44 protein-coding genes and 1 pseudogene (1 of these 45 running past the window's edge) are annotated in these 57,671 nt (G+C 36.2%); 34 read left to right on the forward strand and 11 right to left on the reverse strand.

Annotation, left to right across the window (positions count from 1 at the left end):
- Positions 1 to 177 precede the first annotated feature (177 nt).
- Genes GLW08_RS14825 through GLW08_RS14835 form a run of 3 tightly spaced genes read left to right on the forward strand, consistent with a single transcriptional unit; the run spans position 178 to position 3,567 of the window.
- Complete coding sequence (locus GLW08_RS14825) at positions 178 to 1,485, forward strand: tyrosine-type recombinase/integrase (protein WP_160849436.1); 1,308 nt, start codon at positions 178 to 180, stop codon at positions 1,483 to 1,485.
- Between the two features lie 4 nt (positions 1,486 to 1,489).
- Entirely contained in the window at positions 1,490 to 2,608 is a 1,119-nt protein-coding gene (locus GLW08_RS14830) for a tyrosine-type recombinase/integrase (protein ID WP_160849437.1), read from the forward strand.
- 5 nt (positions 2,609 to 2,613) lie between these two features.
- On the forward strand, positions 2,614 to 3,567 hold the full coding sequence (locus GLW08_RS14835; protein WP_160849438.1) for a tyrosine-type recombinase/integrase: 954 nt from the start codon (positions 2,614 to 2,616) through the stop codon (positions 3,565 to 3,567).
- 314 nt (positions 3,568 to 3,881) lie between these two features.
- On the opposite strand, the gene GLW08_RS14840 is transcribed toward GLW08_RS14835, so the two are convergent.
- Complete coding sequence (locus GLW08_RS14840; protein ID WP_160849439.1) at positions 3,882 to 4,244, reverse strand: HNH endonuclease; 363 nt, start codon at positions 4,242 to 4,244, stop codon at positions 3,882 to 3,884.
- A gap of 1,128 nt (positions 4,245 to 5,372) precedes the next feature.
- Between GLW08_RS14840 and GLW08_RS14845 the strand changes: the two genes are divergently transcribed.
- From GLW08_RS14845 to GLW08_RS14965, 25 genes and pseudogenes are all read left to right on the forward strand, one after another.
- Complete coding sequence (locus tag GLW08_RS14845) at positions 5,373 to 7,460, forward strand: N-6 DNA methylase (protein WP_160849440.1); 2,088 nt, start codon at positions 5,373 to 5,375, stop codon at positions 7,458 to 7,460.
- Positions 7,457 to 8,659, forward strand: coding sequence for a restriction endonuclease subunit S (locus GLW08_RS14850; RefSeq protein ID WP_160849441.1), 1,203 nt, complete (start codon positions 7,457 to 7,459; stop codon positions 8,657 to 8,659). Before GLW08_RS14845 ends, GLW08_RS14850 begins: the two co-directional genes overlap by 4 nt.
- Positions 8,656 to 11,847, forward strand: a complete 3,192-nt coding sequence (locus tag GLW08_RS14855) for a type I restriction endonuclease subunit R (RefSeq protein WP_160849442.1) — start codon at positions 8,656 to 8,658, stop codon at positions 11,845 to 11,847. The genes GLW08_RS14850 and GLW08_RS14855 overlap by 4 nt, the downstream gene beginning before the upstream one ends.
- 866 nt (positions 11,848 to 12,713) lie before the next feature.
- A pseudogene (locus tag GLW08_RS14860) lies at positions 12,714 to 12,879 on the forward strand (ATP-dependent helicase); the annotation flags it as partial.
- A gap of 625 nt (positions 12,880 to 13,504) precedes the next feature.
- Entirely contained in the window at positions 13,505 to 15,775 is a 2,271-nt protein-coding gene (locus GLW08_RS14865) for a CHAT domain-containing protein (protein ID WP_160849443.1), read from the forward strand.
- A gap of 612 nt (positions 15,776 to 16,387) precedes the next feature.
- The gene (locus tag GLW08_RS14870; protein ID WP_160849444.1) at positions 16,388 to 18,502 is read left to right on the forward strand and encodes an AAA family ATPase; all 2,115 of its coding nucleotides are present in this window, start codon (positions 16,388 to 16,390) and stop codon (positions 18,500 to 18,502) included.
- Between the two features lie 6 nt (positions 18,503 to 18,508).
- The gene (locus GLW08_RS14875) at positions 18,509 to 19,561 is read left to right on the forward strand and encodes a 5-methylcytosine restriction system specificity protein McrC (RefSeq protein WP_160849445.1); all 1,053 of its coding nucleotides are present in this window, start codon (positions 18,509 to 18,511) and stop codon (positions 19,559 to 19,561) included.
- An 82-nt stretch (positions 19,562 to 19,643) separates the two neighbouring features.
- Positions 19,644 to 20,723, forward strand: coding sequence for an EcsC family protein (locus GLW08_RS14880; protein ID WP_160849446.1), 1,080 nt, complete (start codon positions 19,644 to 19,646; stop codon positions 20,721 to 20,723).
- A 490-nt stretch (positions 20,724 to 21,213) separates the two neighbouring features.
- Entirely contained in the window at positions 21,214 to 21,903 is a 690-nt protein-coding gene (locus GLW08_RS14885; protein ID WP_160849447.1) for a nucleotidyltransferase domain-containing protein, read from the forward strand.
- Positions 21,904 to 22,330: 427 nt separating this feature from the next.
- Positions 22,331 to 23,101: a helix-turn-helix domain-containing protein gene (locus tag GLW08_RS14890; protein WP_160849448.1), complete on the forward strand. Its 771-nt coding sequence runs from the start codon at positions 22,331 to 22,333 to the stop codon at positions 23,099 to 23,101.
- A gap of 359 nt (positions 23,102 to 23,460) precedes the next feature.
- Positions 23,461 to 25,542, forward strand: coding sequence for an amylo-alpha-1,6-glucosidase (locus GLW08_RS14895; protein ID WP_160849449.1), 2,082 nt, complete (start codon positions 23,461 to 23,463; stop codon positions 25,540 to 25,542).
- 17 nt (positions 25,543 to 25,559) lie between these two features.
- Positions 25,560 to 26,510 carry a carbohydrate ABC transporter permease gene (locus GLW08_RS14900; protein WP_160849450.1) on the forward strand — a complete coding sequence of 317 codons (951 nt, stop codon included), beginning with the start codon at positions 25,560 to 25,562 and terminating at the stop codon, positions 26,508 to 26,510.
- Between the two features lie 5 nt (positions 26,511 to 26,515).
- Positions 26,516 to 27,331 carry a carbohydrate ABC transporter permease gene (locus GLW08_RS14905; protein ID WP_036815486.1) on the forward strand — a complete coding sequence of 272 codons (816 nt, stop codon included), beginning with the start codon at positions 26,516 to 26,518 and terminating at the stop codon, positions 27,329 to 27,331.
- Between the two features lie 44 nt (positions 27,332 to 27,375).
- Complete coding sequence (locus tag GLW08_RS14910; protein ID WP_160849451.1) at positions 27,376 to 29,094, forward strand: cache domain-containing sensor histidine kinase; 1,719 nt, start codon at positions 27,376 to 27,378, stop codon at positions 29,092 to 29,094.
- Positions 29,095 to 29,106: 12 nt separating this feature from the next.
- A complete protein-coding gene (locus GLW08_RS14915) occupies positions 29,107 to 30,603 on the forward strand; it encodes a response regulator (RefSeq protein ID WP_160849452.1) in 1,497 nt (498 codons plus the stop codon).
- A 110-nt stretch (positions 30,604 to 30,713) separates the two neighbouring features.
- Entirely contained in the window at positions 30,714 to 31,961 is a 1,248-nt protein-coding gene (locus tag GLW08_RS14920; RefSeq protein ID WP_160849453.1) for an ABC transporter substrate-binding protein, read from the forward strand.
- Positions 31,962 to 31,982: 21 nt separating this feature from the next.
- On the forward strand, positions 31,983 to 33,176 hold the full coding sequence (locus GLW08_RS14925) for a hypothetical protein (protein ID WP_160849454.1): 1,194 nt from the start codon (positions 31,983 to 31,985) through the stop codon (positions 33,174 to 33,176).
- Positions 33,177 to 33,495: 319 nt separating this feature from the next.
- On the forward strand, positions 33,496 to 33,639 hold the full coding sequence (locus GLW08_RS14930) for a hypothetical protein (RefSeq protein WP_160849455.1): 144 nt from the start codon (positions 33,496 to 33,498) through the stop codon (positions 33,637 to 33,639).
- 18 nt (positions 33,640 to 33,657) lie between these two features.
- Entirely contained in the window at positions 33,658 to 34,275 is a 618-nt protein-coding gene (locus GLW08_RS14935) for a helix-turn-helix domain-containing protein (protein WP_160849456.1), read from the forward strand.
- A 391-nt stretch (positions 34,276 to 34,666) separates the two neighbouring features.
- A complete protein-coding gene (locus tag GLW08_RS14940; protein WP_160849457.1) occupies positions 34,667 to 35,461 on the forward strand; it encodes an SDR family oxidoreductase in 795 nt (264 codons plus the stop codon).
- A gap of 32 nt (positions 35,462 to 35,493) precedes the next feature.
- Positions 35,494 to 36,969, forward strand: a complete 1,476-nt coding sequence (locus GLW08_RS14945; RefSeq protein WP_160849458.1) for an FAD-binding oxidoreductase — start codon at positions 35,494 to 35,496, stop codon at positions 36,967 to 36,969.
- A 101-nt stretch (positions 36,970 to 37,070) separates the two neighbouring features.
- Complete coding sequence (locus GLW08_RS14950; protein WP_237458465.1) at positions 37,071 to 38,594, forward strand: FGGY-family carbohydrate kinase; 1,524 nt, start codon at positions 37,071 to 37,073, stop codon at positions 38,592 to 38,594.
- 5 nt (positions 38,595 to 38,599) lie between these two features.
- A complete protein-coding gene (locus tag GLW08_RS14955; protein WP_160849459.1) occupies positions 38,600 to 39,901 on the forward strand; it encodes an MFS transporter in 1,302 nt (433 codons plus the stop codon).
- A gap of 116 nt (positions 39,902 to 40,017) precedes the next feature.
- Positions 40,018 to 40,728, forward strand: a complete 711-nt coding sequence (locus GLW08_RS14960; protein ID WP_160849460.1) for a MurR/RpiR family transcriptional regulator — start codon at positions 40,018 to 40,020, stop codon at positions 40,726 to 40,728.
- A 548-nt stretch (positions 40,729 to 41,276) separates the two neighbouring features.
- Positions 41,277 to 41,585: a hypothetical protein gene (locus GLW08_RS14965; RefSeq protein ID WP_160849461.1), complete on the forward strand. Its 309-nt coding sequence runs from the start codon at positions 41,277 to 41,279 to the stop codon at positions 41,583 to 41,585.
- Between the two features lie 52 nt (positions 41,586 to 41,637).
- Here GLW08_RS14965 and GLW08_RS14970 read toward each other — a convergent pair whose 3' ends face one another.
- The 5 genes from GLW08_RS14970 to GLW08_RS14990 form a co-directional block, all read right to left on the reverse strand.
- On the reverse strand, positions 41,638 to 42,201 hold the full coding sequence (locus tag GLW08_RS14970) for a hypothetical protein (RefSeq protein WP_160849462.1): 564 nt from the start codon (positions 42,199 to 42,201) through the stop codon (positions 41,638 to 41,640).
- A gap of 12 nt (positions 42,202 to 42,213) precedes the next feature.
- Positions 42,214 to 43,641, reverse strand: a complete 1,428-nt coding sequence (locus GLW08_RS14975; protein WP_202410192.1) for a sodium:solute symporter family protein — start codon at positions 43,639 to 43,641, stop codon at positions 42,214 to 42,216.
- A 33-nt stretch (positions 43,642 to 43,674) separates the two neighbouring features.
- Positions 43,675 to 43,890 (reverse strand): hypothetical protein, encoded by a 216-nt coding sequence (locus tag GLW08_RS14980; RefSeq protein WP_160849464.1) that lies wholly within the window; start codon positions 43,888 to 43,890, stop codon positions 43,675 to 43,677.
- A 20-nt stretch (positions 43,891 to 43,910) separates the two neighbouring features.
- A complete protein-coding gene (locus GLW08_RS14985; RefSeq protein WP_160849465.1) occupies positions 43,911 to 44,846 on the reverse strand; it encodes an ornithine cyclodeaminase family protein in 936 nt (311 codons plus the stop codon).
- 994 nt (positions 44,847 to 45,840) lie between these two features.
- Positions 45,841 to 46,590 (reverse strand): DeoR/GlpR family DNA-binding transcription regulator, encoded by a 750-nt coding sequence (locus GLW08_RS14990; protein WP_160849466.1) that lies wholly within the window; start codon positions 46,588 to 46,590, stop codon positions 45,841 to 45,843.
- A gap of 168 nt (positions 46,591 to 46,758) precedes the next feature.
- Here GLW08_RS14990 and GLW08_RS14995 point away from each other — a divergent pair, with 168 nt between their 5' ends.
- The 5 genes from GLW08_RS14995 (at position 46,759) to GLW08_RS15015 (ending at position 51,210) form a co-directional block, all read left to right on the forward strand.
- A complete protein-coding gene (locus tag GLW08_RS14995) occupies positions 46,759 to 47,469 on the forward strand; it encodes a ribulose-phosphate 3-epimerase (protein WP_160849467.1) in 711 nt (236 codons plus the stop codon).
- Positions 47,462 to 48,022, forward strand: a complete 561-nt coding sequence (hxlB, locus tag GLW08_RS15000; protein ID WP_160849468.1) for a 6-phospho-3-hexuloisomerase — start codon at positions 47,462 to 47,464, stop codon at positions 48,020 to 48,022. The genes GLW08_RS14995 and hxlB overlap by 8 nt, the downstream gene beginning before the upstream one ends.
- Positions 48,023 to 48,070: 48 nt before the next feature.
- On the forward strand, positions 48,071 to 49,216 hold the full coding sequence (locus GLW08_RS15005; RefSeq protein WP_160849469.1) for a mannitol-1-phosphate 5-dehydrogenase: 1,146 nt from the start codon (positions 48,071 to 48,073) through the stop codon (positions 49,214 to 49,216).
- Positions 49,217 to 49,253: 37 nt separating this feature from the next.
- The gene (locus tag GLW08_RS15010) at positions 49,254 to 49,691 is read left to right on the forward strand and encodes a PTS sugar transporter subunit IIA (RefSeq protein WP_160849470.1); all 438 of its coding nucleotides are present in this window, start codon (positions 49,254 to 49,256) and stop codon (positions 49,689 to 49,691) included.
- Between the two features lie 67 nt (positions 49,692 to 49,758).
- Positions 49,759 to 51,210 (forward strand): PTS mannitol transporter subunit IICB, encoded by a 1,452-nt coding sequence (locus GLW08_RS15015; protein WP_272917093.1) that lies wholly within the window; start codon positions 49,759 to 49,761, stop codon positions 51,208 to 51,210.
- A gap of 134 nt (positions 51,211 to 51,344) precedes the next feature.
- On the opposite strand, the gene GLW08_RS15020 is transcribed toward GLW08_RS15015, so the two are convergent.
- The 3 genes from GLW08_RS15020 to GLW08_RS15030 form a co-directional block, all read right to left on the reverse strand.
- Positions 51,345 to 53,984 (reverse strand): cation-translocating P-type ATPase, encoded by a 2,640-nt coding sequence (locus GLW08_RS15020; RefSeq protein ID WP_160849471.1) that lies wholly within the window; start codon positions 53,982 to 53,984, stop codon positions 51,345 to 51,347.
- 15 nt (positions 53,985 to 53,999) lie between these two features.
- Positions 54,000 to 55,325 (reverse strand): hemolysin family protein, encoded by a 1,326-nt coding sequence (locus GLW08_RS15025; RefSeq protein ID WP_160849472.1) that lies wholly within the window; start codon positions 55,323 to 55,325, stop codon positions 54,000 to 54,002.
- A gap of 237 nt (positions 55,326 to 55,562) precedes the next feature.
- Positions 55,563 to 56,057 carry a lactoylglutathione lyase family protein gene (locus GLW08_RS15030; protein ID WP_160849473.1) on the reverse strand — a complete coding sequence of 165 codons (495 nt, stop codon included), beginning with the start codon at positions 56,055 to 56,057 and terminating at the stop codon, positions 55,563 to 55,565.
- 128 nt (positions 56,058 to 56,185) lie between these two features.
- Between GLW08_RS15030 and GLW08_RS15035 the strand changes: the two genes are divergently transcribed.
- Complete coding sequence (locus tag GLW08_RS15035; protein ID WP_160849474.1) at positions 56,186 to 56,518, forward strand: winged helix-turn-helix transcriptional regulator; 333 nt, start codon at positions 56,186 to 56,188, stop codon at positions 56,516 to 56,518.
- A 122-nt stretch (positions 56,519 to 56,640) separates the two neighbouring features.
- Here the strand turns inward: GLW08_RS15035 and GLW08_RS22445 are convergent, their stop codons facing one another.
- Entirely contained in the window at positions 56,641 to 56,811 is a 171-nt protein-coding gene (locus GLW08_RS22445; protein ID WP_160849475.1) for a YjcZ family sporulation protein, read from the reverse strand.
- A gap of 101 nt (positions 56,812 to 56,912) precedes the next feature.
- Positions 56,913 to 57,671, reverse strand: the 3' portion of a protein-coding gene (locus tag GLW08_RS15045; protein WP_160849476.1) for a protein-glutamine gamma-glutamyltransferase. The gene runs 93 nt beyond the window's last position; only the last 759 of its 852 coding nucleotides appear in the window; its start codon lies beyond the right edge, outside the window; it ends in the stop codon at positions 56,913 to 56,915.

The raw sequence follows: 57,671 nt of genomic DNA on the forward strand, positions 1-57,671 counted from the left end.
CCATTTATTATTGTTTACAGGCGATAGTTTCAGGTACAAAGAATCATTAACTCACCGATAATTTAGAGGCGGCAAGTGGCATACATTTTTGAATGCCATTCCCTACATTTTTTACTTGCCAAATACAATGATGTAAATGCGAAACATTTCCATTATAGAAAAGATTGGATAGATAACATGATTGAAAAAATGTATGAGATAAATATTAACCTGGAAAATGAATCTATCTCCAAAGGGAATATTAATGATTGGCTTTATACCAAGGAGATACATGAACAATTCGATTCATTACAGATAAGAAAGTATATGCGTAGTAAACTACATGTCTCACTTAGGGTCTATAAAACCAATATTACAATGTTTAAAAAGATTGTACCTCTCATGATGAGTTTCAATAAAAAAGAGCTTAATGATTTTAAAAGAGAAGATTATTTAAACCCTGAAGTCATAAAAATGGTTATTGATCCATTAAACTCAATGGAGCTTATTTACTATCAAAGCTTTTTGAATTCTTTGAAGCCCTTTAAGAAAGTAAAACTAGATGATTATGTTGATAAAATAAATCATAAAACCAAATTTGACCATCCTCTTGTTCGTGTGGTGGAAAGTGTTTTGAAGAAAGAACGAAATATTAAACCACAGAGTTTTCATAATAATTATTACATTCCTGTAAGAACCTTTGTTAATTGGGCCATATCATCATTAGTTAAATTTCAAAATCAGTCTATTAACACTTTTATATTTAATATGGTAACTAGTGAAGACCTTGATGATTATAAATCTTTTCTTATTAAACAAGTAAAAGAAGAAGAATTAACGGAAATTACGGCTAAACGAAACTTGCAGTATGTACGTAGTTTTTTGCAGTTATTGTTTCGAAAGAAGAAAATAGTACGAGATGTAACGAGGAACCTAACAAACATTAAAGCTGACGAATACTTCTACAGACGACTTCCACCAGATGAAGAGATACAGGAACTTATTAATGCTATTGAGCATTATTCTAGTAATCCGATAGGTGATAAACTTGCTCTTTCACTTATGCTACTAATGGGATTTCGTGGGTGTGAGGTCGCTAGCCTAAGTTGGAAGGATATTAACTTAAGCACAAGGTCAATTTCCATTACGGACACTAAAGGAATGGATGCGATACTCCCGATTCCCACAAAAGTATATGATTTGTTAATTCTGTACCAAAGAAAATCTAGTGATAAAAAACATATTTTCTGTGATAACCCAAAGTCTTTTACCCCTGAATTGAGGCTACTATTTGATTCTTATCAGTTAATAGCTGGATGGGATTATGGGGGAGGACTACATCTGTACAGACACTTGTTTGTAACAAGGTTAATAATGCATTGCCCACAGCAAATTGTAAAAAGCTTAACAAGACATATTTCTGATGACACTGTTGCAAAGTATGTTCATTTTGAACGAAAATTTGTGAAAAATGAGTTAGAAAAATTGAGTTATATAGGAGGGTGAAGAAATGACTTTTAACCAAGAAGTTTCTAAGCAGGGGTCTGCTCAAGTTGTTATTCAGCACCTACTGGAAACACATAATATGGAAGACCTCCAAGTGGCTGCAATAAATGTATTAGGTATAAGTGGAGACAAAGATGCAGATGCACCAAAACAGGAAAAATCATTTCAAAAATTAACCGTCGAAGAAAGCATTCTGTTTTTTAAGGGTAGTTCAAAATTTTTGGGCTTAGCAGAGACCTCTAAAGATACCTATAACTACGAAATAAAATTATTTTGTGATTTCATTAGCAAAAAGTTTGGGACACTTGATATACCATTAACAGAAGTAATATATCCAACATCTACTTTGCTTGAATATATCAATCAAAATGATATTTCAAATAATACAAGCGCTAAAAAATCAGCATTTCTAAGAACTTTCATCAAAACAGTAGTTCAGGATTTTTATTTAATGAATAAAGAAGAATTTGACGGCACCTTAAAAGTCGATTGGAATAAAAACGGATTGCCAAAGTTTTATAAATTAGAACAATTAAAAGAATTACTTATTTTAAGTAAAGAGACAGCATTCGGACTTCGGAACTATACGATAATAAGTGCTTTTCTTGGATCCGCTTTAAGGGTAAGTGAGCTTGTTGGTATCCAATTATCAGATATTGATTTGGAAGAAGAAATGATTACGGTCAGTAGAAAACGAAATAAAAACAAACCTGTTCCAGCATATATACAACGTGATGCTTTAAATGTATTGATGAAATATATTGACTTTATGTATGGACATCTTGCAGAAGATTGGAAAGAGCTTAAGGCTAATTATGGAGGTTTATATGTTTTTTCAACAACTGGAGGAGAAACTGCAATGACTGACCGCGCAGTTAGAGGTATGGTTAAAAGTTTAGCAAAGAAGGCACAGTCTATTAGTGATGCTGAAGCAGAGAATCTAAGCGTTCATAATTTTAGACATAGCTATGCTATTTATGGTATTCGCTCGGGTATCAATTTGTATGCCATGATGGATCTTATGGGGCACTCTACTGTCACATCATTGAAGCCATATGCTAAACAAAGTAGGGATCAGATTAAAGAAGATATGGAGAAGAATCCAATTGCAAAACTTATTTAAGGGAGGTGATTATTATAGAAAGCAATATTATTTTAGATTCACATTATTTTAAGCAATGGTACAAACACACACATGTAGCTCAGTCTACAAAGGATAGCTATAAGTATATCCTTAAGAGGTTTGGGAAATATATGATGTCTTTGGGTCCAGTAAGAGAATTGGATTTTGATAAGTTTAAGTTTGGAAAATCGGATTCAAGATATGATCCAATTGACGAAGAGTTTATTGATGATTTCGTGGAATTCCTATTAGAGAATGGGGATAGCCATTCTAATCTTTACAATAGTATTGAAGCACTTAAATGCTTTTTTAAGTTTTTAAAAATGGTTGGCTTAATAAAATCTAATCCAACAGCGTACTATCCAAACCCATATTATAAACTGAGAAAAGTGGATCGTGCATTTAGTAAAGAAGATGCTTCTAAGTTATTATCAGCTTCAAAAAAAGTGGATCCTTTTTTTGGACAATTTTATCTATTGATGTTATTGTTCTTAACTTGCGGATTACGGGCACAAGAGGTATGTTTGATGAAAAAGTCTCAAGTGAATTTAGAGTTCCAGACCATAGAGATTACCCGTGGTCAGAAAACATCCGCAAGTGTTGTTTCAGTAGTAGATAAATTGAAAGAAGCTTTTGAACAATACTTTGAACACCCTGAGTGGTTGAGGTGGTCTAAGGGACAAGATAAAGAAGTTTTCTTTTATAATAATAAACCGTTGAATAGAAGTAGATTAGTTTCCATGTTACAACTAATTTATGATGAAGCTGGGATTGATAGGCAGGTACGTGTTCATGACTTAAGGCACACGATGGCCCAGCTGTTATTATTAAATGGAGCAAATGAATTTTCTATTCAGGAGCAATTACGTCATGAGAGAATTGAGACAACGATGCATTATCTGAACTATAATATGAACTATCGAACTTATTTGGAGTCACATTCAGATACGTTATTATAAACAATATGACGCTAAAAAATGCTAACATTTTGAGTAATAGTAAAGGCTTCTCAATAGTTGAATAAACTATTAAGAAGCCCGTTTTTGTTCTCGTATAATTTTTCTAGATATTCGAAGTTTGCGTGTGGGCATTTTTTCATATTGCACGAAGCGCTAGAACCTTCCCTGCGCTTCTTACTTGACCATGTAATTATTGGTCCTTTTGGTAAGTTTGTTATGTATGTGGAAGTTGCTGGAACAACTGGTCCAAATGGAAAATCACTAAATTAATTGATTTGATTTGTCCAGAAACGTCTAGTTACTACTAGATCTATTTATTTTCCCGATTTTCTTCTGTTGCAGTCTTTACAAAGCATTTGACAGTTTTCTGCATTTGTTTTACCACCTGCATGCCAAGGTGTAATATGGTCACCTTCCATTTCCTTTAATTCAAAGGGGGCATTACAATTAGCGCAAATACCATTTTGTCGTTCATATGCAAAACGCTTTTGACTTTCTGAAAAAGCACGAATATTTAAGTATTTTTCATTTCTTGTCAATACGTATTGATAGATACCTTTCCTCTTAGTAACATCATCATCTATCATGAGTTCTGCGATTTCTTTTTCTAATTCCGATGTATCAAATAACTCATTTTTAAAATCATCATATAAACTTCCCCAGTGAACTCCCTTCATTTCTTTACGATAGGTTGGGAAGGTAAGTTTAACCCAATCAATAACATTTCTAAAATAAGTCCATAATTCATTTGCGTTGGGGTCATGCTTATACTCCTACTGTTTATTTATATTTTGATGTCTTAGAGCTCATTTAATAACACAATTGTATTTGAATATTTTCTTTTAACTTCAAAATATATTTTTTTGTTATCCTTAATTTCTACTCTTATTAATTTCATATTTGTAGATTCCAATTATAGAACACCTTGTAGGTAACGTTTATTTGTTATTAATAATAGGGTTCTTTGTTTCTTATTCAGTAGGTGTTTTAATTGAAAGAAAAAGCAAGGAATAGACGAGTAAGAACACTTAATTTCTTAAGACACACAAATGATTTTCCTTCATTTCAGGGTAAATATTTCTGTTATGAATTTCATTATGGATTTCACTACACATAATCATAATCTCAAACTCATGCTTTAAATAAATGTCTTTCGATTTTTGGATGAATAGAGGTATCATGGTTTGAATTTGCGTGAGAAACTATAAAAGAAAAAGAATATATAGTGCTCCTGAAGGCCCTTTCTTTATAGGTTCATGAAACCTTTCTCAACTTCAGAGGTAGAGAAAATAGAGTATATTTTTTGAGCAATCAAAGAATAGTGTCAGAGGGAAGTCCTCAACCGGGTCTAGTCTACTATATTAATACTAAAGATTGAAGTTAGACGAAGTCACCATAACCATAAATTGGTTATAATGTAATGAAGGATAATATAGTAGATAGGTATTTATAATTTGTATAAGTCAACAACATTTAATTTATTTAAGGTAAACACTACTACATTTTTATCTGCAATAACTCTTCACCCCACGTCCAGTGAGTCGCGTTGATAGAGTTAAAATAGCTTGGTATCAATGGTTGTTTGAGGATTATGACTGAATATTGAAGTGTGTTTTATGTTCCCTCGGACTAATGGTTCGGGGGATTTTTTGACCCCCGGGGTCTTACTTTTACGCGGAATTAAAACAAATAAGGTTATTATTATTTTTTGCGTAATTATTAATAATAAAGACTTTCTAGTATGATACAATTAACCTATTATACAATAAATGTAAGTGTATAACATAAAAGAGGAGATTTAATATATGGAAAATATAGAGAGTATTGAAAAGCGCTTATGGGAAGCCGCAGATGACCTTCGTGCTAATTCTAAATTAACATCTACAGAATATTACATGCCAGTATTAGGGCTTATATTTTTACGGCACGCCTTTAATCGGTTTTTAAAGGTTGAGTCCGAAATAAAAAAGTCTTTACCAAGCCGTGGAGGTGTAACACGTCAAATTACAAGGGAAGACTTTTTAAGTAAAAATGCCTTGTTTTTGCAAGAAAAATCTCGGTTTGATTACCTAATTAACATGCCAGAAGATAGAGATCGAGGACAAGCAATTATAGAAGCTATGGATGCGATTGAAGATGATTACGAGGATTTAAAAGGTGTGTTACCTAAAGATTATCATATCTTTGAAAATGATTTACTTACAAGACTTCTAAAAGTTTTTAATGATGAAGCGCTAAACAATGTAAATGGAGATGTGTTCGGTAGAATATATGAATATTTCATTATGAAATTTGCATTGCAAGGTGCTCAAGATAATGGAGAGTTTTTTACCCCAGTTTCCTTAGTTCAAATGATTATTAATACTATTGAACCAGATAATGGAATTGTGTTGGACCCTGCATGCGGTTCTGGGGGTATGTTTGTTCAGACAAGTCATTTCCTTGATGAACAAGGACAAAATGCAAATTCTGCTGTGACATTCTACGGTCAAGAAAAAACTTCTACTACCATACGTTTAGCGAAGATGAATTTGGCAGTACATGGTTTAGAAGGGAAAATTGCAGAGGCAAACACTTTTTATGAAGATTCTCATGAATTAATAGAAAAATGTAATTTTGTCATGGCCAATCCACCCTTCAATGTTGATAAGGTAGATGCTGAGAAAATCAAGAACGATACGAGATTGCCTTTTGGGTTACCGGGTGTAAATAAAAATGGTGAAGTAAGTAATGGGAATTACTTATGGATGTCATATTTCTTAAGCTACCTAAATAACAATGGACGAGCTGGGTTTGTTATGTCTTCCCAAGCTTCAAGTGCAGGTGGTGCTGAGAAAGAGGTTCGAAGGAAGATTATAGAGACCGGTAATGTAGATGTAATGATATCTATTCGCTCAAACTTCTTTTATACACGGTCCGTTCCATGTGAGTTATGGTTCTTTAATAAAGGGAAACCAGAACATCTCAAGAATAAGATTTTAATGATAGATGCCAGAAATATTTATAGAAAAGTGACAAGAAAGATATATGATTTTTCTCCAGAACAGTTGAAGAATTTAACTTCTATAATATGGCTTTATAGAGGCCAAACTGAAAAATATTTAGGGCTAATAAAAGACTATTTTAATAAAATAACTATGGAATGTGATGTACTTCCTAAAGCTCTAAAATCATTTAATGAGGAAATGCTTCAGTTGTCAGAACAATTAAAGTCATTTTCAAAAAACGCAGAGTTGGGCAAAGAGGAACAAGATAAACTTAAAAATAGTATAAATGAGCTCACAAATTTTGTTAACAAATATGAACTAGACCTAAAGAACCTACAAAGTCAAATAAAAGATTGGAAATCCTCATTAACACCCAATGGATTAAAAGATAATAATCTACAGCTAAAGTATAGTGAGAAATATCAGACGATCTTTAACCTTAAAAGAGACATTTCAAAAAGTGTAGATCAAATTTATAGAATTATTGTCTCTACAATAGAAATGTGTGAAATAGAACTTTCTGCTAAAACATTTGAAAATTGGAAAACAAGAGAAATCAAAAAATACAAAGAAAGCTTTGATGATCGAAAAAAAGAACTCCTCAGAGGTTTAAGAAGTTCTATTTATTATTTTAAGCAAATATTATGGCTTCAAGAAAAGTTTCCGAAAGCTGAATTAGAAAATGTAGAGGGATTAGTGAAATTAGTTAATTTAGAAGATGTGGAAAAAAGTGATTGGAGTTTAACACCCGGAAAATATGTTGGAGTTGCACCTGAAGAAGAAGACGAAGATTTTGATTTCGAACAAACCATAAAAGATATTCATTTAGAGTTGTCGGATTTAGATGATGAAGCAAAAAGATTAGCAGATTTAATTCAACAAAACTTTAAGGAGATGGGACTATGATTTGGGAAAAAGTCCCTTTTGAGTCGCTCTATTTAATTCCATCCAGAAATGGATTAACTAGACCTCAAAGAGTAAGAGGTTCAGGACATAAAATGGTTAATATGGGTGAACTTTTTAAGTATGATCGCATAACAAGTGACATAGAAATGGAACTTGTACCTATGAATAATAAAGAACTCACTAATACAGTTCTTGAAAGTGGAGATATCCTTTTTGCAAGACAATCATTAGTCAGAGAAGGTGCAGGTAAGTGCTCAATCATACTAGATGTAAATGAAGTTCTTACTTTTGAGTCTCACTTAATAAGAATTAGATTAAATACCAAGGTAGCTAATCCACTATTCTATTATTATTACTTTTCGTCATCAGTTAGTAATATGCAAACTATTATTCAACAATGCGCACAAGCAGGTATTCGAGGAAGTGAACTAACTAAACTTGAAGTGCACAAGCCACCTATGGTTATACAAAATAAAATTGCTAATATATTATCAGCTTATGATGACTTAATTGAGTTAAATAATCGTAGGATTAAATTATTGTATAACGCTGGAAAAAATTTATACAAACAGTGGTTTATACATTTTAAATATCCAGGTTCACACATAAATGAAGCATTTAAATCATGGAGTAAACAGAAAATTAATGATATTGGAAAGGTGATTACTGGGAAAACACCATCTACAAAAAATCCAGATTTTTATGGAGGAGAAGTACCTTTTATAAAAACTCCAGATATGCATGGAAATATCTTTATCACAAAAACCGGAAATTATTTAACTGAGCTTGGCGCAGGTGCCCAAAAAAACAAGTATATCCCTGAAAATACGTTAATCGTATCTTGTATAGGAACAATTGGAGTAGTTGCAATAACAAGTCAAGCATCTCAAACAAATCAACAGATAAATAGTGTTATTCTCAATAAGAATTACTATTTATATTACTGTTATTATGCTTTTCAATCATTAAAAGAACAGATGGAGGCTCTTGGTGGAGGAGCAACTATGAGTAATGTTAATAAGACTAAATTTGAAAACCTGGAAATAGTTTTTCCAGAGGAGAATTTATTACAGGACTTTAATGATTTATGCGAACCTATTTTTGAGCAAATATTAAATCTGCAGAAACAAAATGAAAAGCTATCTCAAGCTAGAGATTTATTAGTTAACAGACTAATGAGAGGTGAAATAAAAGTATGAGTGCACCCATGTCTGAGGATAAATTAGTCCAAGAGACCACAGCAAATTATTTTCAAGATGCATTAAATTGGAATTCAGTATTTGCTTATAATACGGAAGTGATGGGGATAAATGGAACTTTAGGGAGAACATCTGAGAAAGAAGTGGTACTCGTACGATACCTTCGACAAGCACTCAAGACTTTAAATCCTGGGATCCCTGATGAAGCTTATGAAGATGCGATACATCAAATTACTGAATCAAATGTTTCAAAGTCAATGCTTCAAATTAACCGAGAGAAGTATTTATTATTTAAAAATGGAGTACAAGTTTCCTATAGAAATAATAAGGGGATTATCGAAAAAAAGCGGCTTAGGGTTTTCAACTTTGAGGACCCTTCTGCCAATCATTTTTTAGTCGTTAGAGAAATGTGGGTACAAGGAAGATTATATCGCCGACGTCCAGACATTATAGGTTTTGTAAATGGAATTCCTTTATTATTTATTGAATTAAAAAATGTGCATCGTGACATTCGAGAAGCATATGAAGGTAATTTAAGTGACTATAAAGATACAGTACCTCACTTGTTCGATCACAATGCATTTGTGTTTTTAAGTAATGGTGACGAAGCAAAGGTAGGATCAATTTCAAGTAAATATGAACACTTTAATGAATGGAAACGTTTGAGCGAAGATGATAAAGGTATCGTAGACCTTGAAACGTTATTAAAGGGTACGTGCACAAAAGAAAATTTTATGGATCTTTTTGAGAACTTTATTTTATTTGATGACAGCTCTGGAAAGCTAATTAAAATAGTTGCTCGTAATCATCAATTTCTAGGTGTGAATTTGGTAGTTGATGCTGTGAGAAATAGAGAGAATTTAGATGGAAAGCTAGGTGTGTTTTGGCATACCCAAGGTAGTGGGAAATCTTACTCTATGGTGTTTTTTACGGAAAAAGTACACCGAAAAATACAAGGGAATTTCACTTTCTTAATTGTTACTGACAGAGAAGATTTAGATAGTCAAATATACAAAACATTCGCTGGCACAGGAGCTGTTAGCGATGAGGGTTCAAGAGCAGGTTCAGGCAAACATTTAGAACAACTACTATGCTCTGATCATGAGTATGTGTTTTCTATGATTCACAAATTTAATCAGGAAATAGATCCTAGCAATCCTTATTCAAAGAGAAATGACATTATTGTTATTTCAGATGAGGCGCATCGTACACAGTATGGTCGTCTTGCACTAAACATGCGGAATGCGCTACCGAATGCACATTATATTGGCTTTACCGGCACGCCGTTATTCAAAGATGACCAAATAACTAAGAGATTATTTGGTGATTATGTATCAACCTACGATTTTCAAAAAGCTGTCGATGATAATGCAACTGTCCCTCTGTTTTACGATAACCGCGGTGAGAAACTAAACTTGTCAACAAAAGATATAAACCAAAAAATTGCTGAAAAAATAGAAGAAACTGAGCTTGACCAAGATCAACAGGCAAGGTTAGAAAAGGAACTTGCACGCGAATACCATATTCTTACAGCTGAAAAACGGTTAGATGCAATAGCAAAAGATTTTGTAGAACATTATACAACACGCTGGGAAACAGGAAAATCAATGCTGGTTTGTTTAGACAAAATTACAGTAGTAAGGCTGTACAATTTAATACTAAAATACTGGAAAGAAAAAATCCAAGAAATCGAAAGAACAGTTGGTTCAGTTGAAGATGAACAAGAAGAAACATTTATTAAAAGAAAGCTCCAGTGGCTAAAGGAAACAGAAATGGCTGTTGTAGTTAGTGAAGAGCAAGGAGAAGTTCAAAAGTTTAAAAAGTGGGATCTTGATATTATTCCACATAGAGAAAAGATGAAAAACGGTTATGAAACATCTGACGGTAGACGTATTGATTTAGATACGGCTTTCAAAAATCAGGACCACCCTTTACGGGTTGCGATAGTATGTGCGATGTGGTTAACTGGATTCGATGTTCCTAGTCTCTCAACATTATACTTGGATAAACCGCTTAGAGCACATACTTTGATGCAAACCATTGCTAGAGCGAATCGTGTTAATGAAGGAAAAAACAACGGCCTTATTGTGGATTATTGTGGGATATTAAAAAATTTACGGGAAGCGTTGGCTACTTTTGCCACAGGGCAGGAAGGCAATAACGATGGCAATGACCCTGTTAAACCTGATGAAGAGTTACTTGAGGATTTAAAAGAAACCATTGAGGCTACTAAAACCTATTTGTTAACAAGGGGCTTCAGCCTTGATAGTATGTTAGATAAAAAGGGATTTGAGCTTATTGCTTCGATTAATAAGGCAAAAGAAGCTATAAATGAAAATGAAGAAACTAGGAAAAGATATGAAATCTTTGCTCGACAAGTTTTCAAGAAATTCAAAGCCTGTATCAATATTAAAGAAGTTAACAAGTTTAGACCGGATTATAATAATATTGATATCATTTATAAAAAGTTACAGGATGATAAGGAAAAGGCTGATATATCTGAAGTATTAAGAGAAATGCATGCTATTGTAGATGAAGCTATTGAGACATCTGTTATTGATGAAAAAGAAGATAGTCGTTTATATGACATTAGTAATATAGACTTTGAACGATTAAAAGAAGAATTTAAAAAATCACCTGCGAAAAATACTACAGTTCATAATTTAAATGAGGTAGTTGAAAAACGTCTTAGTCAGATGATTAAGAAGAACCCCCTACGCGTTGACTATTATCAGAAATATCAAAAAATTATCGAAGAATATAATAAGGAAAAGGACCGAACAACTATAGAAGAAACATTCGAACAAATTCTTCGTTTTGTAAAGAATTTGGATGAGGAAGAAAAACGCGGTGTTAGAGAAGGCTTAAATGAAGAAAAGTTAGCTCTTTACGATTTACTTATTTCTGGTAAAAAACTTTCAAAAAAAGAGCGCGAAAAAATCAAAGAAGTAGGGAAAGAGTTACTTGAAGCATTAAAATCAGAAAAGTTAAATATGAGCAACTGGAGAGAGAAAGAATCGACTAAAGCAGATATAAAAACATTCATTTATAACTACCTTTATGATGAGAATACCGGGTTACCAATTGAACAATATACACCTGAAGATGTTGAGTTTAAAGCTAATATAGTTTTCGAACATATTTTTAATCAATATAGTAGTTCAACTGAGAATGTTTATGCTAGTTGATTACAACTATAGGATATCATTAAATTTATTGGCAAATTAAAAAGACTAGGTCTACGGTTAATTGAGACCTGGTCTTTTTGCGTTTTTTTCATTCCATGCCCAGCCAAATAACTCATTACCGCCTTCTGATAGATGAAGAACAGAGGTTTTGTCCATAATTTCCTGTGCATTTTGAGAATAGGAATCTTCTTTATCAATAGTGATAAAAAAGAATTATTAGTAAGTTGAATGATTTAACAATAATTGTTGATGAATTGGAAAACAGCATGCTATTGCGTGATGAAAATCAAGATTCACTTTTATATACGATTGTAAATAGTTCCTTAAATCATAAAATTTTTAAGACGAAAGTATAGTGTGAATAATTAAGCAGCAATCTTTAGCAGGGATTACTGCTTAATTTATGTCGTGAGGATAATAACTTATTTGGTATAATTTTTATAGATATACTCTCAATATAGGGGGGAGTTAATTGATATATTGTGCTTTGTGTGGTGAAGACAATGAATTACAAAACAGTCATATTTTACCCAAGTTTATTTTTAGGTATATAAAAAGTGAATCAGAGACAAAAAGACTTAGGGATATGAACACTCCAAATCTTTGTCAGCCATCTATGATTCTAAAGACTATAAAGATAAACTCTCAGATAAGCAAAAAAGTAATATTGAAAAGAAGATAAGTAGGAATAGAAAAGCTAAATAAAATTCTTTAAAGAGTTCAACCCATGTAGTAATCATTTTGGTTAGGTAAGGAGCAAAGCAGGTGCCTGCTTTTTATATGGAAAAAAACGTATAGATACTACCAAATATCCACCAAATTACGGTAACATAGTCTTAAAGGATAACTGAATATTCATTGTTTGGGGGGATTTTAAGACTGCTTCATTCGGCATTCCGTCTGTGAGAAGGTGTCAGGGGAAGAGAACAAACTTCAAGCTTTAAATCTAACCCCAACATGTAGCTGGCCGCACAAATAACTGAGGATAAAACAAATATTGGACGATTTAAACGTATTGAGGCTACTGCCGTGAAATAACGCAGGGACGGAACTCACAAACGCTAGAATCGTCCCCGTGATTGAACGGACGACCACATAAAAAAGTAACAAGATGCTCAATTTGTAATGATATTGGTGTTTGATAACCCAACTCCAGTTAATCTACTTATTAATGGGTTCAGGTACACTAACGTCTAATGGTCCCTTATACATGAAATATCCAGTAGAATCATCTAATTGTTGATTTGTAACTTTTATATATAGGGTAATACTAGCCCAAAGGATGGAGATTTTTTCGAGCCACTCTTCTTTATATTCATTTGGGGCGATTCTAAGTGCTGTTCATATTTCCTCATCTAGGGAAACGAAATAGTCTTCTGTAGAAGTTTTTATACCAAGTGTTGGTATGTTTGAAATGTTAGATTTTTTTTGCACGACCTTCATTTGTTCACGAGCAACCCTAGCAAAATGGTTTAAAAACCATCTTTGTCCTTCTTCAATAATTATTTTATAGAGCATATGAAGAGCAGAAAAACCATAGGTTTTCTGCTTTTTTTTATGAATTCTTTGGAGGTAATTAATATTATTTGTCGAAAAAAGAGTTTTAAGCTATATTATAAGAATTTAATGGAAGAAATCATTAAATAAGGAGAAAAGTATGATAAGAGAAAGTTTTTTAAAAGCTACTGAAACAGTGAACCAAGCTATTTTTTACGCACCAGATGATGTAAATGAGCTAAAAAAATATTTTCACAGAGTGGGGATTGACCACAGCCAAAAAAATTTACTTAAGATGTTCCGTTTATGTATTAGAATCACACAGTCTCTTCCAGATGAAAAATACTATATACATAAAAATATAGTATATGACGTTTCAAATGCGTATGTTGCATTAGGTAAAAAACATAAAAAGGTTATAAAACAAAATGTTGGATTCGCATTCAAGAAAGAGCATTTTACATTTAAAAAGTATGTGCAATTTGGCGATCCGCACCTTTTTGCTATAGCACTATATATTAATTTAGCAGCAAGGCTAGAGGACATAGGTTTACCTGGTGAAGCTTTCAACGCAATAGTAAAATCATTGGATCCATGGGTGGAAGTATATGATAAAGATACAGGGAAAGGGGATTTAAAAACAAAAAATATAGATTTATTTGATGAATTTTTAATTGGAACAATTATGTTAGGAGTAGAAGGTAACCGTCAAACTCTTATTGGCAGAGCTGCTACTAGCTTTCGCAACTTAAGTGTGGTTGGACATGTAAATAATGATGCACTTAATATGTTTTTAAAATATAAGAAATTTGTAAAGCATGGTGAAGATGCAATATATGAAGATATACGTTTCTATACGACATACTTAGAACTTATAATGGGGGAAAAAACGAAAAATGAAAACTTCGATGAGATAGTAAGTTATCTAGAAGGTCAGTTCAATCTTGAATTTTTAAGGAATTCCCATGATAAATGCTTTATTATTGCTTCAGTACTCGCTAAAGCATTAGATAGCACAGAATGGTCTGAACATGCAGTTTCTTCATCTCCAAGCGTAAGTTTCTGGGCAGAATTATTTTATATGCAAGCATTTACTATCTCTCGTTCATCAAACCCAGATGTAGAAGAATATTGGAGACTTTTAAGAGGTTTTTTACTTCATGCTGGAAATATTCATTCTGACAGAATGTTATTAGATTTATTTAAACAGAAGAACAGTGGTTTTTTAAACATGATGGTAGCATCATGTCTTCATAATAAGGAGTATCAATTAGCTTTAGAGTTAATATATGCATGGTGGGTATATAAACCTGGCGATACAGGCTTGCAAAATGTAGAAGGTAAAGCAATGATAATTGCAATTCCAAACTTTCATTCAGAAGGGTATTTTTTTCTAATATATGATAAGGAGAAGGTGCGTGCGCTAGCTTCTAAAAGTAGTAAAAAGTTATCTGATATATTAGAGATAAAGGATAATATTGAAGCAGGTTGGACTGCCATTTTAAATGAAGAGGATACTCTTACTCCAAAAGAGGAAAATAGAATTCATATAGATGAGTCCTCTGAGTACATTAATTCTTTATCTGATTTTGCCGGAGTTAGCGAATTGAATAAGGTATTATCTAAAATAAAGGAAGAAACCCATTTTGAATATATTGAGTTAACATGGACCAATTTCCCAATTCCGGAAATACTATCAAATACAACTAAACATACTTACTCTATATCTGTAGATAGTGTTAGATTACCTGCACCCAAGGAAATAAAAAAAGTGTTAATATGGAGTGATCCAGACGGAACCTTACTTACATCAGTCTTTGAGGCTGAAGCAATTAAATATTTATTGTCTAGTAAGAAGATAGAATTCGAATTTTATGAGGGTGAAAATTGTACTAAAAATTTGTTTCTTGAGAAATATTCTGATCCAGAGTTTGATATGATATGGGTAATATCTCACGGGGAGTTTAATTCGGATAATCCACCTTTTTCTAAACTATATGTGTCAGAAAATGACCCAGTTACAACATGGGAATTAAAAAAAAGTGTACCCATTACAAATAAAAGACGATACTTAATTTTGAATGCATGTCAAAGTGGCACTGCTGGAGTAAGATTTAATAGCATGGGTTTTATGGGAATTGGCCCTTCTATAACTAATGAATTTCAGTCTGTATTAGGTCATCTTTGGTATGTTGATACACTCGCATCTGCGGTTCTCGGGATTCTTACACTTCAAGCAATTCTGGAGGGGAATACTATGGCTTTTTCTTTAAAACAAGCTTCTAAGATTATGTGTGAAGGAAATCGTGCGATTGAGGGAAATTTATCAAAAATTAATGGTGACCTACAAATAGTGGATCGAGTTAAAAATTCTATGTCTAAAGATTTGAGTTTGCCTTTTTATTCAATGTCAGGGTTACTATTTGGATAAATAGTTAGTAGAATCTTTGAGTGTATTGACAAAAGCATCTAGGTGTTGCTTAGAAATAAAATGAAAAATCATATGCATCTAACTGAAGTTAGGAAAATGAGAGTAGGTGATGCTAGGATTCTTATCATTATGTTGCATCTAATCCCATCTTTCTTAATAATTAAAGATGTTAATCATATGGTATCTTTTATATTATCTACCTTACTAATTTTATTAAACATAACATTAATAAGAAGGAGATCGAAATTGGAAGACCCCCAATATTAAATAAGGTGAACACTACTACATCTTTTCTTATCTGCGATAACTATTCAACCCATGTGGAGTGTGTGACACATTTAGTATTGAAAGAAGAAGCAGGGTCCTATTAATGGGCGCCTGCTTCTTTTTATTTGTTAGATTGAGACGTAAAAAAACTATGTTAGTTATTAATATATTGAATATGTAGTAAGAGCATTTTTACATTGATAAAGAAATTCACATTTAGAACTGTATTAATCAAATAAAACCTAGGACCAACTATATCTTGATATGGTATTATTTAGTGAAAATAGTTTAATATCCACATTATTACATAGATTTGAAAATTCATTTAAAGAAGGGGATGAGATAATGACGACTGTTAGTGAAGCATATTTTGTAGGAGCTGTCATAGATGGTGAGAATCAATTCAATCGTTTTTTGGAAGAAGGCATTTGGGAAAACGGGTATGATGACAAGTATCAAGAGAAAGTTTCTGAGATGGAGGTGGGAGATCGTATAGCCATCAAGTCCTCTTTTACTAGAAAGAATAATCTCCCGTTTGAGAACAATGGTGTAAGTGTTTCTGTTATGCGCATAAAAGCTATTGGGACTATAACTCATAATCTTGGAGATGGAAAAAGAGTGTCGGTCGATTGGGAACAGCTCACCCCATCGAAAGAGTGGTATTTCTTCACAAGTCGGAACATCATCTGGCATGTCGAAGCTGCGGACGGTTGGATGCAGAGGAATTTAATCCATTTTGCGTTTCATGATGAGCAACAGGATATCGATCGGTTTCTCCAGCACCCTTATTGGAAGGAAAAGTATGTATCAGCTGATTTTGAATGGACGTATTTCTATGAAGAGTTAGCGGATGCTTTATTGCGTTATAAAGATAATCGAGTGGAGTTACTCAGAGACATCCATAGTATTTATGAAAAGCTCAATATGAATAATCCCTTTTCTATGAAGAAAACGGATGGCAGTGAAGAACTCTTGAATGATATCTGTCCGTTTACGGTGTTCGGCATGTTTAATAAACGTATTCGTGACGATAACCGACAATTGATTTTAAGAGAGTTGGCGCATTTACTAGAACTTGAGGAGCAAGTTCCTTCCGTTTTCGAAGGAGTCCCTAGAGTCAATAACCTAAAGGCCTGGTTCTTCGGGGGCGATGATCGAAGAGGAGAAACAGACATTGATCAGTTATGGCAATTGTTCGAATCGGCTATTCAGTACGCAGAGGAAGATACTGAAGAAGATAAGCAATTATTTATTGATCGGTTTAACCAAGTGATTCAACAATATGGCATCCACTGGAATATTACCATCGGTTTATATTGGATTAGACCGTGGGATTATGTGCCATTGGATAACAATACGCGAACAAATCTACAAGATGAACTCCAGGTTAAAGTGTTGACGCGGCATAAAAGAAGAATGATTACTGGAGAAGATTATGTATCTCTATTAGAGGAAATGTACGAGAACTTTGAAAGAGAAGATTACCCTGTTCATTCCTTTCCTGAGCTTTCCTATAAATCTGTACAAAATGAATTAGGTGTGACTGACTCGGTTGAACCTGATGAGCAGGAAGAGGATAATTCCCCTGAATCTATTATAGAGAAAAGTTATGATTACTACGATAAAGAAGCTTTCCTGGATGAGGTATTTGTGAATGATGAAGATTATGAAACGATGAGAGCCTTATTAAGACGAAAGAAAAATCTAATACTACAAGGTGCACCAGGTGTGGGAAAAACGTTTGTAGCAAAGAGATTGGCATATTCATTAATGGGAGAGAAAAACTCATCTAGAATCAAGATGCTACAATTTCATCAAAGTTATGCGTACGAGGATTTTGTTATGGGATATCGACCTGATGGAAATGGCGGCTTTACGTTGAAAGAAGGTCCGTTTTATCAATTTTGTCAGGAAGCAAAGCAGTATCCTAATAAGGATTTTTATTTTATTATAGATGAAATCAACAGGGGGAATCTGAGTAAGATTTTTGGAGAATTGCTCATGCTGATTGAAAGTGATAAACGGGGAGAAGCGTTGACCCTTACATACAATGATGAGGAATTTTTCGTTCCAAAAAATGTGTACTTGATTGGCATGATGAACACTGCTGACCGCAGTCTTGCGATTATTGATTATGCATTACGAAGACGTTTTTCTTTCTTCGAACTTGAACCTGCTTTCCATTCTAATAAGTTTAAACAACTTTTACTAGATCAAGGTGCTAGCGAAAATCTTGTGGAGCAAATTCAAATTCGACTTGCCAATGTAAATAGAGAGATTGAGAATGACTTTAACCTTGGAAAAGGGTTCCGGATTGGACATAGCTATTTTACTCAATACGAAGTCACTGACAATTGGTATAAAGAAATCATCCTTTATGAAATAGAACCTCTTTTGAAAGAGTATTGGTTTGACGAAGAGGAAAAAGCACAGAACTTCGTTAATGAATTGTTAAGGTGATAAGAGATGAGTGAGCAATCGAAGATCCCAATCAAAAATATTTATTATATGCTCTGTTATGCGTGGAACGTATTGGATCAGTCAGAGCGAGTGAATACGGGTAGCGAGAAATTTGATAACATCTATAACTTATTAGGTAGTGTTTATATCAACGGAGTGAACAGCTTACTGAAGCAAGGGTTAAATCGGTATTACAAGGTTCAGAAAAAAGCGACCTCCTCTTTAAGAGGGAAGATGAAAATAGGAGATTCTATAAAGCAGCATACATTTAGTCAGGGACGAATGGTTTGTGAGTATGAAAACTTCGAAGAGAATATCATCTTAAATCAGATTGTGAAGAAAACAATCAATATTCTTTTGAAGTCTCCAAATTTAAATGTTGAGTTGAAGCAGCAATTATCCAAGCAACGTCAATATTTTCGAGAAGTCGAGGATATTCGCCTTTCACTATCGCTTTTTCAATCATTGAGATATAACCGGAACAATTACCATTACCGAATGTTAATGAACGTTAGTGAGTTGATTTACATGGGATTGGTCTCAACTGAAACTGATAATGACATGATATTTCTGGATTTTATTCGAGACCAGCAAATGGCCAAACTATATGAAAAGTTTGTATTGAATTTTTATCGTTATCACTTAGATGGAAGTCGTTATCGCATTCATTCCCCGAAAATAAAATGGAATGTAGATGAAAGTGTAACAGAACAATCCTTATCCTTACTTCCTAATATGAAAACGGATATTGTTATAGAAGATAAATGGACCCAACGACAATTAATTATGGATACGAAATTCTATTCAGAAACGCTAGTAAGCAGCAACCACTCAGATATTGAAAAAGTTCGAACAGGGCATTTATATCAAATATATGCATATATAATGAACAGTGATTTTCCTGGCAGAGTAAATGGAATGTTGCTGTATCCAACAGTAAATGAAGAGGTAGATGCAAAGTTCCCTATGTCTGGAGATCAGAATATTTGGATCCGGACATTGGATTTGTCTGTAGATTGGGAGGAAGTGAAGGGGAGGTTGTTGGAGTTTGTGGATTGAAGGTAGTTCAATTTATTGTATTTATGAAAACGTGATTAAAGTTTTCTTAGATAAAATGCTAGATTGAAAGGAGTAAGTGGAAATGAGTATTGATAATTCGTTTTTAGATTTAAAAGAAAGACAGCTTTTAGAAACTCTCACAACGAAGTATGAAGAATTCATAGAGCCGAGTTCCTTTCAAAAACAAATAAGCAGGACAACTGATAAAGCCTCTGAGTTGTTGCCCGAAAAGGTAAAGAAAATGTCTTCTAATGCCATAAAAAATGCAAGTGATTGGACGGTGATAAGAAAGGTAATAGAAAGTGCTGGTGAAGGTTTTGGAGTGGTTAATGAAAATTCTGCGAGATATACTTTAAGTAAAAAGAATTTACTCAATTCTTTGAATAATGAAGATAATGAAATTAATGAATTTACTAGGATTTGTGAGTTAAGAAGTTATTATATAGAAAAGAATTTATTAAACAGAAGAAGATTACTTGATTTACCTACTGCATTTGTAGGTGGAGGTATAACAGGGTTTTTTGGTTTATTGGGGGTACCATTTAACTTAGCATATACTTTTTTTATGTATTATAGAACTGTTCAAACCGTGGCATTATTTTATGGCTATGATGTGGTTGATGATCCAAGAGAGTTAGAGTTTGCATCAAGTGTAACAATTACATGTTTATCACCTCATATAACATCAGATGTACAAAATCTTGGTTCTATAGTTAGTAGAATGATGTTTGCTACCAATGTGACAGTCTTAAAAGAATCATTATCGAAATTATCTTATGAACAGATGGCTCAAAAAGGTGGGGCCGAATTGCTATATGTTCAAATAAGAGCTTTAGCTAATGCACAAGCAAAAAAAGCACTTGAAAAAGCAGGAAAAGAGGGGGTTGAAGCAGGGATATTTAAAAAACTTCTTGAACAGATAGGTAAAAGAATGACGAAAGAAGGTGGGAAAAAAATAGTCCCTGTAATTGGTGGGGTTGTTGGAGCTTTTTCAGACACATATACCATGAATAAGATAATACACGGAGCAAACTTAATTTATCATAAGAGGTTCTTATTTGAAAAAGATATAAGAATAAATGAACTTAATTTTAATTCAGATTTAAATCGTAACTCTGATATTTTAGACTATGATGAAATAATGAAAAAATTTAGATCGTGAAATAGTAGAGTTAAACGAGCTTGTTATTGTTACAAACAGGTCATAAGGACAGCGTGTGGGCCCTTTGTATTATCATTCATTATGTGCTAACACTTATAACGTAATCATTGTGAAAAACGGTAAATTCACGTTTTAAATGTTAAACCTTTAACTCGGAAATACCTTGATATACTGTACTTTCCGCATGACAATAAAGATATTTCAAACTCTAACTAAGCAAAACATAAATTTTTATTACCCTTCTATGTAAAAGATCCATAACCATCCTCCTGAAACTCTTAGGAGACCCTCCACCAAATACTATAAGTAGTAAGAAGCTTCGCTCGTTTTTTCTATTGGAATTTTCAAATTAGATATAATATTTATCACTATAATCAACAAATTGCGGTATGTAGTCATTTTACCTTTTTAATGTAATTGAATACACATGTCTTGAATATAGATATAAGAATTATGTTTTCAAAGAGCCATAGTGGAAAGGATGGTTGGGATGAACAAAGACATCCTTCATATTGCAAGAGATTTTATAGCCACTCATTTTCCTGCTTGTCGTGCTGCTTTATTGGCAGGGAGTTATGTTCGAGGAGAGGATACGCCTTCTTCTGATTTAGATATTGTCATACTGGATAGGGATACATATAGGGAATCTTATACATTTTTAGATAACCCGATAGAAGCTTTTGTTTATGATGGGGATTCGCTTGATTTCCAATTATTCGCGGAAAAACAGCATGGGATCCCCTTAATTACTCGGATGTGTGCTGAGGGTGTTGTACTGAAAGGGGAGGAAGAGGCGCGTACATTAATTTTACAAGGAGAGGAACATTTGATGGAAGGGCCTAGCCCGTTGTCACCGAGCCAATTGGATGATTTTCGATACCTCATTACCGACCTACTCTATGACTTAGAGGGTTCTAGAGAAGAAATGGAGGATACCTATAGTGTGGGCGAGCTCACCATAAAACTGCCGGAATTTATCCTTAGAGCGAACCAAGAGTGGATTGGTGAAGGCAAGTGGATGTTTCGGTGTCTAAATTACTTTGATCCAAACATCGCCAAGGAATTTACAAAGTGTATTCAGGGTTACTATCAATCAAATGATAAACAGGAGCTAATACGTTTTGTAGACTATGTATTAGAACCATTTGGTGGAAGGTTATTTAACGGGTATCAAAAATAGTCTTGAGTTGATATAAGTGTCTGTCATCTCCCGAGATAAGATATTTGGAGGCAGTTACTAAATTAGTATTAAAAAAAGAAGTAGGAACCCAAAAAGGGTTGCCTGCTTCTTTTTATTTTTATCTAGGTAGTTCTTTGTAACATACCTTTATAAGGATAGGGATTATAGTTTGAAAAAACTGTTCGAGAATCTATGTAATCCTATAATATTTTTTCTCATGTTATTTTATGTTTCAGTGATATCTCTCTCAAAATTGACTATGAACAGCCCTGCAGAATGTATTTCTGCAGGGCTTTTTCATTCTAATAAGGCACCTAATCTAAGTGTGATTCAAAATATTTCTTAAAACATAGACACCAACCAATCGACTCGTTGCGATTACTAAGACGAGAGAATCTAATTCGTTATAGTACAGGAGTCGATAAAAATGAACTATGTAAGTTTAGCAATCAAACATAAACCGTTTCAAACCAAGGAAGAAATGAATCAAGCCATTATATCTCATATTGTAGAGCATGGAGGGCATTTGTCTGCAACAGACATCGAGATGATCCACCTTCTGTCCCGATATGCGTGTAAGTATCCGGGGGTAGCTTATCTAAAGAATGATACGATTGCTGATTTAATTGGGAGAAGCAGAAGAACGGTGATTCGCGTATTGAATAAGCTAGTCGAGTATTCCATTATTACCCGCATTGAAAATATGCGCCCTAACAGAGGTGGAAATGGGGCGAATTTGTATATTATTAACCCTTCTGTCACCCGGAATGTGTCACGTGGCCAGGAAGCTAAAAAAGCAGAAGCCTCAACGGATTTAGCTACAGAAATGCCAGACGAACCATTATCTTTTAAAAACATAATTAATAAAGAATTTAAAGAATCGTTACAGGTGGAAGGTTCCCATCTTAAGAACTTCTATCGAGCATTTAAACATTTGATGTATTGCTTTATTCCAGAAAAGCATTTCTTCTATCGTTTGTACCGTTCCTATAAAGCACAAATTAAATCATTAGAAAACCTCTATGCTGAAGAAACACTTCATGAGGTAGGCATTCAAGCTCTAAAAGCGATGTTCTCTGCTATGAAGATGAAAGATGTACATAATCCTGTTGGTTATTTTAGTCGGATAGTGAAACAAAAGTTAGATGATCTATATTTGGAGTGTTTGAGGGAATTGGAGGAGTCTGTAAATCTCTGAATTATTTATTTTGTAGCATAGTTGTGTTTTATCCAGGAACTTATTCCTCAGCATATTTTTGTGATTTTATGATGTGTTAATGCTGGAATATCTCCATTAAGAAGAACATTTCTCCTTCCCTTACTTTAATTTTAGTTAACGCCAATATTAAAAGAAGCTATTTTATTTATTTAATGTATGCAAATTTTACTATTTATAAGAGGTAGTCTCACCCTATTAAAAGGTCTTGTTCAAGTATGTCTTATTTACACAATCATATAAAAGTAAAAATAACAAACAAAAAGTATAATTTCATGCATGTTGATTATCAAGACACTACTCTATGATTTATGTAAAGGTTTACAAAAAGGAGAGGTTTTATGAGTTTTGTGCCATTAAAGCATGGAGAGGTATTTTCAGTAACAAATGAACTTGGAGATATGAATCCTAATGACATAGGAGCTGGAATTTACTATAGAGATACAAGGTTTTTACGTGAATATAATATGATGATCAATGATCAACCTTGTATATTTCTGAAAAAAGATCAAAGTAAAGGCATTGAAAATCAGTTTAAATTGAGTAATGGAGATATCCAATCAGGGGATGCTCATTATGAAAAGATGGACTTGGAAATTAACAGAAAACAATTGATGTATAAGGGCATCTTTTACGACAAAATCCAGGTTAACAATGGAAGTCAAAAGCATATCACGTGTTCCTTAAATCTAACTTTTGATTTAGGTTTTGAGGATTTATTTGAAGTTCGTGGAGCCAAAAGAGAAAAAAGAGGTACACTCCACAAACCAGAAGTGAATCATAACCGCCTAAAATATCAATATTCTGGACTCGATGATATTGAGAGGATATTAACAATAGATGTTTCGCGTAATGGTCACTCTCATGAGAATGGTCTTTCTTTTGATATGGATCTGCACCCAGGAGAAAGTCATACCATTGAAATCGCCATTCAAGTTCGAGAAGGTACAGAAGATGACCATGAACCACTGAATTATGAGAGGGCTTATGCAGAATGTGAAAACGAATTAGAAAAGTGGATCAGTGATCAAACGAAAGTAACCACAAGTCATCCATTAATAAATAAAACACTGGAAAGAGCAGAAAAAGACCTCTATCTTCTAGCAACAGATATTGGTCAAGGTAGCTTTCCCGTAGCAGGGATCCCATGGTTTTGTGTTCCATTTGGTAGAGACTCGATGATTACTGCTATTCAATCTCTAGTACTAAATCCTGACCTTGCTAAAAGCACATTACGTACATTGGCAAATTTGCAAGGCGTTGTTGAAAATGATTGGAATGAAGAAGCACCAGGTAAGATACTCCATGAAATGAGAAATGGAGAAATGGCTAATCTAAATGAAATTCCTTTTAAACGTTATTACGGAAGCATTGACTCAACTCCTTTATATATCGTTCTGTTTGCGGAAACGATTCGTTGGACCGGGGATATGGAGCTCATGAATGAGTTACTTCCTTCAGTTGAAAAGGCACTTGAATATGTAGAGCAATATGCTGACCTTGATGGGGATGGTTTCGTTGAGTTTCATAAGCAGTCAGATGGAGGTTTAGCGGTACAAAGTTGGAAGGACTCAAACCACTCAATGGTCCATAAAGACGGGACTCATTCCGAATCCCCTATGGCTGTTGTAGAAGTTCAAGGGTATGTTTATGATGCGAAAGCTAAGATGGCTGAGCTATATGAGTATATTGGTGAAGACTATAAAGCACAAAAGATGATTGAAGAAGCTCGGCAGCTAAAGACATTATTTAATGATGCATTCTGGATGGAACAAGAGGATTTCTATGCTCTTGCGTTAGATAAAGATAAACAGCAAGTTCAAACCATTACCTCAGATCCTGGCCATGCATTGTGGTCAACTATTATAGAAGAAAGTAAGGTGCAGGATGTAGCACGAGTTCTATTATCCGACAAATTGTACTCTGGATGGGGCATCCGTACAATGAGTCAGGAAGAAAAGGTATATAATCCAATAGCTTATCATAACGGAACAGTATGGCCTCACGATAATTCATTGATTCTATTAGGGTTAGCGAAGCACAGCCTAAAAGATCAGGTGAATCAATTAGTACAATCATTATTTGAGAGTGCAAACCAATTTGAGGATGCTAGGTTACCAGAATTGTTTTGTGGACACAGTCGTGAAGAAGAAGAAACGATTGTACCGTTTCCTGTTGCATGCTCACCTCAAGCTTGGGCTGCTGGTACACCATTTGCTTGTGTACAGGCTTTACTTGGAATGGAAGTTAATGCTTATACCAAGTCAATCTCGATCAATCCAACTTTACCTGAAGATATGGATTGGCTAGAAGTTAAAGATTTAACTGTTGGGAATGGGAAGCTAAATATTGTTCTTAAGAAGTCAGAAAATCATGTGGTAGCTAAAGTAGAACAAAATACTTCTGAATTTACCATTAATTAATAAAGCGGGGGATATACATGCAAAATGTATCCACACAAACACGAGCTACGAATGTTAAAGGTAAGCGAAAGATCAGTCGTACAAGGTTAAAGGAAATTGGAACAGGAGTCTTCTTTATGGCTCCTTTCCTCCTGATTGCAGGGATTTTTATTTTTTATCCCATTTTATATTCTCTTCAAATTAGTTTTCAAAATTTTAGTTATTTGAATCCTTCAGCAGCAGAGTGGGTTGGGTTAGAAAACTATAAAAAGCTTCTACAGGATACTACATTTTTAACAGCGATATGGAATACCGTAAAACTTTTAATTATCGTCTTACCAATCCAAACCATTATCTCTCTAGTTTTAGCGAATATATTAAATTCTAAGATAAAAGGTAAATCATTTTTTAGGATTGTATTCTATCTACCATATATTACCTCACCAATTGCTGTTGGAGCGGTAATGGTTTACTTATTCAACCAAGATGGGCTTGTTACTAGATTTTTCACCCTTTTTGGTCTAGAGAATGTTGCGTGGTACACAGATGGTGACTATGCATTTTATTTAATCGTCCTCATAATCATCTGGACACAAATTGGTTTTTACACGGTGATTTATCTGTCAGGTCTTCAAAGTATTCCAGAAGATTTATATGAAGCAGCTCGAATTGATGGTGCTTCAAGACTGCAACAATTCTTGCATATTACCGTCCCACTTCTGAAACCTACTACGTTTTTAGTGTTATTTATGGGAGGGTTGGCTACATTGCAAATTTTTGAGCAACCTTATGTTGTATCAACAACAGGTGGAGCATTACCAGGAAGTCCAGGGGATTCTACTCTAACTATGGTGATGTATTTATACACTCAAGCCTTTAAATATTTTGAAATGGGATATGCCTCTGCAGCAGCGTTTATCATTTTTGTGATGATCTTTTCATTAACCGTACTACAGTATCTATTCTTTGAGAGAAAGAATAAGGGGTGAATGTCATGAATACGAAACGAATTCTATTTTATCTTGTGTTAGGGTTAACTGCATTTGTTATGCTTTTGCCGTTTATTTGGACATTGTACGCTTCATTTGTAAAGCAAGACTTAAACGTAGATACATTTTCTTTTGATCTAGCTCAGTATGGAATTGACAATTTTGTCTACATCATAACGCAAAGTCATATTGCGGATTGGTATAAAAACAGTGTTTTTGTGACTGGTGTTATTACGATTTGTAACCTTCTGTTTAATTCTATGGCAGGTTATGCTTTAGCACGTGTACGCTTACCAGGGAAAAATATCATGTTCTTCTTCACTCTTGGCATTATGATGGTACCCGTTCAAATTTTGCTAATACCGATCTTTGTCATGATGGCAAAAATGGGTTGGATTAATACGTATTTTGCTTTAATTGTTCCTTTCATGGTTAATCCATTTGGTGTGTTCTTAATGAGACAATTCTTTGTAGGTTTTCCTTCAGAATTAGAGGAAGCTGCTAAAATGGATGGACTAAGTAGGATTGCGATTTTTTTCAGAATTGCCCTTCCATTGGCCAAGCCAGCCTTAATTGCCCAAGCTATCTTTATCTTTGTGTGGAATTGGAATAGCTTCCCTTTCCCAAGCATTTTGGCAACTGAGCCTGATATGTTTACACTTCCTGTTGGTATCTATCAAATTACCAATACAGCTTATACAAGTTCAATTACCAAGTCCATGGCTGGTGTGGTATTAATGACAATTCCAACTCTCATATTCTTCATGGTTTTCCAGAAACATTTTATGAAAAGCTCTATTAATACAGGTGTTAAAGGATAGTATAATCGAGGTTACAACATCTTGTATTGAGAGGGGGGTCATCTATGAAATATAGGCATAAATTGATGATTGCTTTCACTGTTATAGCTTTATTCCCTATGAGTATTTTCGGGGTTTACGCTTATCAAAGTGCAGTCAGTCACACAAAAGAAAAAGCGTTGACGTACGGAAGAACAATGGCAACAGATCTTAATTCGACTTACAATGAGTGGATTCAAGATAGTATTACGTTAACTCGTTCTATGATAGGTGACCCTCAACTAGAAACATTATTAAAAAAAGATTTTGAGTCTTATCAATATCCAGTATATGAAAAGGTTCAAGATAAAAAATCTTATCAATATTATCTAAACCACACCATGAATGTATATCCGAGCGTTGATTATGTCCTTTTGTATCCTTTAAAGCAGCCATATACTATAGGTTATTCTAACCAAAATGTACTTGTATCAGAAGAGAATAATGGAAATGATCGTTGGTATGAAAAAACAATGAGTGCAGAGGGATATTGGGTTTATACAGGTCTTCACAAGGAAAGTCAAATCGTTGAAGACCCAAAAGTTGTTTCAATCTCTCGTTTAATTAAAGATTCCCAAACCCAAGAACCTCTAGGGGTTATCAAAGTGATGTATAATAGCCAGTCTATTTATAATCTGTTAAATCAAAAAGCTCGAACGAGTAACTTCTCTTTTCTTCTAACTAATGATAATGGCGAGACCATGGCTACAAGTGAACATGTTGAAGAAGGTTTTGGTGGAGTGATTGCTCAGGGTGAAAACGATGATGAAGTTTCCTATAAGGATCAGTCTTACTTTATAACTTCAAGTACATCTGATGAAACGGGTTGGACCGTTTATGCGATATCTGATCGAGATCAACTATTTCAACAATTAAATTCTATTAAAAAAATATTCTTATATTTACTTATTGGGACGATTGTCGGTTCCATTGTACTAGCGTATTTAATATCTTCAAGACTAGTGCGCCCACTCGAGCATCTTAAATCGAGTATGAGTCAGCTCACTACTGGGGAATGGAAACAAATACCTGATCCTAATCGAAAAGATGAAATAGGAGATTTAACTTACCACTACAATGATATGCTGACTAGACTTGATGAATATGTAGCATTGCTTGTTCAGAAAGAAAAGCAAAAGAAGGATCTTGAGTATAAAAGCCTTCAGTCACAGATTAACCCACACTTTTTATTTAACACGTTAAATAATATCAAATGGTGTGTGTATCTAAATCAACCTGATCTGGTAAATAGAATGATTGATTCTCTTGTCTATATATTTAAATTCATCTCGAAAAGAAGTGACGATATGATTCCTTTATCAGAAGAAGAGGAGTTCTTACATCATTATTTACAAATCATGAAAATTCGTTTTGATGGGGAATTCGAAGTAATTTGGGAGATGAATGAAGATGTAAAAGATATGGAGGTACCCATCCTTCTAATACAACCTCTATTAGAAAACGCTATAATTCATGGAATGGAAAAAGAGAATGAAGATCGAATGATCTGGCTAAGAGCTTATTCTAAAGCTCCAAACCGAGTCATTATAGAAGTAGAGGATAATGGAGTAGGTTTCTCTGAGGATCGTCCTCAACAAAAAGGAGTTAAATTTAGTTCTATTGGTTTTGATAATGTTAAAGAACGTGTGAGATTGATGTATGGGAATCAAGGTTCTATCACGGTTCAAAGTAAAGCAAATGAGGGGACAATCGTTACACTTGATCTAAGCGATTCACTACCATAGTTGAGGTGAAGTATGAATATCTTAATTGTTGATGATGAGAACATTACAAGAATGGGATTACGAAAGACGATTGAATCATCTGAGCAATTTTCTGTTGTTGGAGAGGCCTCAAATGGAAAACAAGCTCTAGAGTTTGTTCGTCAGCAGCATCGTATTGATGTGATTTTATTGGATCTTAATATGCCGATTATGGATGGTTTACAATTCTTAGATTATTTAGACTCTACTTTTCAAGGGAAAGTGGTTGTTTTGAGCAGTTATGATGACTTAGATCATGTAAAGAGTGCTATGAAAAAGGGAGCTTCAGATTACTTTCATAAACCGACGATGTCTCCTGATAAGATTACAAATATGCTCATAGCAATCTCAAAGGAAGAGGCTGAACCCAAGCATTCACGAGAAGTAGACGATTGGATGAAACATTTAATTTTAACTCCTTCAGAGAAGCTTTTGAAAGTGAATCATCCTTTTGTAGATTACTCCAAAGGAAAAGTCGTTATCCTTGCATCTGTTAATGACTTTAACCAATTAAATTTAAATGATTTTGAGATTTATAATTCCATTATCCAATGGAAAGAACAATCAAACTTTCGTGGTGAAATTGTGCCCTGGAGGGAAGGACAGTATCTTGTAGTTGATGTGTTACAAACAAAGAGTCTGTTAAATCAATATCAACATATTCAAGCATTGTGTGATTCCATCCAAAGGTTTTTAAAGACTACTAAAGAGGTGACTTTATCTTTTGGCGTGAGTCAAATGGTATATGACCCTCTTCAAATGAATCAGAGTGTTAAGGAAGCAGAAGAAATCGTGCAACAAGAATTTTTTAAAGGCCGTCAAACCCTTCACTTTTATAAAGAAGAAAATAAAAGCGAGCAAGACTTTCAGGTAAGTGCACAAGGTATATGGCAAGCAATGGATGATGTAGATAAATCTGCTCTTCAGAACGAGTTAAACAAGTACTTTAAAGAATTGATCAAATTAGAAAATAAAGAAAAAGTCTTACAAGAATCATTTAATTTATTAATCTCACTCAAAAATTACATGGAAAACTTTAATGAAACAGCCCCTTTGCAACAAATACCTATTCAACACATATCAAAACTACATTATGCTTATGACATTCATAATGAAGTCTATCAATCATTCGACTCCATGCTTAATTGGATTGCGGAGTATGAAAATAATCACTACTCACCAATCGTGAAGTCTGTTATGAAATATATTCATCAACATTACACCAAAGAAATTTCATTAGACAGGTTAGCAAGACATGTTCAAACAAATCCATCTTATCTAAGTAGAATCTTTAAAGAACAAACTGGCTCAACAGTCAGTGATTGTATTGCCGAGTTACGTATTAATAAAGCTAAAGAGTTGCTTAAACACAATCAACTCAGAACCAAAGATGTTTCCTTAGCGGTAGGGTATGCGAATGAAAGATACTTCTCCCAAATATTCAAGAAATACACAGGAATGACACCAACAAAATTCAGAAAGCAAAAGTAAATATAATGAACGAAAAGTAAAATTTCATACATGTTACTAAAAGACCATGAACGATAAAGTTAAGGTAAGGTATTCAAGTTAATTTACTCAAAAATGAAAGGGGTTACATTATGAAGCGAATGCAGTGGAAGTTCATGGTACCGGTATTTATTTTATCTTTGATCCTATCGGCTTGTGGTGCAGATTCTGAAACAAAAGGAGAGGAAGAGAGTGAGGAAGGCAACGGTAAGGTAAACCTTCAAATCGCTATTGAAGCAACTGGTGATATTCCTGCAGAATTCCAAAAGCAGATTGATCGTTTTAATGAACAAAACGATGAAAATATATCAGTGAAAATTCGTACATTTAGTGGTGGCGACTCTTATAACCAAGCACTCATGGGACAAGTAGCTGGAGGCGTAGCTCCTGATATCTTTTTATTAGATGGAGGTCAAAGGACTAAAACATTCGCTGATTCTGATGCAATTCTTCCTTTATCCGAATTGGCGTCGAATCATAATCTTGATTTAAATAATTTTCAAGATACATTAATGGATGCCTTTAAAGTAGATGAAAAACTCTATGCTATACCTAAGGATTACAATACAACAGCACTTTTCTACCATAAAGACTTACTAAAAGAAGCAGGTGTCCAGCCACCAAAAACTTGGGAAGAACTTAGAAGTGCAGCGAAAAAGTTAACGACTGAAGACCGTTATGGGTTTGGAATCAATCCTCAAATCAATTACTTTTTACCATTTGTTGAATCAGCAGGTGCTAATGTTATTACATCCTCTGGACTTCAGAATGACGCTCTTAAGTCTGAGGAACATCAGAAAGCTTTAGAATATATGTCCACTCTATTTAATGAGGATAAGACAGCAGCCTCTCCGCAGATGGTAGGAGCTGGTTGGGATGGTGAAATGTTTGCGAACAAAAAAGTAGCTATGCTTTATGCAGGAAGCTGGGTAACAGGAGTCTTAGATGAAAATTCAAATGTTGGAGCGGTTCCGTTACCGGTTAAAGATGAAAAAGCTAGTATGCTTTATACAGCTGGTTGGGTAATATCTAAGAAATCTGAAAATCCAGAGGCAGCTATGAAACTAATTAAATTCTTATCTTCAGATGAAGAGCTTGTAAAAGGAAACAAAGCAGGTCTTATCGGTTTGCCACCAACCAAATCTGCAATGGATAAACTAGTGAAGGAAAAGAAAAATGATCCTTTCTTAGATGTGTACTCCAAAGTAGTTGAATATGGAACACCATTTGGATGGTTAAATCCTAAGTTCGTAGACGAATATAACAAGAAGATGGAAGTTCTAATGTATAAGCCAGGTGAGATAACTCCTGAAGAAGTAGCAAATCAACTTGCAAAATAAACGCAAACAGAGGTGAACATCATGTTTCAAACAATTTCTCCAAAAGATTGGGGTTATGAAAGACCTAATGATACTGGTAAAAACTATGTAAAAGAAGTAATAGGTTACTCCTATGACGATTTAGAGAAACGAGCTTCTAATGCAGTATATGAGTTTGTCGATCGTTTGTATAACGAAGAAGAAGGTGCCCTTCATCACTACTATCGTGGAGATATTCAATATACTTCAGAAATGGATAGTGGAAACTTTTTGATGGCCATCAACTATTTAACGATGTATGATCGCTTCCATGATGAGAAGATGCTGCAAAAGGCAGAAAATTGCTTTAAGTGGGCTTATGATAATTGGACGGAAACGCATCCGATGTTTACATGGCAAGGTGGCGTGAAAGACGGATTTAAGCCTAACGAATTGTATGTTAAATATACTGGTGATGCTTTCTGGCTTGCTTTAGCTTTGCTAAAAAGAACGAATAAAGAAGATTATCAATTTTATATTAAACAGTTTCATAATTTCATGAAACAGGCTAGAAAAGCGGGCTTCAAATACAAGTATGATACAAATACGTATCAGTGGACAGATACAGGATTCACGTGGAGAGGGTTTGGCTTCCCTGTTACAGCGTATCTTGAACTGTATGAACTAACAGGAGATAAGGCTTACGAAGAACACGCTATAGCTTGGGGAGAACATGGTTTAACTCTTCAAGAAGAGGATGGTGGTTTTTATTTAATAGATGGCCAGTTCTGGAATTCTGATTTAGTAGCTCCTGAATTGAGAGGGGTTGTATTCCTATATGAAATTACAAAAAATGAGAAGTTTCTAGTAGCAGCCAAAAGATTTGCGGATTGGCTTATAGAACATCAACGTGAAGATGGTGCTTGGCCAATTGGTATTGATGATGATGGAGAAGTATGTGCCCCTAACGTGGGACCAGGGGACATGCCGAACATTGCAATTAGTTTAATTCGTCTCCATCAGAACACGAATGAGCAATGTTATTTGGACTCTGCAATCTTAGCAGTTCAATACGGATTAGAAATGCAAGCAGTAGAAGACGGACGTTACCCTTATTATTTAGATGACCCTAATGTGAAATGGGGGTTTTGGTCCTGGGAACCGTTAAATGATTATTCATTGTCTGGAGACCAGAGTGTTCACCATGTTAGAGGGATACTTTTCTTAGCTGACTATATTGGAAGTCTTAAAAAATAATATGATTCTTGTATAAGTTTTTTAATAAAAGAAGAAGCAGGGCCCGGTTTAAGGGATCCCTGCTTCTTCTTTTTTATGTAGCTATAAATTTGTTTACCTAATGTCCCGTTATGTACTCTTAAATAAATCTTTTTGGTCAACGAATAACAGGTGCCTGTCACTACAAGAAAAATGAAACATATCCGCAGTGATTTTTCTTTCTACACCAATTCTAGTGTAATCCAAAGATATTTTCTGACTCATAGACACCAACCAATCGACTCCTAGCGATTACTAATACGAAGGAAACTAATTCGTTATAGTACAGGAGTCGATAAAAATGAACTATGTAAGTTTAGCAATCAAACATCAACCATTTAAAACCAAGGAAGAAATGAATCAAGCCATTATATCTCATATTGTAGAGCATGGTGGGCATTTGTCAGCTACAGATATCGAGATGATCCCTCTTTTGTCCAGATAAGCGTGTAAGTATCCAGGGGTGGCGTATCTCAAAAATGATACGATTGCCGATTTAATTGGGAGAAGCAGAAGAACGGTGATTCGCGTATTGAATAAGCTAGTCGAGTATTCCATTATTACCCGCATTGAAAATATGCGCCCTAACAGAGGTGGAAATGGGGCGAATTTGTATATTATTAACCCTTCTGTCACCCGGAATGTGTCACGTGGCCAGGAAGCTAAAAAAGCAGAAGCCTCAACGGATTTAGCTACAGAAATGCCAGACGAACCATTATCTTTTAAAAACATAATTAATAAAGAATTTAAAGAATCGTTACAGGTGGAAGGTTCTCACCTTAAGAACTCTTATCGAGAATTTAAAAAATTGGTCTACTGCTTTATTCCAGAAAAGCATTTTTTCTATCGTTTGTACCGTTCCTATAAAGCACAAATTAAGTCATTAGAAAACCTCTATGCTGAAGAAACCCTTCATGAGGTAGGCATTCATGCTTTGAAAGCGATGTTCTCTGCCATGAAGGTGAAAGAAGTACATAATCCTGTTGGTTATTTTAGTCGAGTGGTGAAACAAAAGTTAGATGATTTATATTTGGAGTCTTTGAGGGAAATGGAGGAGTCTGTAAATCCCTGCATTATGTAACTTTGTTCTTAAGAGATTACTGTAACTATGGTAGCAGATGAAGACTGCTACTATGCCAGTCTATAAAAGGAACAAAAGGGCGATGTTGCTGTAAGTATGTCATTATGCTTTGCAAATAGGAGAAAGGGGCCTGTGTTTCCCCCCCTAAATCAAAAGTGTTTCTAGTTCTTTAAGTAATATATTACATAGATATAATAAAACTTACTTGAGGTCACAAAATGTAAATAAATGTATTTATCGGGATTGTTAAGTGCGGAAAGAGGAAAATTTTCCTCTGATATAAGTGATTTTTAATAAAACAAGAAAATTTTTCGAAAAAATCCTTTACTTCTATATCTCAGTAAATTAGAATCGCTTATAAGAAAACGCTAACAAAAAAGGAGGAAGGAAAATGCAGCAGGTTAAAGATAAAATTACTGATTTTGAAATGGATTTCTTTAGTTTAGAAGGTAAAGTTGCGATGGTAACGGGAGGAAATTCAGGGTTAGGACAAGGATTCGCACTTGCGCTTGCGAAAGCAGGAGCAGACATATTCGCAGTAAGTATGAATGAAGATAATGACGAGACAAAAAACTTAATTGAAGCGGAAGGAGTAAACTATCATCTATCGATTGCTGATCTTACCGAGGATGGTGTTTGCAAGCAACTCGTTGATGAATGCATAGAGGTTTTTGGTAAGATTGATATTTTAATCAATAACGCAGGGATAAATATTATAGAGCCAGATGTTACAAAGTTTACTAGACCTCAGTGGGATAAGATGGTTTCGGTTAATTTAACAGCACCTTTTGAATTAGCTCATGAAGTCTCTAAACATATGATTCCTCAGCGAAGCGGTAAAATTATCAACACATGTTCCTTGTTTTCCTTCCTAGGAGGTCAATCAGGTCCAGCGTACGCTGCAACAAAGCACGGCTTAGCAGGCTTTACAAAAACGTATTGTGATGAACTAGGTCAGTTTAATATTCAAGTTAACGGTATAGCACCAGGTTACTTTGCAACAGAACTTTCGGCGAAAACCAGAGCTGATCCTGTTTCCAATCAAAGAATTTTAGACCACATCCCAGCAAATAGATGGGGAAATATTCTCGATTTAATGGGAACAATGGTGTTCTTATCATCCGATGCATCCAATTATGTTAATGGAACGCTTATAACTGTAGATGGTGGTTATCTAGTTCGATAGAAAAAACTATTAAATATGGAGGAGATTATTGTATGGACGCACAGACATTTGAAGGATTAAAGTCGATTATTTCAGAGGAACAAATCGTAACGAATAAGGAAGCCTTATATGATGCAACGGTCGATCGGTATAAAAAATATGCGAAAGTAAAAAATGCTCTGGATGTACCATCCCCAGTTTCCATCGTATATCCATACTCAACGGAGGAAGTAAAATCAATTCTAGCTTTTTGTAACGAGAACAATATCAACGTTATTTCTAGAAGTGGTAAAACAGGAACGGAAGGCGGATTAGAAAACTGGAAAGAGAAGTCAATTGTAGTAGACGGATCAAAGATGAACAATATTGTAAAATTAGATCCCTACAATATGCAAGCAACTGTTCAAACGGGGGTAGTATTACAAGATTTGGAAGACGAGTTGCGTAAATTAGGTTATACAACAGGACACTCTCCACAATCTAAACCTGTAGCACAAATGGGTGGATTGGTAGCCACCAGAAGTATTGGCCAATTTTCAACTTTATATGGGGCAATTGAAGATATGGTAGTTGGTCTGGAATGTGTATTTCCAGATGGGCAAATCTCTAAAATAAAGAACGTACCTAGACGATCTGGCGGTCCTGATATTCGCCATATTGCAATTGGAAATGAAGGAACCTTATGTTACATCACGGAAGTAACCGTGAAGATATTCAAATTCTATCCTGAAAATAACACATTTTATGGTTACTTAGTGGACGATATGGACTCAGGTCTCCAGATGCTTAGAGAGGTTATTGTAAATGGATTTAGACCTTCTGTTTCCCGGTTGTATTCAGAAGAGGATGCCAGACAACATTTTAGCCATTTTTATAAAGGAAAATGTGTCTTGATTTTCATGGTAGAAGGTCCAGAGGGAATTGTTAAAGCAACAAATGAGGCTATTGAGCAATCTGTAGATAAGTTCAGGTCTAGTGTTGTGGAAAAAGTAGATTCCTCCTTAATAGAAGAGTGGTTCAATAACTTAAATTGGGGCCAAGACAGGATAGATAAAGAGATCCAAGACATGATTGAAAATGATACCCATGATGGATATACCACAGAGGTTTCTGCTGATTGGGAAAACATTATTAAAATTTATAACAATGTTATGCATAGGATTAAAAATGAATTTGATCGAGTGGATGATTTAACGATGCTAGGTGGTCACTCCTCCCATAGTTATATTAACGGGACAAACATGTATTTCGTTTACAACTATACGATTAACTGTGCACCAGAGGATGAACTGCAAACCTATCACCATCCAATTCATGAAATTATTATCGAAGAAACATTAAAGTTAGGCGGTTCCATGTGCCACCACCATGGTATAGGAAAATATCGTTCAGAATGGACAAAAGAAGAGCATGGTTCTGCGTATTACATGCTAGAGAAATTGAAAGAAGCCTTTGATCCAAAAGGAATCATGAGTCACGGAACTATCTTCCCTAAGAAAGAAGAAATCGAGAAGTACATCAGAGATTAAATAAGGTAGCAACTATTAACTGAAACACTTATTGATTATCCCATAGAACCATATGAACGGAAGCTATTAATCTATGGAAATGCCTCCTTGGTGACAGAAGAATGAAAAATTCATTACATCTATTCCAGGGAGGCTCTAAATACAATACAAAAGCGAAGGGCAAGGTTATTAATTATATGATGAATAAAAGCTATATCATTGGAATTGATAATGGATCCCAGAGTACAAAAATAATCATCTTTGACATGGAAGGTAATGAAGTTGCTTTTGGTTCTTGTCCATTAAGAGACCCACTAACTCCCGAACCAGGAGTAGTTGTCCACCCAGATGATGACTTATGGGATAGTGTTTATACTGCTATGGAAAATTGCTTAGATAACTTCGAAGGTGATCCACAAGATATTAAAGGGATTGGATTATGCTCCATACGAAGCTGTCGAGTATTGCTCAAAGAAGATGGTTCATTAGCTCATCCAGTTATAAGTTGGATGGACGTTAGGTTGTCGGAAGCTTATAAGCACGAAGATGATCAGGTAAGCTATGTAACCACAACCTCAGGCTATTTAGGATTAAAGTTAACTGGTGAATTCAATGATACTGCAGGCAACTATGAAGTATCCTATTGGCCGTTAGATCGTAAAACACTAGATTGGACGGAAGATGACACCGTGATAGAAGCCAATGGTTTAAAGAGAGAAATGCTCTTTAATCTTGTGAAACCTGGTGAAAAACTAGGGTCTATTCGGAAGGAATTAGCAAATCATTTTGGTCTGAAGGAAGGCATACCTGTAGTAGCCACGGCGAATGATAAAGCCGTTGAGGTACTAGGTTCAGGTATTAAAGAAGAGAATTCCTGTATGATTTCATTAGGCACATTCATTTCTTCTATGATTTTACGAGAAAAGGATTATGAAAGCGCTAACAATTTTTTCCCGACTCTTTCTGCCATACCATTTAGGTACGTATATGAATCGAGTGGAATAAGAAGAGGGATGTGGACGGTTAGTTGGTTTAAGAAATTAATAGGGGAAGAGTTAGTAAAAAATGCATCAAATTCAGGACTTTCAGAAGAGGAATTTTTAAACCAGAAAGCTGAAGAGGTTCCCGTAGGTAGTGATGGACTTATTACAATCTTGGATTGGTTAACTAGTCCTGATACACCTTATCGTAAAGGTCTAATGATCGGCTTTGATGAACGACACACGAAGTATCATATCTATCGCTCTATTTTAGAAGCAATAGCGTTTAATATCAAAAACAATATAGATGAGATGTTAAATGAGATTGGATCAGAAATAAATGAGGTTGTTGTTACCGGTGGAGGAGCAAAGAGCGATGTAATTATGCAAATCATCTCAGATTTGTTTGGTTTGCCAGTACATCGCCGAAAAGGAAATAGTAGTGCATGCTTAGGCGCAGCTATTAGTGTATGTAATTATCTGGATATTTACCGTGATTTTTCTGAGGCTATCGATAACATGGTGGAAACAGATGCAACATTTACACCAGATGCAAATAACCACGCTTTTTATAACGAAATAAATAATAACGTTGTGAAGCACGTAAGGACGTACACGGATGAGATTCTGAAACTTTCGTATCCAATATTTAATAGGGAAGAGTGATAGTAATGCGTACAAATGATGTAAAAAGGTACTTTCAATTTGCTCTGATTGTTTTAGCAGGTGGCTCTATTTTTCCGCTTATTTATTTAAGAACAAACTACCAGGAAACGATTCTTGATGTATTTGGGATCACGTTACCTCAGTTAAATATTATCTTATCTGCGTTAGGAATTGCATATGTTGTTGGTTATTTCCCTAGTGGTTGGCTAGCCGATAGATTTTCAGCAAAGAAGTTACTTTCCATATCTCTTCTTGGTGTAGGATTAGGAGGAATTTGGTTTGCACAAGTTCCTAGCTATCCATACATGATAGCCATATTCTGCGTGTGGGGAATATTTTCTGTATTAACGTTTTGGTCGGCGCATATAAAGCTAGTTAAGCTAATTTCTAAAAAAGAAGAAGAAGGTAGACTCTTTGGTATTTTAGATGGTGGTAAAGGAGTGGTAGAAGCAGTATTAGCTAGTATTGCTGTAGCCATTTTCTCCGCAGTACTTGGATCAAGCACTGCAATTGGAGATAAAACAGATGCGCTTGTATCCGTTATTTATATGTATTCCTTAGTGTTAATTGTAGTTTCGATATTAATCATGATATTTGTAAATGTCGATGAACCTTCAGCTGAAGAAACGGTCAATGAAAATGAAGGAAAGAAAAAATCAAACGTAAGTCTAGAGGCATTCAAAAAGGTATTTGCTAACAGACTTGTAATACTACTTGGTTTTATCATTTTTATGGCCTATATAGTAGCATGGACGGTTTATTACGTAGGAGGGTTTTTACAGACGAATATTGGCATATCTGCTTCGGCCGTAGGAACTGTTACTGTAGTGATGCTTTGGATGAGACCTATTGGTGGTACTCTGGGTGGATTTTTAGGAGATAAATTTGGCAAAAGCTTTATTTTAACAATCTCCTTAATCCTTGCGACTGTTGCGTTATTTGTTACAGCATTGCTACCTTCTGGACTACCTCATATGTACTTCTATATATTGATCCTTTTAATCGGATTAGGGGTATATTCCATTAGAGGCCTATATTGGTCGCTTCTTGGAGACTGTAATATAGATAAGGAAGTACTTGGACTTTCTATAGGATTTGTTTCTCTAATTGGATATTTACCAGATATAGTGCTACCACTTGTTGTGAGTGGATTGATGAGTACCTTTGGGGATTCTGGTGGATATAATGCATACTTTATCTTTAGTGGTGTAGCAGGAATAGCAGCTATTATTTTCACAGTGATGTTTGGTATTAAAACGAAAAAGAACATGACAGTTACTCAAGAAGATGAAACCGCTTCCTTATAAGTATCGTGGTCGTTACATTTCGGTTTATAGGGTATAATATGCTAGTATAAAAGTTGTAGAAAAGTTAAATATGGTTTCAGTATTACCTTAAATGACACAAAGGTAAGGGTAGGTAAATGTTAAGTCTAAGTACAGGAAATTTAACCCAATTAGAAAAGAAAATACATGGTATATTGTCAGAAGAAATCACTACCAACAGTGAATTGAAAATTCTTGAGGCTGCAACATTGTGTCAGGTGTCATCATCGAAAATTTCAAAGCTCGTTCGTAAATTAGGTTTTGAAAATTTCAAGCAATACAAGTTGTATTTCAGTGGGCAAGCAGCTGATTTAGAAGTCAAAAAAAGATCCAGTGAAATCGAACGTTTGATCCAATTTTTAGAGGATTTTGATCAAAAAATGGTGGATAATTTTATTACTGTATTTAATAAATACAATAAAGTTATTCTATTTGGCTTAGGTCCCTCCCATATTAGTACGGAATATTTCGCGTATAAGCTTGCTACTGTAACAGATAAAAATATTTTCTCATCTCATGATGAAAATTATGTAAAACGCTTAGCAGATGAAGACACATTACTTATTGTATTCTCGGTAACAGGAACCTTTTCTTCATTTGAAAACTTATTCACTTCAGCTAAGATGAAGGGTTCTGGAATTATGTTGGTCTTAGAAGAACATATTAATACTCGAGATTCTAAGGCAGACTACATTTTTCACTTATCCAAATATAATCAAAGTGATAGCTTACAGGCCTTCGAAAAAACACGCACAGTATTCTTTATCTTTATGGAAGAGATTGTTGCAAAATTAGAACAACAGATATAGTAGATATAATAGTAATAAGATTTCCATCTTACCTATGATTATCCTATGGTTTTATCTCCAGCATATTGATTGCCGTCAAAACCATAGGGTAATTATTTTTTGGAAAAGTTATTCCCCTTAGCGTCTGACTCTCGCTATCTTGTATGTTGAATTTGCATTTTGTTTTGTTTTTTACTAGTTGAGTATTACAAAACATAGGGACGGTTCTCATGTTTGTTTATTACTTTACAAACACACATAATACCCTAAATCTCGCAATACCAGGTCCCCTGGCAAGAGGTAATCCATAATACGAATACGTGAAAAATGCTGAGTTTATTGGAGCACTGGTGCCTGAGAAGCATCATGATGAGGTGTTTTATGGGAATGCGAAGAAGCTATTTCCGAAGATTGATTATTTAATATAAAGTAAAAACGAGCTTACTTACGGGTAGGTTCGTTTTTACAAAGGATTTCTTGGCATATTCTACAGTTTAAGGGACGTCATACAATAAAAGGTTTATCACCTCTATTGGGTAAAACTCATATGTTAATGAGAGGTGATGAACATGGCGACGAGTAATGCAATTATTTATGTAGGGCAACTGGGTGCTGATACTTTCACCCAATCATTAAATGGTGTTCTGTACACAGAAGATCAAATTGGCTTTATGGCTGACCGAATTTTATGGACTCAAGGTCAAATCGGTGAAATGGCAGACAGAATTGTTTATGTTATTGAATTATCCCAGTTTAATACGATAAAAGCGATGTATATGGTTATGTCTATATCATTTCTTGGCTTTGACTCTACAATGAATAATATGTCAAAATACGCGATTACAGTTGACCCAGTAAATTATATTCCTTGGCTGTAATCATGAAGATTCACAATCTGCAGTTATCATTCTGCAGATTGTGATTTAATTCTTACAGTGTCCATTCATCCGAGGTACTCAATTTTTGTATCAATTCTTCCGGCTCTCCTGTATTTCCGTTTATTAGAAAGGTTTTGGTCAGGTAGTCTGTCGAAACTTCTACTTTCCAAAGGGGTAAGTGAGTTTGGTTGATTTCTTTGATTTCATATCTAGGTTTTTTTAATACATAACTTCGGTTAATTTGTTTATCCTGAACATCATAAATGTATTTGTTTAGTTCTTCTTTTGTGATGGTTGGCTGCTTTATACTCGAATTAGATACAGCTTTTGACACTAAAGGTGGAACACTTGATAGCAATCCTCGATAACCTGAAATCCCATCGATAAAGGCTAAATTAGGTTTTACTTTTGGAGAGAAAGGTTTCCTATCTGCTATAACAAGCATCCTTACAGTCCACATTGGATAATAGATTTTTTCTATATCTATTATTCCTTGTTTTAGTACCTCTGGATTGAGATGACGGTTCCATTTTAATGAGGGTTTTAAGCTTTTATACATGTGTTCCGGTAAATCTTGTTCTTTTATCTGTTCGTTTCCTAACACGCTGACTTCCATTTTTTCACCTTCTTAAGCCTGTACATTTGTATGATAATGATCTACTTGTAATTGTGTATCTTTTGATGGCGCTTGAGTCAATAAGCTAACACCAATTGTTAAGATAGCAGAAACAGGCGCAGAGACTAGGTGTTCTGAAACTAGTGCGAATGGAAGCATAGCCATAATAATAAAAGTAACCGTTCCTCCAACCATTCCAGCTAAAGCTCCTGCTGTGTTTGCACGTTTCCACCATAAACCAAGAACAAGGGGGAAGCCGAATGCAGATAACATAGCGCCACTTACCCATCCGACCATAACTGCTATTAATTGGGGAGGGTCTATAGCGAAAATAATACCTACAATACTAGCAAGAATCATCACTACAAATCCCATGCGAGTTACGGTTTTTTCAGTAGCATTTTTGTTTATGTGCTCTTTGTAAATATCATGAGAAATTCCGGCAGCTACAGCTAGAAGCATAGCATCTGCAGATGACATGATGGCAGCTAGCAATCCTGAAAGCATAACCCCGGCTAATATTGGAGGCATGTAATGTTCAATCACCTTTATAAATATCATATCCTGGTTACTTAAGGATTCTACAATACCTAGGCTCGCTCCAGCAGAAGCGATGAAAAAGCCAAAGATAAAAACGGTAACATAAAGTAAGCAGGCACCTAATGCAGACCTACGAGCAGTTTTTGCATCCTTTGCAGCAAAGTTCCTCATTACAGCAGAAGGGGAAACCACGCCAAACCATAAAAAAGCAATAAATAAACCAAAATAGGACATCCAAGGTTGAGTTACGGAACCGAACTGTGGATCAACATCTAGAGCATCTTGGATTAATGTACCCATTCCGCCATGATCCATTAAGATAATGATGGTTAGGATAAACATTCCAATCACCATAACAGCACCTTGAATTAAATCTGTATATGTAATCGCCCACATACCACCTAAAGCGGCATATAAGGTAAAACCTATTCCTAATACAATGACCGCAGTTACATAATCAATACCTAAAACATAAGATCCAATTAGACCTGAAGCTGTCAGTTGAGGAATCATATAGAATGTCATGCAAAATACCACAATTATAGCAGATACAATTTGTACTGACTTGCCGTATCTATGCTTGAAAAATTCAGGAAGTGTTTTAACTCCAGATCTTCTGATTTGTCCTGAAATTAGAAACATAGCAAAAGAAGGGATGGCAACTGCGCCAAATCCATACGCTAATAGAAATGGAACTCCCAGAGCTACTCCAGAACCAACCGCCCCCATTAATGAACTTGAGCTTGCCACAGCCGCAAAAAAGGCAAATGATCCTACGAAACTATTTATTTTACTACCAGCTGTCCAATAGTCTCCTTCAGAGGAATGGGCTCTTTTTGCGAAAAATATTCCAATAATAGTCATAATAACTAAATATATTCCAAGTATTGTTGCTTCCATTATTTGCACCGTTCTTCACTCCCTTTTATCAGATTAATGTCTTTCTTTTTTCTCCATCCAGATGACGTATATAATGGTTAAAGTTAGCCAGATAAAAAAGCAGGCAAACATCCCCCAACCTACTAGGGAGATCCCTGCGATAAAGGTTTCAGTTGGCCACCAAATAAAAAACAATAGTGCTATGGTAGATAATATAGTTACCATAACAATTCCAGGATCTTTCCATTTCTGTTTTGTTAAATTTTTCATTTGTAATTCTTCTCTCTTTCCTACTTATATAGCTTTTCATAAATAGACTTAGTTACTATTAAGTCAAAAATGGCTGCTCCAACTGATTTAAATAGAATTGTCTTATTTTCTGGGGAGCTTGGAAAATGCTCTTCTGTAATAATTGTTTCCAGGTTTAATGATTCTTCTAAGTTAGGTTTTAAGTCTTTTGCACGTATCATATCTCCAGATTCATGGAGTGCTGAATTAAAATCAACATACACTTCATCCGCTTCCTGCAATACTTGATCCGTAATTTCTTGCATATCAGGTCTAAACGATCCAACTCCTACTATTAACTTTCCCTTCCAGTCTAAGGGGCTGAGTTCAGGCAAAACAGGTTGTGGAGATGTTGTAGCTGTCACGATAATATCTGACTGTTTGACCAAATCTTCTATGGAAGAGACATGAAAATGAACGTTTGGGAACTCTTTTTCTGCTTTTAATTTAAATTGATCTGCTTTTTCTTTTGTTCGGTTAAAGATATGAACTTCCTCAATATCTCTTGCGACCATAGCCGACTGCATATGACTCCAACCTTGAGTTCCAGTTCCAATTATCCCAAGAGTTTTAGCATCGTTTTTTGCGAGATATTTCATTCCAAGCCCTCCTAATGCTCCTGTACGAAGGGAAGTAATAGCGATTCCATCACACATGAACAAAGGAACCATAGTTTCTCGGTCATAAAGAATCATAAGACTATGGATTGTATCTTTTCCCTTACTAGAGTTATTAGGAGCTACTCCTACTAATTTTGTAGAATAATAGTTTCCATAAAAAGCAGGCATTAGCAAAGCGGTATTTTTTCCATCCTCAACATGCATGCGATCAGGAGATATGTAAGAGTCCTCCTTGTAATTGTGAAAGTCTTCGATTGACTTCATGGCTTCTTTCATTGAATATCCCTTATTAATATCATTTGCTGAAATAACTTCCATTTGGTATGCTCCTTTCTATCACTGAAAATATTAGCAGATTATTTAGAATTGTTAAACAATTCAAACATTTTGTTGTTATGTCCAAATTTAGCTTTATTTCAGTGTTTATAAGCACTGTTGTGTAGTAAGCACAAATATTTTTTGTAATTTTGTGATTGAAACACAATGCTTGATGTAAGAAATAAAAGCATGTGTATTGTTCTTATAATGATATGGGTACCCCCAAAGTAGTTGAAGTGGCATTTATATGGATTTTTGATTTTCTTTATTAACTTTTGCAGTCCCCTTTTTATATTTTCCTTTCCATCTTTTCGTAATTAATACAAAAAAAGAAGCAGGCTCCCAGTAAGGGATTCCTGCTTCTTTTTCATTTTGGCTATGTTAAAGCTTGTTGTTGATATAGCGAAAGGAGATTTACAGACTTCGTTCTTATTCGATAAACGCACCATTATATTGAAGACTCAAAATCGAGATATTTGGGATAGTGGAAATGTTGAGTGGGCTGGAATTAGCTCGCTTTCCCTTCATCTACACGATAGCAAAGGTGGTCGGGGAAATGGGGAGACTACCGCGGAAAAACGGGCTGTAGAGACCCCGCAGAGAGGGGACCGAACGAGGAGGCTCTGTTAGTCAACAAGGAAGTTCAACTAAGAACGCCACATCGTGTGGCAACGTTGAACGACCCCACGTCGTGTGAGGCCGCAGGAAAGGGACCTATTTCCCCGACCACCTTTCCACTACCTTAAAGCAACGGAAACGTTAAAATCCTTATTCAAGATTATGCCTCTTATCTTGAATAAAGGTGCCACCATAATTAGTTGATTCAAAGATCAACATTAAACTTTAACAGAGCCTTCATTTTAAAAAGAGGTCCGTTTAAGGGCTCCTTTACTATTTTTAGTGGGGTTCAAGTAAATAACGTTAATAATCTACCTCTTCATCTCACTCATAATCCCCTTTACTCTTCATCTCCCTACTAGCACCCAATGCTATTTCAATCAATCACACTAATCATTTGTTTTTCGTATAAGGTCTTAATACTTGGGTTAACTTGTTCTGTGATGAGGTAGGTCAAGTTATCTGCCGGGCAGACGATGTGGTTAGAAGCGGTATCCAATTTATCAGCCGTAACCATTCCTATAATTTCAGTAGAAATAGATGCCATTTTCCTTTTTACTGAGGCTTCTTCCAAACTTGGAACGCTAATCCCTATTTGAGGATCTATTTTATATATTCCCATAATATATAGATCTGCTCTCATGTTATTTAATGTTTCAGTAGTCTCTATTCCTAAGTTGACCATTGATTGCTTAAATAAAGTACCGCCAATCATGATAACTTCAACTTCAATGTGATTCGAAAGTGCCATAGCGATAGGGGGGCTGTTCGTGATGACAGTTCCTCGTAAAGTTAAAGGTAGCTGTTGTACCAATTGTAAGTTCGTTGTTCCCCCGTCTATTAATATCACCATATCGTCTTTAATGAAGTCTAAGGCTTTAGTGGCTAAGCTCGTTTTTGTTTCATTATACATTTCCTGTCTAGTAGAAAAATCCTCGACTGGTGGTCCTTTTCGCAATGCTCCGCTATGTACTCTTTTAATAAACCCCTGGTGATCTAACTCTTTTAAGTCTCTACGGATCGTATCCTCTGAAACAGATAATCGTTTGCTTAAGTCACTGGCAATGACTTTGTGCTCTTCATTTAGTATATCAACGATTTTTTGTTGTCTTTCTTGTTTAAGCATAGACTTATACTCCTCTTTTCATTTCCTAAATTGTATCATATTGTACTGATAAGTAAAATTAATCCATGCACTAATCGGCAAAAAAGTGCAAAAACATGCTTTACATTTTAGTGAAAACGCATTAATATGGAATTACACGCAAAGATAAAGACAAAAGGAGGCAGAAACATGCAAAACCATGTAACGATTGCTCCCTCAATTATGTGCGCTGATTTATGTAATTTAGAGAAGAGCATTAAAGAAATCGAAAGCGCAGGGCTTGATACATTACACATTGATGTTATTGATGGTTCGTTTAGTCCAAGCATGCCACTCGGGCTTTCTACTATTGAGCAGTTAAGAAAAATTACCAACATGAACTTTGATGTTCATATTATGTCTAACGATAATGAGTTTTTTATACAAGAGATGCTGAAAATTGGGGTTGAACAAATAACCTTCCACCTTGAGACGACGAAGCATGTTGATCGCTATATCAATATGATTAGAAAGCACGATACCAAAGTTGGAATTGCACTTAATCCAGCAACGCCTTTATCTGCTTTAGATTATGTGTTACCTCAGTGCGATACTGTTTTACTCATGTTAATTAATCCTGGCTTTGCCTCTGATAAAGGGGAAGCGCAAGTGCCATATGCAACGAAGAAAGTAGAGGATTTATACAATTTAATTCAATCTAAAGGTTTAGATACAAGCATAGAAGTGGATGGACGTGTTTCTCTAGAAACGATTCCTAAACTAGTAAACGCCGGTGCAGATATGTTGGTTGCTGGTAGTACAAGCTTATATGCAAAAGGTCAAAGCTTAGCAGAAAACAAAAAGACAGTGGAAAATCTTATTGAAGAAGGCTTAAATGAGGAGGTAAAATTAAATGGCTAATTATCAAAATGCTACGAATATCATTACGGATGAACTGACAGCAACGTTATCCAATATTAACGACAATGAGGTAGAACAGTTGTTAAAGGAGATCGAAAAAGCGGATAAAGTATTTTTCGTCGGAGTAGGAAGAGTTCTTTTATCCTTGAAATCAATTGCCAAAAGGCTTGCTCACCTTGGAGTTAACACCTATGTGGTTGGCCAAACAACGGAACCAGCTATAACGGAAAATGATTTACTAATCGTAGGTTCTGGTAGTGGGGAAACAGCTTTTCCATTAATTATTGCACAGAAGGCAAAGCAATATGGTGCGTCTGTTGCCCATATAGGTTCAAATCCGAATAGTTCCATGTCTGAATATGCGGATGTATCCGTTCGAATTCCTGCTAGTTCAAAAATAGATACGCCGGAAGAAGTACACTCTGTACAACCAATGAAGAGTTTATTCGAACAAAGCTTATTACTATTGGGAGATACGATCGCACTCATGATGGTTAAAGAGAGAAACATTGAAATAGAGTCTCTTTGGGAATATCATGCGAATTTAGAATAAAAAGAGGTCATATGTAGAGACGACGGTTCGAGAAAAGGAGGGAATCAAATGAAAGCGCTCCATTTTGGCGGAGGAAATATTGGACGAGGCTTAATAGGGTATGTGCTGCATCAGAATGGATTTGAAATATGTTTTGTTGATGCAAACCAACAAGTAGTCGATGATATTAACCATTACAATAATTATGTAGTAAAAACACTAGATGAGGAAAGTACCGTCGAGACTATTTCCCCTGCCCGGGCGCTGCATGTCAGCTCCCAATCAGATGTAATCAATAAAATCATCGAATCTGACATGATTACCACATCGGTAGGAGTGAATAACTTACCGAAGGTTGCGCCTATCATTGCGGAAGGTCTATTAGAAAGAATTCGTTTGAAGGAAAAGAAAATCGATATTATCGCAAACGAAAACGCAATCAATGCTACTTCTACACTAAGAGAAGAGATTGAAAAGAATGTTTCGGAGCGGGAAATGGAGACAATTCAATCCTATGTTGGATTTCCCAATTCAGCTATTGACCGTCTTTCCCTTTCAGAAGAAAGGAATGGAAGGGACGTTGCAGTTGTAGAACCGTACTATGAATGGGTGGTTGATCAATCTGAACTGGTTAATCCAGAAATATCTTCCCTAGAAAATGTAACGTATGTCGAAAGTCTAACACCATATATAGAACGAAAATTATTTTTGGTTAACTTAGGACATGCTACTACAGCGTATCTGGCATTTTTAGAGGGATATAAAACCATTCAAAGTGCACTAAAGGATTCGCGGATGGAGAAGTACCTGAGGGCAACGCTTAATGAGGTTAGTCGTTATTTTGTTCAAACGTACCATGTTCCGAATGATGAAATGACTGAATTTATAGAGGAAACGATAAAACGTTTTAAAAATGAACAAATAAGTGATGATATTTTTCGAGTGGGTAGGGCCCCAATCAGGAAACTCGGTTATAATGAGAGGCTGGTTAAGCCACTTAGAAGCATTTATGAGTTAGCCTTGCCGATCGAAAACGTAACAACAGCAATAGCGGCAGGTTTTCTATTCGATAATCCTGATGATGAAGAGTCTGTCCAGGTTCAAATATTCATTAAGGAGCATGGAATAGAGGAAGCAATCTCTCACTTCACACAAATTGAGGACACGGCAATAAAGACGAAGATAAAAAATAATTATGAGCGATTAAAACAATGAAACGCATTAGGAAGCTTGAGCGAAAGGTGATGGTACTATGTTAGGTGAACATTTAAAAGGAAATGTACGTTTTCTAGAGTCCGTAAATTCATGGGAAGAGGCGATCCGAGAGTCAGCTTCTCCATTGCTAGAAAATGGTTCTATTACTTCTAAGTATGTTGATGATATGATTCAAAATGTAAATACAAATGGACCTTATATCGTAGTGGTTCCGGAGTTTGCCATGCCACATGCGAAAAATGAGAACAGCGTAGAGAAAACAGGGATCTCCTTTATGCAATTGCAAGACCCTGTAATGTTCCCGGATGACAAAGAGGTGAAGGTTCTATTTACGCTAGCTGCTGAGGACAGCACTGGTCACTTGGATTTAATATCTGATTTGTCCGCTGCATTAATGGAAGAAGAAGTTAGAGATAAACTGAAAGAAGCTAAGAGTGAGAAGGAAATTATAGATTTAATAAACTCGGTTGAGTAGTTTTTGGGATAAGGACATTATATTTTTTGATTCTAATTTACTGAACAATGAGAAAGGTGTGAAAAATATGTCTACTACAGCGAATACAGCTAACATGGGTGGAGGGAATAATTCCCCATCCATCCGTGCAAAAGTTCAAGCTTTTGGTGGGTTTTTGACGAATATGGTGTTGCCGAATATTGGCGCCTTCATAGCTTGGGGACTTTTAACAGCGTTGTTCATCCCGTCAGGTTGGATGCCGAATGAGGAACTCGCCAAAATCGTTGGCCCAGCAATCAATTTCTTGCTACCGTTGCTGCTAGCTATTACGGGCGGTCGCATGGTAGGAGGCCAACGTGGGGCTGTAATGGGCGCGATTGGTGCAATTGGATTGATCGTAGGGGCAGATATACCAATGTTCTTAGGAGCAATGGTGATTGGTCCACTAGGTGGCTTGATTATTAAGAAGTTTGACAGTCTTCTTGAAAATAGAATCCCTGCTGGGTTCGAAATGATTGTGAATAACTTCTCTCTCGGAATCTTAGGCTTTTTATTAATGATAGTATCTTTCGAATTTATTGGTCCGGTTATTGAAGCCGCAAATAATGGTATAACGGTAGCCATTGAAGCATTAGTAGCTACGGGACTATTGCCTTTGCTTTCTCTTATCAATGAGCCAGCTAAGGTGTTGTTTTTAAACAACGTAATCGACCAAGGTATCTATTATCCTTTAGGCATGCAAGCAGCTGCTGAACAAGGGAAGTCCATTTACTTTACGGTCGCTTCAAACCCAGGCCCAGGATTAGGGTTATTACTAGCATTTACGTTCTTTGGTGGTAAGACATCTAGACGAACGGCTCCAGGTGCAATGATTATTCATTTCTTAGGCGGTATTCACGAACTTTATTTTCCATACGTATTAATGAAACCCCTTACAATTATTGGAATGATTGGTGGAGGTATGACAGGGATTGCGGTGTTCGAATTATTTGACGCAGGCCTTGTTGCAGGACCAAGTCCAGGCTCTATCTTTGCCTATCTAGGTTTAACACCTAAGGGTAGCTTTGTTGGAATCATTGCTGGTGTCTTAGCTGCCGCCGGAGTAACATTCCTAATCACCTCACTTATCTTGAAAATGGATAAGAATACAGAGGAGACTGAAGAAGAAAATCTAAATGAACATATTGAAAAATCCAAAGCAATGAAACAAGAAGGGAAGCAAGTATCTGCAGCTAGCGAACAAAATACTACTGAGATCGAAAAGATATCCTTCGCGTGTGATGCAGGTGCAGGAAGTAGTGCAATGGGTGCAACAGCATTCAGGAAAAAGCTGCACAAGAAAGGAATAGAGGGCATCGAAGTAAAACACTATCGAATAGAAGATGTACCGGAAGATTCAAATATCGTGGTGGTTCATAAGGATCTATTGGATAGAGCGAAGATAGCTCATAGTGATAAGGAGATTATTACGATAGAGAACTTCCTAGATGACCCTAACCTTCAAGAGCTGTTGGAGAGACTAGAGAATTTGAGCAAATGATAAAAGTGAGATGGGGGGACAGGTCCCTCATCTCATTTTTGTGTGCCTGACCCCCGCTGCGTTAATGCTTTAGCAGAGCGGGGTCAGGCACCATTTTTAAGTGAGACGAGGGACCTGTCCCTGCGTCTCATGATTTAGCCTTTTCGATATCTTAATACTTTCACGATTTCCATCATAATAACGGCTCCGAGCGCAAGGCCTGTCGCAATGCCCCAATCGGTTAATCCAAATGCGGCTGGGATGTGAAATACATCGCGGGCAAATGGTAAAACAGTAATGCCATATAAGACGAATCCAAGAGCTACAGCACCAACCACGTATTTGTTACTGAACAATCCGATGCTGATCGCTGATTGTGTATTGGATCGTGTGGCAAAGGTTTGGAGTGTTCTGGATAAAATCAAGGTCGTAAAGGCCATCGCGACACCCATTTCATTGGAGTGACTCAAGCCGATATAGAATGAGCTCGTAACAGCGATTGCAATCAACAGCCCTCTTGTTAAGACAGCCTGTATCGTTTGGCCTGCAAAGATTCCTTCATCCGTGGGGCGTGGTTTTCGTTCCATGACGTTTGGTTCAGATTTCTCAACGCCTAGTGCAATAGCAGGCAGGGAGTCATTTACAAGGTTAATAAATAACAATTGCAGGGCCGTAAATGGATTCGGCAGATTGAAGATTACTGCATATAGAATGGTCAGAATCGCTCCTAAATTTCCTGCAAATAAGTAGCTAATTGCTTTTTTTATATTGTCATAAACTGTGCGGCCCACTTGAACAGCATTGACGATGGAGACGAAGTTATCATCGGTCAGAATCATAGCCGAAGCATCTTTGGCCACTTCGGTGCCGCTTCCCATGGCGATGCCAATGTCTGCTTGCTTAAGAGCCGGCGCATCGTTGACCCCGTCTCCTGTCATTGCGGTAACAGCGTTGCGATTTTGCCACGCTCGGACAATACGGATTTTATTTTCTGGGGAAACGCGTGCATATATCGAAATCTTGTCCAGTTTCTGTTCTAATTCTTCCGCCGACATGGTATCCAGTTCTTTCCCTGTAACGGCAATATCCTCTTCATCCATTAAGCCGATCTGTCGACCAATCGCTTGAGCTGTTGTTTTGTGATCTCCTGTAATCATAATGGGGCGAATGCCTGCTTTTTTTGCTTGTGCAATTGAACCAAATACCTCTTCACGAGGAGGGTCCATCATCGCCGTTAATCCAACAAGTACGAAGTCATGTTCGTCTTCATGTCGCAGTTCTGTTGTTCCTTCTGTTACTCGTTTGTAAGCATAGGCAAGCCCTCGTAACGCCTGGTTCGAAAACTCCTCATTTGCTTTTTCAAAACGATTGAGCATATTTTCTGTTAATGGATGTTCTTCTCCGTTGACTAGCACATAACTCGCGCGTTGAAACATTACGTCAGGGCCACCCTTAACCAACATCATGGGACTGTCCTCCATCTGATGAAGCGTTGACATTAGCTTACGATCAGAATCAAATGGCAATTCAGCTATACGAGGATACCGGTCTCGTAAGGATTGATATCCGTCTGTATGCTGGTTGGCAAAATGAATGAGAGCCACTTCAGTTGGGTCACCTACCTCCTGGTTGTCCTGATTGATGTAAGAATCATTACAGAGGGTACCGATTTGGACGAGCAGATGCTCAGCTTGATCCCAGTCTGCTTCGTCTTCTGGTAGGTGCTCCCTGTTATGTAAAGGTAAGAAGTGATCAGTCACCGTCATTTTATTTTGGGTCAAGGTTCCCGTCTTGTCTGTACATATAATACTGGTTGACCCCAATGTCTCCACAGCCGGCAGTTTACGGATAATGGCATGCTGGTTGGCCATTTTGTTGGTTCCGACCGAAAGTACGATCGTCACGATGGACTGTAGCGCTTCGGGTATCGCTGCCACAGCAATGGCGACCGAGAACATTAGGGCATTTATTAAGGCGGAGGTCGTGTCAGCTTGTCCATCACCAAACCAGATTCGCGCTGCTTGAACAGCAAAAATTAGTACACAAAGAAGGAGTATCGCAAGGCCAAGCTTCTTACTGAAATCATTTAACTTCCGTTGTAAGGGGGTCTCTTTTTGCTCTGCTGTAGAGAGCATATCGGCAATTTTCCCAACTTCTGTATTTTCGGCTGTACCTGTGACGACATACTCACCGCGCCCATACACCACCAGGGAACTGCTGAATACCATATTCCGCTGATCCCCAAGTGCAACCTCTTCTTCAATGACTTCAGAAGTTTTCTCGACGGCTTCTGATTCACCCGTGAGCATTCCTTCATTCACTTTTAAGGAGCCACTTTTCAAAACACGTCCATCCGCCGGAACGTAATCCCCTGCTTCGAGATAGACCACATCCCCCTGGACAATCCCCCTTGCTTCAATGGTTTGCTTTTTCCTGTCGCGAATCACATTAGCGCTAGGGGCGGACATGTCTTTCAAGGCTTCAAGTGAACTTTCTGCTTTCCTGGTCTGCACGACACTAATGATCGAGTTGATCAGCAGGACAAGGAAAATAATCAACGATTCCACGAGTTCGCCAATGATGATTTGCACGCCGGCTGCTGCGAGAAGCACCACTACCATTGGGTCTTTGAACGTCTCGATAAAGAGTTTCCACGTAGGCACTCTTTCTTTATCTTTCAGTTCATTATACCCATCACGCTGTAACAGGGATTGAACTTGCTCACTGGATAACCCTTGTTCAGTGGAATCGACTGCTTTTACTACATCTGCTGTACTCCGTTGATAAAATTCCATCTTCATCCTCCTTGCTTATGAGTCAGATTCTTCTTCGGTCTTCTTTTCTTTAGAAGTGACTAAAAGCTTATCCACAAGTACATGATCCATATCCACTACTTCCAATTGAAACGTCTCCAAATCAAGGGTATCTCCTTTTTGGGGAGTGTGACCTAATTCATTGGTGATTAATCCACCAAGCGTATGAAAAGCGGTATCGTCCATATGTTTGTCTTCTAATGCAAAATAACGGAGAAAGGTATCAATCGATAGCTGACCATCCACCAACCAGGATGTTTCATCGTATTGTGCGATTTTTACTTCTTCTTGCTGGCTGACAGCATCGGGTATGTCACCAACAATGACCTGCATGAAATCATAAAGGGTTACAAAACCTTCTACACCCCCGTATTCATCTACTACAACAGCTTCGTGATAACCATAGGCTTTCAACGTTTCTAAGGCTTGAAAGACCTTTACATGTTCAGGGAGCACGAAGGCTTCTTCAATACAATCCTCAATCAAAAAATCCTCCCCATTGAAAAGCTTTTCAAACACACGATTCGTATAGATCATGCCGAGAAAATGGTCCAGGCTTCCTTTCCCTACAGGAAACCGGGAATGGTCACTTTTACTAATCAATTGCATATTCTCTTCGATGTCACTTTCCACATCGATCCAGGTTAATTGAGTTCTTGGCACCAAAATATTGCTCAGCCGTAGATCTCCCATGTTAAAGATCTGGTCTACCATTTCATGTTCGATTTGTTCGATCGTGCCACTATGTACACCTTGTTCGACCATGTGTTGAATTTCTTCTTCTGTTACATCAGGCTCCTTGGATGTATGTACGCCGAGGATGTTCAGGGTGGTAGTAGTGGAACGGTTCAACACCCAAATAATTGGTTTGCCCACTTTGGAAAAGAAATACATTGGCTTTGCCACTGCAACCGCCACTTTCTCTGGATGTTTGAGTCCGATTTGCTTCGGGGTCAGCTCCCCAATCACCAGGGTTAGAAAGGTTGTGAGCCCTACTACTACTACCATGCTTATTTCGTTACTCCATGGCCGCAATACTGAAAAGCGATCCAAATATAGCGCCAAATCATCCGCAATCGCGGCCCCACCAAACGCACCGGCCATGATTCCAATTAACGTAATGCCAATTTGAATGGTGGAAAGAAGGTCTTCAGAGTGTTCGGATAAATATAGAGCCGTGCTTGCTCTTTTATGCCCTTCTTTTTCTAATTGCTGCAATCTACTTTTTCTGGACGTCACAATCCCAATTTCAGTCATTGCAAAAACGCCATTTAATACCATTAATAACAACAGAATGACAACGGATATGATGATATGATCCATTCCTACCCCTTTCCCTTAATCCCGTTTCCACACAAGTACCATCATGACTTGGTCTATTCTCTCCAGAGAACCTCAACGGTTTTGAAGGTGAGCATTGTTTCTTATACATATATTTTGCCATAATAAACGATATTTTCCTACTTAGATTAGTTGGGATGAGATAGGGGAAGTGGGATGGGGGGACAGGTCCCTCATCTCACTATAAAATGAGACGAGGGACCTGTCCCTGCGTCTCATTTAATAAGCACCTTCTGAATAGGTTAATTCATAGCTGTGCGTATAGATTTCAAATATGATGCCGAATGGATCTTCGACGTAAACCATTTTGAAAGGTTTCTCCCCAGGGTAATACTCACGGATTGGCATGCGCTGTTTACCGCCGTGTTGTTTGATTTTTTCAACGAGTCCTTCGATGTCAGGGTCTTGGATGCAGAAATGGAATAGGCCTGTTTTCCAGTATTCGAAATGATTTTCAGGTTGTTCATTTTCCGGAAACTCAAACAGTTCCACACCAATTCTGTCCCCAGTAGAAAGGTGTGCAATTCGGAATCTCTCCCAACCGTCTCCGAAAACGTCTCGACACATCTGGCCGATTGGCGTGTCATCATTTTTTACCTCAGATGGTTCCATGATGACGTACCAGCCTAACACCTCTGTGTAAAATGTTACTGCCTCCTCCAAGTTTGGTACAGACAGTCCAATATGAGAAAAAGCTCTTGGGTATGTTAGCATAATTTGTATCCTCCTTCACAAAAAAGTTAACCTCAATTGCAGCTTTATTATACGAAACAATATATAGTCATGTAAGAATGCACTTTTTTGTAAGACACTAACCTATAGGTAAGAAAGGATGGTGACCTATGGATGCTCCTGTGAATGATGAAGGAAAGTTGAACTGTTCGATTGAATATACATTGAGGAAAATCGGTGGTAAGTGGAAAACAGTTATCTTATGGCATTTAGGCACGGAAGGGACTTTCCGATACAATGAAATGAGGGGTATGCTTCCTGGAGTTACGCATAAAGTGTTGAGTCATCAATTAAAAGAGCTCGAAGAAGATGGATTCATTCATCGTGAACAGTACAACACAATACCTCCAAAAGTGGAGTATTCGATTACGGAACACGGAATGACGATAATGCCTATCTTGCAGCAAATGCATAAATGGGGAACGGAACATGGAGATTTTTAAAATGGGATGGGGGGGACAGGTCCCTCATCTCACTATAAAATGAGACGAGGAACCTGTCCCCTCATCCCATCCCCTCATCCCACAAAAAAAGAGGGACAAGTAATCTGTCCCTCTTAATCTTATTAATAGTAGCAGACAGCGCCTACTATGATTAATAAGATAAACAATACAACGATTAATACAAAGGTGTCATTGTTTCGACCAGGACCATAGCCATAAGCAGGGGAAACATAAGATGGTTGTGGAGGCATATTCGCGCCCATAGTATGTGGTGCATTTACGTTAGCATACATGTTTATACTTCCTTTCGTTTGGTTGTTTTCACTACATTATACGCACCTAGGTTAAACATGAGCCCGTCAACCTACAAATTGGGTGTATATCACGACGGATGTCAGATTCGCCGAGTTCCTTTTAGTAGATAACGTAGATAATGTGACGAAGATATAGAAGTTATATTGTGGTGTATCACAAACAGTGACATCTTTTGAACATTGTAGTCTCTTTGCTGGTACGCAAATTTCTCTAAACTCTCTTGGGAAAGTCTTGTGACGGAACGGGTTAAATAAGCTGACTGCTTACTTCTTGGCCGTCTTTTTTCATTTAGAAATTGTATGATTTCTTCAGCAGTCTCTATTCCAATGCCGTGTCCAAAAAATTTTCCTCCAGTCATAGCGATGGCATTTTCGCCTCTATAACTAGAATTCTCCTGGCTGAAGTCAGGGTTACTAAAATACACCACATCCCCAGGTAAATAATGATTCGCATAAAACGTATATAGACCTAGGTCAGGATCAGTGTGCCAACTATACAAATAAAGGTTTGGAAAATAGGCATTAAACATGGAAGTGCCAATACTATTTAACATGGCATGATAAAAGTTGATCACACTCGCTGTCGCACATTCAAATGCATAAAGGCTGCTGTTTTCAGAAAAAATATCTCGTATGGCATCAGATGGAAGAACATAGGGTTTTATTAGGAATCCGCCTGCTGGCGTCAAATTCCAGTAAGTAAGGTTGCATGTAGCATAGGCAAATCCTTCAAATGAAACATCGCTTTCATTCATGTCTTTTGCGCTCTCCATCATATTTTTTCGAAATGTAATATCAAATAACAATGATTGTATGGAAGGATAAGCATATAATTCACC

Source organism: Pontibacillus yanchengensis, assembly GCF_009856295.1.
GTDB classification, from domain to species: Bacteria; Bacillota; Bacilli; order Bacillales; family BH030062; genus Pontibacillus; species Pontibacillus yanchengensis_A.

What these genes read in the sequence shown, in the direction of transcription:
- GLW08_RS14950 (WP_237458465.1), top strand. Translation starts at nt 37,071, where the DNA reads ATGAAAAATTCATTACATCTATTCCAGGGAGGCTCTAAATACAATACA.
- GLW08_RS14855 (WP_160849442.1), top strand. Translation starts at nt 8,656, where the DNA reads ATGAGTGCACCCATGTCTGAGGATAAATTAGTCCAAGAGACCACAGCA.
- GLW08_RS14885 (WP_160849447.1), top strand. Translation starts at nt 21,214, where the DNA reads ATGAACAAAGACATCCTTCATATTGCAAGAGATTTTATAGCCACTCAT.
- GLW08_RS14930 (WP_160849455.1), top strand. Translation starts at nt 33,496, where the DNA reads ATGAACTATGTAAGTTTAGCAATCAAACATCAACCATTTAAAACCAAG.
- GLW08_RS14900 (WP_160849450.1), top strand. Translation starts at nt 25,560, where the DNA reads ATGCAAAATGTATCCACACAAACACGAGCTACGAATGTTAAAGGTAAG.
- GLW08_RS14850 (WP_160849441.1), top strand. Translation starts at nt 7,457, where the DNA reads ATGATTTGGGAAAAAGTCCCTTTTGAGTCGCTCTATTTAATTCCATCC.
- GLW08_RS14995 (WP_160849467.1), top strand. Translation starts at nt 46,759, where the DNA reads ATGCAAAACCATGTAACGATTGCTCCCTCAATTATGTGCGCTGATTTA.
- GLW08_RS14960 (WP_160849460.1), top strand. Translation starts at nt 40,018, where the DNA reads ATGTTAAGTCTAAGTACAGGAAATTTAACCCAATTAGAAAAGAAAATA.
- GLW08_RS14840 (WP_160849439.1), bottom strand. Translation starts at nt 4,244, where the DNA reads ATGAAGGGAGTTCACTGGGGAAGTTTATATGATGATTTTAAAAATGAG.
- GLW08_RS14920 (WP_160849453.1), top strand. Translation starts at nt 30,714, where the DNA reads ATGAAGCGAATGCAGTGGAAGTTCATGGTACCGGTATTTATTTTATCT.
- GLW08_RS15020 (WP_160849471.1), bottom strand. Translation starts at nt 53,984, where the DNA reads ATGGAATTTTATCAACGGAGTACAGCAGATGTAGTAAAAGCAGTCGAT.
- hxlB (WP_160849468.1), top strand. Translation starts at nt 47,462, where the DNA reads ATGGCTAATTATCAAAATGCTACGAATATCATTACGGATGAACTGACA.
- GLW08_RS14830 (WP_160849437.1), top strand. Translation starts at nt 1,490, where the DNA reads ATGACTTTTAACCAAGAAGTTTCTAAGCAGGGGTCTGCTCAAGTTGTT.
- GLW08_RS14940 (WP_160849457.1), top strand. Translation starts at nt 34,667, where the DNA reads ATGCAGCAGGTTAAAGATAAAATTACTGATTTTGAAATGGATTTCTTT.
- GLW08_RS14875 (WP_160849445.1), top strand. Translation starts at nt 18,509, where the DNA reads ATGAGTGAGCAATCGAAGATCCCAATCAAAAATATTTATTATATGCTC.
- GLW08_RS14845 (WP_160849440.1), top strand. Translation starts at nt 5,373, where the DNA reads ATGGAAAATATAGAGAGTATTGAAAAGCGCTTATGGGAAGCCGCAGAT.
- GLW08_RS14825 (WP_160849436.1), top strand. Translation starts at nt 178, where the DNA reads ATGATTGAAAAAATGTATGAGATAAATATTAACCTGGAAAATGAATCT.
- GLW08_RS15010 (WP_160849470.1), top strand. Translation starts at nt 49,254, where the DNA reads ATGTTAGGTGAACATTTAAAAGGAAATGTACGTTTTCTAGAGTCCGTA.
- GLW08_RS14880 (WP_160849446.1), top strand. Translation starts at nt 19,644, where the DNA reads ATGAGTATTGATAATTCGTTTTTAGATTTAAAAGAAAGACAGCTTTTA.
- GLW08_RS14980 (WP_160849464.1), bottom strand. Translation starts at nt 43,890, where the DNA reads ATGAAAAATTTAACAAAACAGAAATGGAAAGATCCTGGAATTGTTATG.
- GLW08_RS14865 (WP_160849443.1), top strand. Translation starts at nt 13,505, where the DNA reads ATGATAAGAGAAAGTTTTTTAAAAGCTACTGAAACAGTGAACCAAGCT.
- GLW08_RS15025 (WP_160849472.1), bottom strand. Translation starts at nt 55,325, where the DNA reads ATGGATCATATCATCATATCCGTTGTCATTCTGTTGTTATTAATGGTA.
- GLW08_RS14985 (WP_160849465.1), bottom strand. Translation starts at nt 44,846, where the DNA reads ATGGAAGTTATTTCAGCAAATGATATTAATAAGGGATATTCAATGAAA.
- GLW08_RS15030 (WP_160849473.1), bottom strand. Translation starts at nt 56,057, where the DNA reads ATGCTAACATACCCAAGAGCTTTTTCTCATATTGGACTGTCTGTACCA.
- GLW08_RS14905 (WP_036815486.1), top strand. Translation starts at nt 26,516, where the DNA reads ATGAATACGAAACGAATTCTATTTTATCTTGTGTTAGGGTTAACTGCA.
- GLW08_RS14890 (WP_160849448.1), top strand. Translation starts at nt 22,331, where the DNA reads ATGAACTATGTAAGTTTAGCAATCAAACATAAACCGTTTCAAACCAAG.
- GLW08_RS14910 (WP_160849451.1), top strand. Translation starts at nt 27,376, where the DNA reads ATGAAATATAGGCATAAATTGATGATTGCTTTCACTGTTATAGCTTTA.
- GLW08_RS14965 (WP_160849461.1), top strand. Translation starts at nt 41,277, where the DNA reads ATGGCGACGAGTAATGCAATTATTTATGTAGGGCAACTGGGTGCTGAT.
- GLW08_RS14870 (WP_160849444.1), top strand. Translation starts at nt 16,388, where the DNA reads ATGACGACTGTTAGTGAAGCATATTTTGTAGGAGCTGTCATAGATGGT.
- GLW08_RS14975 (WP_202410192.1), bottom strand. Translation starts at nt 43,641, where the DNA reads ATGGAAGCAACAATACTTGGAATATATTTAGTTATTATGACTATTATT.
- GLW08_RS14955 (WP_160849459.1), top strand. Translation starts at nt 38,600, where the DNA reads ATGCGTACAAATGATGTAAAAAGGTACTTTCAATTTGCTCTGATTGTT.
- GLW08_RS14915 (WP_160849452.1), top strand. Translation starts at nt 29,107, where the DNA reads ATGAATATCTTAATTGTTGATGATGAGAACATTACAAGAATGGGATTA.
- GLW08_RS15005 (WP_160849469.1), top strand. Translation starts at nt 48,071, where the DNA reads ATGAAAGCGCTCCATTTTGGCGGAGGAAATATTGGACGAGGCTTAATA.
- GLW08_RS15035 (WP_160849474.1), top strand. Translation starts at nt 56,186, where the DNA reads ATGGATGCTCCTGTGAATGATGAAGGAAAGTTGAACTGTTCGATTGAA.
- GLW08_RS14970 (WP_160849462.1), bottom strand. Translation starts at nt 42,201, where the DNA reads ATGGAAGTCAGCGTGTTAGGAAACGAACAGATAAAAGAACAAGATTTA.
- GLW08_RS14895 (WP_160849449.1), top strand. Translation starts at nt 23,461, where the DNA reads ATGAGTTTTGTGCCATTAAAGCATGGAGAGGTATTTTCAGTAACAAAT.
- GLW08_RS22445 (WP_160849475.1), bottom strand. Translation starts at nt 56,811, where the DNA reads ATGTATGCTAACGTAAATGCACCACATACTATGGGCGCGAATATGCCT.
- GLW08_RS14945 (WP_160849458.1), top strand. Translation starts at nt 35,494, where the DNA reads ATGGACGCACAGACATTTGAAGGATTAAAGTCGATTATTTCAGAGGAA.
- GLW08_RS15015 (WP_272917093.1), top strand. Translation starts at nt 49,759, where the DNA reads ATGTCTACTACAGCGAATACAGCTAACATGGGTGGAGGGAATAATTCC.
- GLW08_RS14925 (WP_160849454.1), top strand. Translation starts at nt 31,983, where the DNA reads ATGTTTCAAACAATTTCTCCAAAAGATTGGGGTTATGAAAGACCTAAT.
- GLW08_RS14990 (WP_160849466.1), bottom strand. Translation starts at nt 46,590, where the DNA reads ATGCTTAAACAAGAAAGACAACAAAAAATCGTTGATATACTAAATGAA.